This window comes from Micromonospora sp. LOL_023 (assembly GCF_048060115.1).
GTDB lineage: Bacteria > Actinomycetota > Actinomycetes > Mycobacteriales > Micromonosporaceae > Micromonospora_E.
The window spans coordinates 1-55522 of sequence record NZ_JBHMIM010000043.1 but is presented as its reverse complement, the minus strand read 5'-3'; the positions used below and the strand labels follow the sequence as shown (position 1 = coordinate 55522).

At 71.9% G+C, this 55522-nt stretch carries 58 protein-coding genes (1 of these 58 cut by a window edge); 29 read left to right on the top strand and 29 right to left on the bottom strand.

Annotated elements, in window-relative coordinates:
- The 3 genes in view from ACFHVL_RS21965 to ACFHVL_RS21955 are tightly spaced (at most 4 nt apart) and all read left to right on the top strand, a layout consistent with a single transcriptional unit that may run on beyond the window.
- A protein-coding gene (locus ACFHVL_RS21965; protein ID WP_416630286.1) for a sulfurtransferase crosses the window boundary here: on the top strand, positions 1 to 814 show its 3' portion. The gene continues 41 nt to the left of window position 1, outside the view; the window shows 814 of its 855 coding nt (coding positions 42–855); its start codon lies beyond the left edge, outside the window; its stop codon occupies positions 812 to 814.
- A 4-nt stretch (positions 815 to 818) separates the two neighbouring features.
- Positions 819 to 2042 (top strand): acetoin utilization protein AcuC, encoded by a 1224-nt coding sequence (locus ACFHVL_RS21960; protein ID WP_416630284.1) that lies wholly within the window; start codon positions 819 to 821, stop codon positions 2040 to 2042.
- Between the two features lie 2 nt (positions 2043 to 2044).
- Positions 2045 to 4699 (top strand): GNAT family N-acetyltransferase, encoded by a 2655-nt coding sequence (locus ACFHVL_RS21955; RefSeq protein WP_416630282.1) that lies wholly within the window; start codon positions 2045 to 2047, stop codon positions 4697 to 4699.
- 135 nt (positions 4700 to 4834) lie between these two features.
- Here ACFHVL_RS21955 and sigB read toward each other — a convergent pair whose 3' ends face one another.
- From sigB to ACFHVL_RS21940, 3 genes are all read right to left on the bottom strand, one after another.
- Entirely contained in the window at positions 4835 to 5824 is a 990-nt protein-coding gene (gene sigB, locus ACFHVL_RS21950; protein ID WP_416630312.1) for an RNA polymerase sigma factor SigB, read from the bottom strand.
- 203 nt (positions 5825 to 6027) lie between these two features.
- Complete coding sequence (dtd, locus tag ACFHVL_RS21945) at positions 6028 to 6474, bottom strand: D-aminoacyl-tRNA deacylase (RefSeq protein ID WP_416630280.1); 447 nt, start codon at positions 6472 to 6474, stop codon at positions 6028 to 6030.
- A 13-nt stretch (positions 6475 to 6487) separates the two neighbouring features.
- On the bottom strand, positions 6488 to 7954 hold the full coding sequence (locus tag ACFHVL_RS21940; RefSeq protein WP_416630310.1) for a methyltransferase: 1467 nt from the start codon (positions 7952 to 7954) through the stop codon (positions 6488 to 6490).
- Positions 7955 to 8087: 133 nt separating this feature from the next.
- On the opposite strand from ACFHVL_RS21940, the gene ACFHVL_RS21935 reads away from it, so the two are divergent.
- Positions 8088 to 8663 (top strand): HhH-GPD-type base excision DNA repair protein, encoded by a 576-nt coding sequence (locus ACFHVL_RS21935; RefSeq protein WP_416630279.1) that lies wholly within the window; start codon positions 8088 to 8090, stop codon positions 8661 to 8663.
- 24 nt (positions 8664 to 8687) lie between these two features.
- Entirely contained in the window at positions 8688 to 9047 is a 360-nt protein-coding gene (locus ACFHVL_RS21930; protein WP_416630278.1) for a DUF3099 domain-containing protein, read from the top strand.
- On the opposite strand, the gene ACFHVL_RS21925 is transcribed toward ACFHVL_RS21930, so the two are convergent.
- Positions 9028 to 9990, bottom strand: a complete 963-nt coding sequence (locus ACFHVL_RS21925; protein ID WP_416630277.1) for a carbohydrate kinase family protein — start codon at positions 9988 to 9990, stop codon at positions 9028 to 9030. The two genes, ACFHVL_RS21930 and ACFHVL_RS21925, sit on opposite strands and share 20 nt — an antisense overlap.
- Positions 9987 to 10934 carry a pseudouridine-5'-phosphate glycosidase gene (locus ACFHVL_RS21920; RefSeq protein WP_416630276.1) on the bottom strand — a complete coding sequence of 316 codons (948 nt, stop codon included), beginning with the start codon at positions 10932 to 10934 and terminating at the stop codon, positions 9987 to 9989. The genes ACFHVL_RS21925 and ACFHVL_RS21920 overlap by 4 nt, the downstream gene beginning before the upstream one ends.
- A 91-nt stretch (positions 10935 to 11025) precedes the next feature.
- Between ACFHVL_RS21920 and ACFHVL_RS21915 the strand changes: the two genes are divergently transcribed.
- Together ACFHVL_RS21915 and ACFHVL_RS21910 are read left to right on the top strand one after the other, a co-directional pair.
- Positions 11026 to 11244: a DUF3039 domain-containing protein gene (locus ACFHVL_RS21915; RefSeq protein WP_326554615.1), complete on the top strand. Its 219-nt coding sequence runs from the start codon at positions 11026 to 11028 to the stop codon at positions 11242 to 11244.
- 48 nt (positions 11245 to 11292) lie between these two features.
- Positions 11293 to 13041, top strand: a complete 1749-nt coding sequence (locus ACFHVL_RS21910; protein ID WP_416630275.1) for a DEAD/DEAH box helicase — start codon at positions 11293 to 11295, stop codon at positions 13039 to 13041.
- Positions 13042 to 13089: 48 nt separating this feature from the next.
- Here the strand turns inward: ACFHVL_RS21910 and ACFHVL_RS21905 are convergent, their stop codons facing one another.
- The 4 genes from ACFHVL_RS21905 to ACFHVL_RS21890 all read right to left on the bottom strand — a co-directional run bounded on the left by ACFHVL_RS21905 (position 13090) and on the right by ACFHVL_RS21890 (position 16396).
- Positions 13090 to 13590: an SRPBCC family protein gene (locus ACFHVL_RS21905; RefSeq protein ID WP_416630273.1), complete on the bottom strand. Its 501-nt coding sequence runs from the start codon at positions 13588 to 13590 to the stop codon at positions 13090 to 13092.
- Positions 13590 to 13994, bottom strand: a complete 405-nt coding sequence (locus ACFHVL_RS21900) for an ArsR/SmtB family transcription factor (protein WP_416630271.1) — start codon at positions 13992 to 13994, stop codon at positions 13590 to 13592. The genes ACFHVL_RS21905 and ACFHVL_RS21900 overlap by 1 nt, the downstream gene beginning before the upstream one ends.
- A 253-nt stretch (positions 13995 to 14247) precedes the next feature.
- The gene (locus tag ACFHVL_RS21895) at positions 14248 to 14478 is read right to left on the bottom strand and encodes a DUF7455 domain-containing protein (protein WP_326554611.1); all 231 of its coding nucleotides are present in this window, start codon (positions 14476 to 14478) and stop codon (positions 14248 to 14250) included.
- 241 nt (positions 14479 to 14719) lie between these two features.
- Positions 14720 to 16396, bottom strand: coding sequence for an RNA polymerase sigma factor (locus ACFHVL_RS21890; RefSeq protein WP_416630270.1), 1677 nt, complete (start codon positions 16394 to 16396; stop codon positions 14720 to 14722).
- Between the two features lie 294 nt (positions 16397 to 16690).
- On the opposite strand from ACFHVL_RS21890, the gene ACFHVL_RS21885 reads away from it, so the two are divergent.
- Complete coding sequence (locus ACFHVL_RS21885; RefSeq protein ID WP_416630269.1) at positions 16691 to 17506, top strand: inositol monophosphatase family protein; 816 nt, start codon at positions 16691 to 16693, stop codon at positions 17504 to 17506.
- A 106-nt stretch (positions 17507 to 17612) separates the two neighbouring features.
- Here the strand turns inward: ACFHVL_RS21885 and ACFHVL_RS21880 are convergent, their stop codons facing one another.
- The gene (locus ACFHVL_RS21880; protein WP_416630267.1) at positions 17613 to 18143 is read right to left on the bottom strand and encodes a LytR C-terminal domain-containing protein; all 531 of its coding nucleotides are present in this window, start codon (positions 18141 to 18143) and stop codon (positions 17613 to 17615) included.
- A 417-nt stretch (positions 18144 to 18560) separates the two neighbouring features.
- Here ACFHVL_RS21880 and ACFHVL_RS21875 point away from each other — a divergent pair, with 417 nt between their 5' ends.
- Complete coding sequence (locus ACFHVL_RS21875) at positions 18561 to 18857, top strand: DUF4193 domain-containing protein (protein WP_123600728.1); 297 nt, start codon at positions 18561 to 18563, stop codon at positions 18855 to 18857.
- A 114-nt stretch (positions 18858 to 18971) separates the two neighbouring features.
- Positions 18972 to 19844, top strand: a complete 873-nt coding sequence (locus ACFHVL_RS21870; RefSeq protein ID WP_416630308.1) for a hypothetical protein — start codon at positions 18972 to 18974, stop codon at positions 19842 to 19844.
- On the opposite strand, the gene ACFHVL_RS21865 is transcribed toward ACFHVL_RS21870, so the two are convergent.
- Positions 19845 to 20366 carry a DUF3093 domain-containing protein gene (locus ACFHVL_RS21865; protein WP_416630266.1) on the bottom strand — a complete coding sequence of 174 codons (522 nt, stop codon included), beginning with the start codon at positions 20364 to 20366 and terminating at the stop codon, positions 19845 to 19847.
- A 68-nt stretch (positions 20367 to 20434) separates the two neighbouring features.
- Here ACFHVL_RS21865 and dut point away from each other — a divergent pair, with 68 nt between their 5' ends.
- The 4 genes from dut to ACFHVL_RS21845 all read left to right on the top strand — a co-directional run bounded on the left by dut (position 20435) and on the right by ACFHVL_RS21845 (position 23000).
- Positions 20435 to 20977 (top strand): dUTP diphosphatase, encoded by a 543-nt coding sequence (dut, locus tag ACFHVL_RS21860; RefSeq protein WP_416630264.1) that lies wholly within the window; start codon positions 20435 to 20437, stop codon positions 20975 to 20977.
- 70 nt (positions 20978 to 21047) lie between these two features.
- Positions 21048 to 21692, top strand: a complete 645-nt coding sequence (locus ACFHVL_RS21855) for a DUF3710 domain-containing protein (RefSeq protein ID WP_416630262.1) — start codon at positions 21048 to 21050, stop codon at positions 21690 to 21692.
- A gap of 125 nt (positions 21693 to 21817) precedes the next feature.
- Positions 21818 to 22198, top strand: a complete 381-nt coding sequence (locus ACFHVL_RS21850; RefSeq protein WP_416630260.1) for an OB-fold nucleic acid binding domain-containing protein — start codon at positions 21818 to 21820, stop codon at positions 22196 to 22198.
- A gap of 46 nt (positions 22199 to 22244) precedes the next feature.
- On the top strand, positions 22245 to 23000 hold the full coding sequence (locus tag ACFHVL_RS21845) for a DUF3159 domain-containing protein (RefSeq protein WP_416630258.1): 756 nt from the start codon (positions 22245 to 22247) through the stop codon (positions 22998 to 23000).
- Between the two features lie 22 nt (positions 23001 to 23022).
- Here ACFHVL_RS21845 and ACFHVL_RS21840 read toward each other — a convergent pair whose 3' ends face one another.
- Positions 23023 to 23724 carry a potassium channel family protein gene (locus tag ACFHVL_RS21840; protein ID WP_416630256.1) on the bottom strand — a complete coding sequence of 234 codons (702 nt, stop codon included), beginning with the start codon at positions 23722 to 23724 and terminating at the stop codon, positions 23023 to 23025.
- Position 23725: 1 nt separating this feature from the next.
- A complete protein-coding gene (locus tag ACFHVL_RS21835) occupies positions 23726 to 24391 on the bottom strand; it encodes a potassium channel family protein (RefSeq protein WP_416630254.1) in 666 nt (221 codons plus the stop codon).
- Positions 24392 to 24566: 175 nt separating this feature from the next.
- Between ACFHVL_RS21835 and ACFHVL_RS21830 the strand changes: the two genes are divergently transcribed.
- The 6 genes from ACFHVL_RS21830 (at position 24567) to ACFHVL_RS21805 (ending at position 33294) form a co-directional block, all read left to right on the top strand.
- Positions 24567 to 26609 (top strand): APC family permease, encoded by a 2043-nt coding sequence (locus ACFHVL_RS21830; protein ID WP_416630253.1) that lies wholly within the window; start codon positions 24567 to 24569, stop codon positions 26607 to 26609.
- Positions 26606 to 27865 carry a class I SAM-dependent RNA methyltransferase gene (locus tag ACFHVL_RS21825; RefSeq protein WP_416630251.1) on the top strand — a complete coding sequence of 420 codons (1260 nt, stop codon included), beginning with the start codon at positions 26606 to 26608 and terminating at the stop codon, positions 27863 to 27865. The genes ACFHVL_RS21830 and ACFHVL_RS21825 overlap by 4 nt, the downstream gene beginning before the upstream one ends.
- Positions 27866 to 27929: 64 nt before the next feature.
- A complete protein-coding gene (gene dxs, locus ACFHVL_RS21820; RefSeq protein WP_416630250.1) occupies positions 27930 to 30011 on the top strand; it encodes a 1-deoxy-D-xylulose-5-phosphate synthase in 2082 nt (693 codons plus the stop codon).
- A gap of 14 nt (positions 30012 to 30025) precedes the next feature.
- The gene (locus ACFHVL_RS21815) at positions 30026 to 31222 is read left to right on the top strand and encodes a hypothetical protein (RefSeq protein ID WP_416630248.1); all 1197 of its coding nucleotides are present in this window, start codon (positions 30026 to 30028) and stop codon (positions 31220 to 31222) included.
- Positions 31223 to 31303: 81 nt separating this feature from the next.
- Positions 31304 to 31996 (top strand): response regulator transcription factor, encoded by a 693-nt coding sequence (locus tag ACFHVL_RS21810; protein WP_416630246.1) that lies wholly within the window; start codon positions 31304 to 31306, stop codon positions 31994 to 31996.
- 107 nt (positions 31997 to 32103) lie between these two features.
- Complete coding sequence (locus ACFHVL_RS21805; protein ID WP_416630307.1) at positions 32104 to 33294, top strand: sensor histidine kinase; 1191 nt, start codon at positions 32104 to 32106, stop codon at positions 33292 to 33294.
- 112 nt (positions 33295 to 33406) lie between these two features.
- On the opposite strand, the gene ACFHVL_RS21800 is transcribed toward ACFHVL_RS21805, so the two are convergent.
- Both ACFHVL_RS21800 and ACFHVL_RS21795 read right to left on the bottom strand, forming a co-directional pair.
- Positions 33407 to 35476, bottom strand: a complete 2070-nt coding sequence (locus ACFHVL_RS21800; RefSeq protein WP_416630245.1) for a 3-hydroxyacyl-CoA dehydrogenase NAD-binding domain-containing protein — start codon at positions 35474 to 35476, stop codon at positions 33407 to 33409.
- Positions 35476 to 36696, bottom strand: coding sequence for a thiolase family protein (locus ACFHVL_RS21795; RefSeq protein ID WP_416630244.1), 1221 nt, complete (start codon positions 36694 to 36696; stop codon positions 35476 to 35478). Before ACFHVL_RS21795 ends, ACFHVL_RS21800 begins: the two co-directional genes overlap by 1 nt.
- Before the next feature lie 174 nt (positions 36697 to 36870).
- Here ACFHVL_RS21795 and galE point away from each other — a divergent pair, with 174 nt between their 5' ends.
- Positions 36871 to 37872, top strand: a complete 1002-nt coding sequence (galE, locus tag ACFHVL_RS21790; protein WP_416630242.1) for a UDP-glucose 4-epimerase GalE — start codon at positions 36871 to 36873, stop codon at positions 37870 to 37872.
- 53 nt (positions 37873 to 37925) lie between these two features.
- On the opposite strand, the gene ACFHVL_RS21785 is transcribed toward galE, so the two are convergent.
- Positions 37926 to 39179, bottom strand: a complete 1254-nt coding sequence (locus ACFHVL_RS21785) for an HRDC domain-containing protein (protein WP_416630305.1) — start codon at positions 39177 to 39179, stop codon at positions 37926 to 37928.
- A 541-nt stretch (positions 39180 to 39720) separates the two neighbouring features.
- Between ACFHVL_RS21785 and ACFHVL_RS21780 the strand changes: the two genes are divergently transcribed.
- A complete protein-coding gene (locus ACFHVL_RS21780) occupies positions 39721 to 40629 on the top strand; it encodes a S1C family serine protease (protein WP_416630241.1) in 909 nt (302 codons plus the stop codon).
- Between the two features lie 33 nt (positions 40630 to 40662).
- Here ACFHVL_RS21780 and ACFHVL_RS21775 read toward each other — a convergent pair whose 3' ends face one another.
- On the bottom strand, positions 40663 to 41235 hold the full coding sequence (locus tag ACFHVL_RS21775; RefSeq protein ID WP_416630240.1) for a DUF3000 domain-containing protein: 573 nt from the start codon (positions 41233 to 41235) through the stop codon (positions 40663 to 40665).
- A gap of 120 nt (positions 41236 to 41355) precedes the next feature.
- On the opposite strand from ACFHVL_RS21775, the gene hemE reads away from it, so the two are divergent.
- The 4 genes from hemE (at position 41356) to ACFHVL_RS21755 (ending at position 45197) form a co-directional block, all read left to right on the top strand.
- Positions 41356 to 42432 (top strand): uroporphyrinogen decarboxylase, encoded by a 1077-nt coding sequence (gene hemE / locus ACFHVL_RS21770; protein ID WP_416630238.1) that lies wholly within the window; start codon positions 41356 to 41358, stop codon positions 42430 to 42432.
- Positions 42433 to 42514: 82 nt separating this feature from the next.
- Entirely contained in the window at positions 42515 to 43945 is a 1431-nt protein-coding gene (hemG, locus tag ACFHVL_RS21765; RefSeq protein WP_416630237.1) for a protoporphyrinogen oxidase, read from the top strand.
- Entirely contained in the window at positions 43942 to 44649 is a 708-nt protein-coding gene (hemQ, locus tag ACFHVL_RS21760; protein ID WP_416630235.1) for a hydrogen peroxide-dependent heme synthase, read from the top strand. The genes hemG and hemQ overlap by 4 nt, the downstream gene beginning before the upstream one ends.
- A gap of 176 nt (positions 44650 to 44825) precedes the next feature.
- Entirely contained in the window at positions 44826 to 45197 is a 372-nt protein-coding gene (locus ACFHVL_RS21755) for a hypothetical protein (RefSeq protein WP_416630234.1), read from the top strand.
- Between the two features lie 67 nt (positions 45198 to 45264).
- Here ACFHVL_RS21755 and ACFHVL_RS21750 read toward each other — a convergent pair whose 3' ends face one another.
- From ACFHVL_RS21750 to msrB, 3 genes are all read right to left on the bottom strand, one after another.
- Entirely contained in the window at positions 45265 to 45753 is a 489-nt protein-coding gene (locus ACFHVL_RS21750) for a GNAT family N-acetyltransferase (RefSeq protein WP_416630232.1), read from the bottom strand.
- A gap of 20 nt (positions 45754 to 45773) precedes the next feature.
- The gene (locus ACFHVL_RS21745) at positions 45774 to 46034 is read right to left on the bottom strand and encodes a Prokaryotic metallothionein (protein WP_326554586.1); all 261 of its coding nucleotides are present in this window, start codon (positions 46032 to 46034) and stop codon (positions 45774 to 45776) included.
- A gap of 95 nt (positions 46035 to 46129) precedes the next feature.
- A complete protein-coding gene (gene msrB, locus ACFHVL_RS21740) occupies positions 46130 to 46534 on the bottom strand; it encodes a peptide-methionine (R)-S-oxide reductase MsrB (protein WP_416630230.1) in 405 nt (134 codons plus the stop codon).
- Positions 46535 to 46603: 69 nt separating this feature from the next.
- Here msrB and ligD point away from each other — a divergent pair, with 69 nt between their 5' ends.
- The gene (gene ligD, locus ACFHVL_RS21735; RefSeq protein ID WP_416630228.1) at positions 46604 to 47650 is read left to right on the top strand and encodes a non-homologous end-joining DNA ligase; all 1047 of its coding nucleotides are present in this window, start codon (positions 46604 to 46606) and stop codon (positions 47648 to 47650) included.
- A 5-nt stretch (positions 47651 to 47655) separates the two neighbouring features.
- Here ligD and ACFHVL_RS21730 read toward each other — a convergent pair whose 3' ends face one another.
- The 3 genes from ACFHVL_RS21730 to ACFHVL_RS21720 all read right to left on the bottom strand — a co-directional run bounded on the left by ACFHVL_RS21730 (position 47656) and on the right by ACFHVL_RS21720 (position 48575).
- Positions 47656 to 47964 carry a type II toxin-antitoxin system PemK/MazF family toxin gene (locus ACFHVL_RS21730; protein WP_416630226.1) on the bottom strand — a complete coding sequence of 103 codons (309 nt, stop codon included), beginning with the start codon at positions 47962 to 47964 and terminating at the stop codon, positions 47656 to 47658.
- Positions 47964 to 48200 (bottom strand): ribbon-helix-helix domain-containing protein, encoded by a 237-nt coding sequence (locus tag ACFHVL_RS21725; RefSeq protein ID WP_416630224.1) that lies wholly within the window; start codon positions 48198 to 48200, stop codon positions 47964 to 47966. Before ACFHVL_RS21725 ends, ACFHVL_RS21730 begins: the two co-directional genes overlap by 1 nt.
- Before the next feature lie 201 nt (positions 48201 to 48401).
- Positions 48402 to 48575, bottom strand: coding sequence for a hypothetical protein (locus tag ACFHVL_RS21720; RefSeq protein WP_416630223.1), 174 nt, complete (start codon positions 48573 to 48575; stop codon positions 48402 to 48404).
- Here ACFHVL_RS21720 and ACFHVL_RS21715 point away from each other — a divergent pair.
- The gene (locus tag ACFHVL_RS21715) at positions 48574 to 48855 is read left to right on the top strand and encodes a hypothetical protein (RefSeq protein ID WP_416630221.1); all 282 of its coding nucleotides are present in this window, start codon (positions 48574 to 48576) and stop codon (positions 48853 to 48855) included. The two genes, ACFHVL_RS21720 and ACFHVL_RS21715, sit on opposite strands and share 2 nt — an antisense overlap.
- 66 nt (positions 48856 to 48921) lie before the next feature.
- Here ACFHVL_RS21715 and ACFHVL_RS21710 read toward each other — a convergent pair whose 3' ends face one another.
- Genes ACFHVL_RS21710 through ACFHVL_RS21695 form a run of 4 tightly spaced genes read right to left on the bottom strand, consistent with a single transcriptional unit; the run spans position 48922 to position 52897 of the window.
- Entirely contained in the window at positions 48922 to 49212 is a 291-nt protein-coding gene (locus ACFHVL_RS21710; protein WP_416630219.1) for a hypothetical protein, read from the bottom strand.
- Between the two features lie 33 nt (positions 49213 to 49245).
- Positions 49246 to 50778, bottom strand: coding sequence for an alpha/beta hydrolase (locus ACFHVL_RS21705; protein ID WP_416630218.1), 1533 nt, complete (start codon positions 50776 to 50778; stop codon positions 49246 to 49248).
- On the bottom strand, positions 50775 to 51860 hold the full coding sequence (locus ACFHVL_RS21700; protein ID WP_416630217.1) for an ATP-dependent DNA ligase: 1086 nt from the start codon (positions 51858 to 51860) through the stop codon (positions 50775 to 50777). The genes ACFHVL_RS21705 and ACFHVL_RS21700 overlap by 4 nt, the downstream gene beginning before the upstream one ends.
- A 44-nt stretch (positions 51861 to 51904) precedes the next feature.
- On the bottom strand, positions 51905 to 52897 hold the full coding sequence (locus ACFHVL_RS21695) for a class I SAM-dependent methyltransferase (RefSeq protein WP_416630216.1): 993 nt from the start codon (positions 52895 to 52897) through the stop codon (positions 51905 to 51907).
- Positions 52898 to 52957: 60 nt separating this feature from the next.
- Here ACFHVL_RS21695 and ACFHVL_RS21690 point away from each other — a divergent pair, with 60 nt between their 5' ends.
- A complete protein-coding gene (locus ACFHVL_RS21690) occupies positions 52958 to 53503 on the top strand; it encodes a DUF1990 family protein (RefSeq protein WP_416630214.1) in 546 nt (181 codons plus the stop codon).
- Here the strand turns inward: ACFHVL_RS21690 and ACFHVL_RS21685 are convergent.
- A complete protein-coding gene (locus tag ACFHVL_RS21685) occupies positions 53480 to 54418 on the bottom strand; it encodes a DNA-3-methyladenine glycosylase family protein (protein WP_416630213.1) in 939 nt (312 codons plus the stop codon). The genes ACFHVL_RS21690 and ACFHVL_RS21685 overlap by 24 nt on opposite strands.
- Before the next feature lie 115 nt (positions 54419 to 54533).
- Positions 54534 to 55361, bottom strand: coding sequence for a hypothetical protein (locus ACFHVL_RS21680; protein ID WP_416630212.1), 828 nt, complete (start codon positions 55359 to 55361; stop codon positions 54534 to 54536).
- Between the last annotated feature and the right edge of the window lie 161 nt (positions 55362 to 55522).

The following is a 55522-nucleotide window of genomic DNA, read 5'->3' as shown; positions in this document are numbered from 1 at the left end:
CGTCGCCGTATCCGATCTCGCCGCCGCGCTCACCGGCACACCGCCGACGGTGCTCGACGTCCGCTGGCGGCTGACCGGCCCACCGGGGCGCGCCGACTACGCCGTCGGGCACCTGCCGGGGGCCGTCTTCGTCGACCTGGAGACCGAACTCTGCGGTCCACCCGGCGCCGGCGGCCGGCACCCGCTGCCGGATCCGGGCGCGCTGCAGTCCGTTCTGCGGGCCGCCGGCGTGCGGGCGGACCACCCGGTGGTCGTCTACGACGCCGGTGACGGTGCCGCCGCCGCCCGCGCCTGGTGGACCCTGCGCTGGGCCGGGCACCGGCCGACCTGGGTACTCGACGGCGGCTACCCGGCCTGGCTCGCCGCCGGCGGATCCGTGACCGCCGAGGTGCCGACGCCGCCGACCGGCGACATCACCGTACGGCCGGGCGGCCTGCCGGTGCTCGACGCCACCGCGGCCAGCCGACTGCCCGAAGGTGGCGGGTTGCTGATCGACGTACGCGCCCCGGAGCGCTTCCATGGCGAGCGGGAGCCGGTCGACCCGGTCGCCGGTCACATCCCGGGCGCGGTCAACCTGCCGACCACCCAGCACCTCGACAGCACCGGTCGGCTGCGCGACGCCAACGCGGTGCGGGACAGGTTCGCCGCGGTCGGGCTGCGTCCCGACGCCGCGGTCGCGGCGTACTGCGGGTCCGGGGTCACCGCCGCGCACACGGTGCTCGCGCTGCATCGCGCCGGCCGCACCGACGCGGCGCTCTACGTCGGTTCCTGGAGTGAGTGGATCACCGATCCGGACCGGCCCGTGCAACGATGACCAGATGCCGGAGGCGACGGGCGAGATGACGGGCGGGGCGGGCCAGGGGGCGGACGCGACGCTGGTCGTCTGGGACGAACGCCTGCTGGCGTACGACCTGGGTGACCATCCGTTGGACCCGGTACGGGTCGAGTTGACCATCGCGCTGGCCCGCGAGTTCGGTCTGCTGGACCGGGCCGGGGTCCGCCTGTTCACGCCGGAGCCGGCCGACGACGCGGCGCTGACCCGGGTGCACCGGCCCGACTACCTCGACGCCGTCCGGGTCGCCCACGAGGATCCGTTCTTCTCCGGGTACGGCCTGGGCACCCCCGACAATCCGACGTTCGCCGGGATGCACGAGGCCAGCGCGCTGGTCGCCGGGGCCACGATGGCCGCCGCCGAGGCGGTCTGGCGCGGTGACGCCCGCCGGGCGGTCAACGTCTCCGGCGGGCTGCACCACGCGATGGCGGACCGGGCCGCCGGCTTCTGTGTCTACAACGATCCGGCGGTCGCGATCGCCCGCCTGCTCGACCTGGGCGCCGAGCGGGTCGCGTACGTCGACATCGACGTTCATCATGGCGACGGGGTGCAGGAGATCTTCTACGACGACCCCCGGGTGCTCACCATCAGCCTGCACGAGACCCCGCTGGCGTTGTTCCCCGGCACCGGATTCCCCGACGAGGTCGGCGGTCCGGCGGCGCAGGGCGGCGCGGCCAACGTGGCGCTGCCCTCGGGCACCGGCGACGCCGGCTGGTTGCGCGCCTTCCACGCGGTGGTGCCGTCGCTGCTGCGCGCCTTCGGACCCCAGCTGCTGGTCACCCAGTGCGGTGCCGACGCCCACCGGCTCGATCCGCTGGCCGACCTCGGGCTGAGCGTCGACGGCCAGCGGGCCGCGTACCTGGCGCTGCGTGCCCTCGCCGACGAGCTGTGCGACGGGCGGTGGGTGGCCACCGGCGGCGGCGGGTACGCCCTCGTCGAGGTGGTGCCCCGGGCCTGGACCCACCTGCTGGCGGTGGCCGTCGGCGCGCCGCTGCACCCGGCGACGCTGACCCCGCCGCGTTGGCGTGCGCTCGCCGCCGCCCGCTGCCCCGGCCGGCCGGTCCCGCTGCGGATGACCGACGACGTCGACCCGGACTTCGTGCCCTGGCAACCAGGCGGCGACCCCGACCCGGTGGACCGGGCGATCCTGGCGACCCGCAAAGCGGTGTTCCCGCTGCACGGACTCGACCCGCACGACCCCCGGGACTGACCGTGGATCCGTCGACCGCGGACCGCCCGGGTGCCGACCGCTCGGCCGACGTGCTGTTGCGCGACGGCACCACCGTCCACCTGCGGCAGATCCGCCCGGACGACGCCGACGCCGTCGTCGCCATGCACGCCCGGTTCTCCGAACGCACCCGCTACCTGCGCTACTTCTCCCCGTACCCGCGAATCCCCGAACGCGACCTGCAACGGTTCGTCAACGTCGACCACCGCGACCGGGAAGCGTTCGTGGTGATCTCCGGTGACCGAATCTTCGCGGTCGGCCGCTACGACCGGCTGGGCGCCGGCTCTACCGAGGCCGAGGTCGCGTTCGTGGTGGAGGACGCCCACCAGGGCCGGGGTGTCGGCTCGGTGCTGCTGGAGCATCTTGCCGCGGCGGCCCGGGCCGACGGCATCGAGTCGTTCGTCGCCGAGGTGCTGCCGGCGAACGCGCCGATGCTGCGGGTCTTCGCCGACGCCGGATACCAGGTCCGTCGCCGCTACGCCGACGGGGTGGTGCACCTCAGCTTCCCGATCGCGCCCACCGACGCGTCCCTGCAGGTGCAGTGGAGCCGGGAACACAGCGCCGAGTCCCGCTCGATCGCCCGACTGCTGACCCCGCGTGGCGTCGCCGTCTACGGAGCCAGCGCCACCGGGCAGGGCGTCGGCGCCGCCGTCCTCGGGCACCTTCGGGACGGCGGCTTCACCGGCGACATCGTCGGCGTACACCCCGTGGCGGACCGGATCGGCGGACTGCCGGCGTACCGCCGAGCCGCCGACGCCGGCATCCCGGTGGATCTGGCCGTCGTCGCGGTCACCCCGGACGCGGTGCCGGCCGTGGTCGCCGACGCGGCCGCCGCCGGGGCACGCGGCGTGGTCGTCATCTCCGCAGGCTTCGCCGAGACCGGGCCGGCCGGGGCGGCCGCGCAGCGCGAGCTGATCCGGACCGCGCACGTCGCCGGGCTGCGGGTGGTCGGCCCGAACTGTCTCGGGGTGGCGAACACCGACCCCCGGGTACGGCTCAACGCCACGCTCGCCCCGCAGCTGCCGCCGGCCGGGCGGGTCGGCTTCTTCAGTCAGTCCGGGGCGCTGGGTGTCGCGTTGCTCGCCGAGGCGGACCGGCGGGGGCTCGGGCTGTCGTCGTTCGTGTCCGCCGGCAACCGGGCCGACGTCTCCGGCAACGACCTGCTGCAGTACTGGCAGGACGATCCGGGCACCGATGTCGTCCTGCTCTACCTGGAGACGTTCGGCAACCCGCGCAAGTTCGCCCGGCTGACCCGGCGGATCGGGCGGACGAAGCCGGTGGTGGCGCTGGCCTCGGCGGCCCGTCGGGCGACCGTGCAAGAAAGGGATTCCGTGCCCGCGGCGCAGACCGGGGAGAATCCCGTGCCCGCGGCGCAGACCGGGGAGGTCGCCGCACCTGCGGTAGGGCCGGACGCTGGGGCAGTGACCCGGCTGTTCGCCCAGTCCGGCGTGATCCGGGTGGACACCGTCGCGGAGATGTTCGACGTCGGCACCCTGCTGGCGAACCAGCCGTTGCCGGTCGGCCGACGGGTCGCGGTGGTGGGCAACTCGTCGGCGTTGGCCACCCTCGCGGCGGCGGCCTGCCAGGCGCACCGGCTCACCGTCGCCACCGGCTATCCGCGAACGGTCGCGCCGGAGGCCGGCGCGCACGACTTCGCCGACATGCTCGCCGACGCTGCGGTCGACGTCGGAGTCGACGCGCTCGTGGTGGTGTTCGCCCCGCCGCTGCCCGGTCAGCTGGCCGACGAGGACGCCGACTTCACCTCGGCCCTTGCCAGCGTGGCGCTCGCCGGCGACAAGCCGACCGTGGCGACCCTGCTGGTCGGCCTGCCGCCGGCCGGGGTGCCGACGTACCCGTCGGTGGAGGAGTCGGTGCGGGCGCTGGCCCGGGTCGCTGACTACGCCGACTGGCTGCGGGAACCACCCGGTACGGTGCCGCAACTGGCCAAGATCGATCCGGCGGCTGCCGCCGCGGTGCTGGCCGTCGAGCCGGTCGACCCGGCAGCCCTGCTCGCCGCGTACGGCGTCGAGGTGCTCGGCTCGGTGCCGGCGGCCTCGGCTGACGAGGCGGTGGCGGTCGCCCGGGAGTTGGGTCTCCCGGTGGTGATCAAAGCGGCCGACGACGGGCTTCGGCACCGGCTGGATCTCGGTGCGGTACGCCTCGATCTGGCCAGCGCGGCCGCCGTCGAGCAGGCGTACCGGGAGATCTCCGAACAGTTCGGGCGGCAGGTGCTGGTCCAACGGGCGGTGGCCCCCGGGGTGGCCTGTGTCGTCGAGATGGTGACCGATCCGACGTTCGGCCCGGTGGTCGGGTTCGGTCTGGGTGGCGTGGCGACGGATCTGCTCGGCGACCGGGCCTGGCGGACCGCGCCGTTGACCAACCGCGACGCGGCCGAACTGGTCGACGAGCCACGGGCGGCACCGCTGCTGCGCGGCTACCGGGGCGCCGGATCGGTCGATCGGGATGCCCTGGCCGACCTGCTGGTCCGGATCGGTCGGCTCGCCGACGAGCAGCCACGGATCCACCGGCTGCGGCTGAACCCGGTGCTGGCCCGCCCGGGCGGGCTGACGGTACTGCACGCCAGCGTCCGTCTCGGGCCATCCGGGGCCCGGCCGGACACCGGCCCGCGTCAGCTCTGACCGGCACCGGTCAGAGCTGACCACCGGCGGCTGGTCGGTGTCGTGACACATCTCGGTGTCGCGACCCATCCGACCAGCCGCCGCCCCCTGTGGTCGGCCGGCACCCCCCGGTGGCCTGCCGGCGCCCCCGTGCGGTCAGCCGGTGTACACCTCCAGGCGTTGGGCGCGCGACGGGTCCCGCAGCTTGAGCAACGTGACCTTCTCGATCTGCCGGATCCGCTCCCGGGAGAGCCCGAACTCCCGGCCGACCTCGTCGAGCGTGCGCTGCCGGCCGTCGTCGAGCCCGAACCGCAACCGGATGACCGCCTGTTCGCGCTGGGACAGTGTGGACAGGACGATCTCCACTTCGTTGCGCAGCCTGCCATCGGACGCGGACTGGCCGCTCTGCTGCCGTGGGTCGACCGCCGCGACGAAGTCACCGAGAGCGCTTTCGCCGTCCTCGCCGACCGCCTGGTCCAGGCTGACCGGCTCCCGGTCGTAGGAGATGAGCTCGATCACCTGGAATTCGGGCACTGTCATGTTGGCGGCGATCTCCGTGATCGTCGGCTCCCGGCCGAGCGTGACGGCGAGTTCACGGCGTGCCCGGACCATCCGGTTGACCTGCTCGACCATGTGCACCGGAATGCGGATGGTGCGGGCCTGGTCGGCCATGGCGCGGGTGATGGCCTGGCGGATCCACCAGGTTGCGTAGGTGGAGAACTTGTAGCCCTTGGTGTAGTCGAACTTCTCGACCGCGCGGATCAGGCCGAGGTTGCCTTCCTGGATGAGGTCGAGGAAGGCCATCCCCCGCCCGGTGTAGCGCTTCGCGATGCTGACGACCAGCCGCAGGTTCGCCTCCAGCAGGTGATCCTTGGCGGCGCGGCCCTCAGCGGCGATGGTGGTGAGATCGGCGCGGACCCGTGCGGAGCGCCGGCCGGCGATGGCGAGCTTCTCCTCGGCGTACAGCCCGGCTTCGATCCGCTTGGCCAGCTCGACCTCCTGGGCGGCGGTGAGTAGCTTGGTGCGTCCGATCCCGTTCAGATATGCGCGGACCAGGTCGGCGGACGCGCCGCGGTCATCGGTGGCGTCAAGATCGTGCTGACCGTCGTCGGTGACCTGGACGGTGGTGTCGGTGCCGTCTTCGATGGTGCGTGTGACCACTCTCAGTCGCCTCCCCGCGTCGACAAGTGGTAGGCCAGTGACGGAGCGCCGCTGGTGAAGACAAGCTTGGCGGTTTGGGCGTGAAGTCACGGTGAGGCGGGCGCGAGGTGGCATGAATCCGGGACATTCATGGATGCGGCGCGGCAGTCTGGTCGCTGAACGTGACGCTCTGACGGCGTAGCGGGGTGTCAGAGCTCCAGGAGGATGGTCTGCGGTCCCACGTTGACGCTCTCCACCAGCATGTGCGCCCGGAATCGTCCAGTGTGTACCGAGGCGCCCCGGGTGGTCAGCGCGTCGACGAAGGCGCCCACCAGCGGCTCGGCGACCTCGGCGGGGGCGGCCGCCGACCAGCTCGGCCGGCGTCCCTTGCGGGCGTCGCCGTAGAGCGTGAACTGACTGACCACCAGGATCGGTGCCTCGAGCTGCGCGGCGGAGCGTTCGGCGGTGTCGTCGCCGGCCGGGTCCGGCGGAAAGATGCGCAGCTCGTGCACCTTGCGGGCCAGCTCGGCCGCCACCGTGGCGCTGTCGGAGTGGGTCACCCCGAGCAACACCAGCAGCCCCGGCCCGATCCCGGCGATGATCTGGTCGTCGACCGTGACCGAGGCTCGGCTGACTGTCTGCACCACCGCCCGCATGCCGATCAGCCTGTCACACCGGCCGCAGGATGCCTCGCTCGACCAGCCGGCCGACGATCGGCGCGGCGGCATCGACCAGATCGCTTTCCGGTACGTCGTGCGCGGTGGCCAGCAGCGTCACCTGGTCGCGCATCGCCATCGCGCCGTCGCACCCGCCGATCAGGGCGAGCACCAGCGGATCGATCTCCTCGGACCAGCGCAGTCCGTCGGTCATCGTGACGGTTTGCCGGTCCACCGCCCAGCCGTCCTCGCCGATACTGGCTTCCTGCCGCAGCCGCAGCCCGTCCGCAGCCCGGTACCGCGCCGCGAGCAGGCCGGCGTCGTCGCGGGCCCGGAGCCAGTCCTGACGGGAGAACCACTCGTCGACCCGTTCGCTCAACGGCGGCGTCACCTGCTGGCGCAGTTCCTCGACCCGGACCACCGGGTCGGAGTGTCCGGAGCGGCGTAGCGTGACCAGACCGAAACCGACCGCTTCGACCTTCTGTGCGTCGAACCAGTCGAGCCAGGCGGCGGCCCGGTGCGCGTCGGGCCCCTCGCTCGCGTCGGCCAGCCACAGGTTCACGTAGGAGACCGGGTCGGCCACCTCGCGCTGGATCACCCACGCGTCGAGGCCGGTGCCGGTGAGCCAACCCGCGACCCGTTCGGCCCAGTCCTCGCCGGCGACGTGCAGCCAGTTCGCCAGATAGTGCATGGTGCCGCCGTCGGTCAACAGATCGTCGGCGGCGGCCGCGAGCTCGGCGCAGACACCGTCGCCGATCCGCCCCGAGTCACGGTAGACATGGGTGGCGGTGCCGGGACCGACCACGAACGGCGGGTTGCTGACCACGAGGTCGAAGCGGCGTCCGGCCACCGGCGCGGCCAGGTCGCCGTGCAGCAGTTCCCAGCGTTGCCCGCTGAGCGCCGCAGTGGTGGCGGCGAAGCGTAGCGCGCGGGCGGACAAATCGGTCGCGGTGACGCTGGCCGCGTGTCCGGCCAGCCACAGCGCCTGTACGCCACAGCCGGTGCCCAGGTCCAACGCGCTGCCGACCGGCCGTCGGCCAACCGCGTCAGCCAGGGTGGTCGACGAGCCGCCGACGCCGAGCACATGGTCGGCGGCGAGTGGCTGCCCGGCCCGCAAGTGCGCCGGCACGTCGGAGAACACCCACCAGTCATCGCCGTACGGCTCCAGGTCGACGCCCTGGCGCAGCCCTGGACCACCCAGGGCCGGCTCCACCAGCCCAGCGGCGAGCGCGTCGGCCAACGGCAGCGGTGCCAGCGCGGCGCTGACCGCAGCCGCTGATTCGGTCTGCGCGCAGATGAAGATCCGGATCAGGGTGTCGAGAGGATCACCGTCGCCGGTGCGGCGCAGCGCGGCGCGGTAGTCGTTGCGGGACACGGCGGCGGTGGCCTGCGGCCCGAGCCGCTCGGCAATGCCGGTCGAGGTGAACCGGGCCGTGGTCAGTGCGGTGCGGAGCCGGTCGATCCCGGCCGCGTCGAGCAACGCGGGGTACGTGGTGGTTTCGTCGGTCACGCTGCCATCCTGCCCGGTCGCGCAACTCGACCCGGCCCGGTCGGCCCATCGCCACGCGGGTGGCGTGCCGGCGGGCCGACGTCCGATCCGGCAAACTGGGTGTATGACACTGTCGCTGCCGATCGAGGCGGAGGCGAACGAGCTGCTGCGCCGCAGCCCGTTGGCGCTGCTCGTCGCGATGATCCTGGACCAGCAGGTGCCGCTGGAGCGGGCGTTCTCCGCACCGTACGACCTGACCCGGAGGCTGGGGCACGAGCCGGACGCCAGGGAGCTGGCCGACTTCGACCCCGAAAAGCTGATCGAGGTCTTCGCGCAGCGGCCGGCGCTGCACCGGTTCCCCAAGGCGATGGCGGCACGGGTGCAGCAGGTCTGCCGGATCGTGGTCGACCGGTACGCCGGCGACCCGGCCCGGATCTGGACCGAAGCTGCGGACGGAGCCGCCGCGCTGGCCCGGATCAGCGAGTTACCCGGGTTCGGCAAGCAGAAGGCGCAGATCTTCCTCGCCCTGCTCGGCAAGCGGTACGGCGTGGACCCGGCCGGCTGGCGGGAGGCGACCGGCGAGTACGGTCGCGAGGGGGCGCACGTCTCGGTGGCCGACATCGTCGACGAGGACTCCCTGGTACGGGTCCGCGAGCACAAGCAGCAAATGAAGGCGGCGGCCAAGGCCGCGAAGACATGAACGACGGCCAGGCGGGAGAACCCGGTGAGACGGACCGTTGACCGCCCGACGCTGATCACCGACGCCGGGCAGAGCCCGGGTGATCAGCTGCGGCACCGCCAGCGCCGGTACGTGGCCATGATGTCGGTCCGGATCGGTTGCCTGATCGTGGGCGCGGTGCTGGTCACGGTCGAGGCGCCGTTGCTCTGGCTCTGGCTGTCGATCTGCGGGGTCGGGATGATCCTGGTGCCCTGGCTGGCCGTCCTGCTTGCCAACGACGGCCCGCCCAAGGACCGGCACCGGAGAAACGACCAGTGGCACCGGCCGGGCGGCCAGGGGCCGTCGGCCGTCGGCGCGGTACCCGCCCCGACACCACCGGCGACGGTCATCGACGCGGAGCCCTGAACATCCCGGTCGGTCGCGCTCCTACCAGGCCCACGGCCGCGGCGCCCGCCCGAACCGCGTGCGCCAGCGCGTCCGCCGGATCGGGCCCGGTGGCCACACCGGGTGCCGTCGCCACCCAGGCCGCCAGCAGACCGGCGGCGAACGCGTCGCCGGCACCGGTCGGATCCACCACCGGCACCGGCTGCGCCGCTGCTTCGACCTGTCGGTGCGGACCGTGCCAGACGGCACCGGACGCGCCCCGCTTCACCACCAGCTGCCGGACCGGCCCGGGCTGGGGCAGCCCGTCGGCCAGCCCGAGCACCGCGGCCTCGTCGGCGTTGGCCAGCAGCAGGTCGGTGCCGCGTACCCAGTCGAGGAACTCCGGCGCGCCCGCCGCCCGCAGCGGAGCGGCCGAGGCCGCGTCGACGCTGGTCGACATCGCGCGCGTGCCGGCGGCGGCGAGCGCGTGGCGGGCCGCCTGGCGGGTCTGCCGCGACAGCAGGGGGTAGCCGGACAGGTGCAGATGCACCGCGTCGGGAAACCGCTGCAGCGCGTCGTCGACGTCGCGCGCCCGCAACGACAGGTTGGCCCCCCGGTCGGCGACCATCGACCGGTCGCCGCCGTGCGCCAACACGATGACGGTGCCGGTCGGGGCGGACGGGCACCGCCGTACCGCCAGGTCGACTCCGGCGTCGGTGAGCTCGGCGAGTCGCAGGCTGCCGACGTCGTCGTCGCCGACCGTCGCGACCAGCGTCACCGGTACGCCCAGCGCGGCCAGCCAGGCGGCGGTGTTGGCGGCCTGCCCGCCGCCGGTGAACCGGATGGCCGCCGGGGTGTCCGAGCCAGCGGCCACCGGGCCGCTGAGCACCGCCACCACGTCGGTCACCAGGTCGCCGACGACCAGCACCCGCCCCGGGGTCGCGCCGTCCGCTGGTCGACCCGGGTGCTGACCGGTGTCGCTCACCCGGCTTGGGCGGCGGCGACCGCGATGCGACCGGCGAGTTCGGCGTTGCGCAGGATGATCCGGACGTTCACCGCCAGGCTGGCGCCGCGGGTGGCGGAGTGGAAGTGGGCGAGCAGGAAGGGCGTCACCGCCTTGCCGGTGATGCCCGCCTCGGCCATCCGGGCCAGCCCGGTGGCCAGGGTGGCATCGTGCAGCGCCGGGTCCAGCTGCTCCTCGGGCGGCAGCGGGTTGGCCACCACCAGCGCGCCGTCGCCGACGCCGTGGCGGCGGCGGGCGTGGATGACCTCGGCGATCTGCTGCGCGGAGTCCAGCGACCAGTCGAGTGCGTACCCGCTGTCGGTGATGAAGAAGCCGGGGAATTGGTGGGACCGGAAGCCGGCCACCGCGACGCCGAGTGTCTCCAACCGTTCCAGGGTGGCCGCCACGTCCAGGATAGACTTGACCCCCGCGCAGACCACGGTGATCGGCGTACGGGCCAGGGTGACCAGGTCGGCCGACTCGTCGAAGGTCTGCGCCGCCTCCCGGTGCACCCCGCCGAGCCCGCCGGTGGCGAAGACGTCGATGCCCGCCGCGGCCGCCACCGCGCTGGTGGCGGCGACGGTCGTCGCCCCGTCCGCGCCGGTCGCGGCGGCCAGGGCCAGATCCCGGGCGGAGAGTTTGGCCACCGAGTCGGAGTCCGCGAGGTGACGGAGCTCCGTGTCGTCCAGGCCGACCACCAGGCGTCCGCCGATCATGCCGATGGTGGCTGGCACCGCGCCGGTGGCCCGGACCGTCGACTCGATCTCGCGGGCCACGCGCAGGTTGTCGGGACGGGGCAGCCCGTGTGCGATGATGGTGCTTTCCAGGGCGACGATGGCCCGTCCGTCCCGGCGGGCGTCGGCTACCTCGGCGCCGTACTGGATGTCGTAGTGCAACGGGCCGGTACGGCCTGCGTTATCAGCCATGATCACAACGGTACGGGGCGGACGGGCGTGCCGGACGGTGGACCCGTACGCCGCGAAATGCCAGACTCTCAGCCTGGAGGTGGGAGACGACGTGAGTACCGAGGTTCTTGAGCGTCCCGAGGTCAAGGATGCCGACACCGGTCCGGAGATGTTCCATTACGTCCGAAAAGAGAAGATCGCTGAGAGTGCCGTCATGGGCACCTTCGTGATCGCGCTCTGCGGCGAACGCTTCCCGGTCACCCGTACGCCAAAGCCCGGATCTCCGGTCTGCCCGCGCTGCAAGGAGATCTACGAGTCGATGGCTCGCTGAGCAGACGCCCGATCGGCCTTCGCGTCCACCGGCCGCGAGGGCCTTTTCATGGCCATCGAGAAAGGGGTACGCGTGCCGACCACCCTGCCGAGGGTCGACACGTTTCCGGCGCTGCGCGGTTGGCAGCGACGGGCACTGGTGGAGTACCTGCGGCGCCGGACCGAGGACTTCCTCGCGGTCGCGACGCCGGGTGCGGGCAAGACGACCTTCGCCCTGCGGATAGCGGCCGAGCTGCTCGCCGACGGGACCGTCGAAGCGGTGACCGTGGTCGCGCCCACCGAGCACCTGAAGACCCAGTGGGCGGTGGCGGCCGGACGGGTCGGCATCCAGCTCGACGCCGCGTTCCGCAACGCCGACCTGCACTCGTCGGCCGACTTCCACGGTGCGGTGGTGACCTACGCCCAGGTCGGGATGGCACCCCAGGTGCACCGGCGACGGACGATGACCCGGCGGACCCTGGTCATCCTCGACGAGATCCACCACGCCGGTGACTCACGGACGTGGGGCGACGGGATCAAGGCCGCCTTCGAGCCGGCGGTCCGCCGGCTGATGCTGACCGGTACCCCGTTCCGCTCCGACGACAACCCGATTCCGTTCGTCCGCTACGAGGCCGGCGGTGACGGGCTGCCCCGGTCGCGGGCGGACAGCACCTACGGCTACTCCGACGCGCTGCGCGACGGGGTGGTCCGGCCGGTGTTGTTCCTGGCGTACTCGGGGGAGACCCGGTGGCGGACCAGCGCCGGTGACGAACTGGCCGCCCGGCTGGGCGAACCGATGACCCAGGATCTGGTGGCGCAGGCCTGGCGCACCGCACTGGACCCGGCAGGGGACTGGATGCCGGCGGTGCTGCGGGCAGCCGACGCGCGACTCAGCGTACTGCGGGCGGGCGGAATGACCGACGCCGGCGGCCTGGCGATCGCCAGTGACCAGGCGGCGGCCCGTTCGTACGCCCGGTTGCTCGAGCGGATCACCGGTGAGAAGGCCGTGGTGGTCCTCTCCGACGACGCCGGTGCCTCGGCGCGCATCGCCTCGTTCGCCGATTCCACCCAACGGTGGCTGGTGGCGGTGCGGATGGTCTCCGAAGGGGTGGACATTCCCCGGTTGGCGGTGGGGGTCTACGCGACCAGTGCCTCCACCCCGCTGTACTTCGCCCAGGCGATCGGCCGGTTCGTCCGGGCCCGCCGCCCCGGCGAGACCGCGACGGTCTTCGTGCCCAGCGTGCCGCACCTGCTCGGGCTGGCCAGTGAGATGGAGGCCGAGCGCGACCACGTGCTGGGTGCGGCCAAGAAGCGCGAGGGCTTCGACGACGACCTGTTGGAGCGCGCCCAGCGCTCCGAGCAGGCGAGCGGGGAGCTGGAAAAGCGGTTCGAGGCGTTGTCGGCCACGGCCGAGCTCGACCAGGTGATCTTCGACGGCGCTTCGTTCGGCACCGGTGCGCAGGCCGGCACGGCCGAGGAGGAGGAGTACCTCGGGCTGCCTGGCCTGCTCACCGCCGACCAGGTCGCGACGTTGCTCAACCGCCGGCAGGCCGAACAGGTCGCCGCGCGGCGGCGGGACCGGTCGCCGGAGCAACCGGTGCCCGCCGCCCGCCAGCCGCAACGTCTGCCGACGGCAGGGGAGCGGCGGATCACGCTGCGTCGACAGCTCAACGCGCTGGTGGCCGCCCATCACCACCGGACCGGCCTGCCGCACGGCAAGATTCACGCCGAGCTGCGCCGCCGGTGCGGTGGTCCCCCGAGTGCGCAGGCGACCATCGAGCAGTTGGAGGAGCGGATCGCGATGGTGCAGTCGCTGTGAGCGGGAGTCGTCGCGTCCGCTGTGTCGCCGCCGACCACCGCCGGGCGGCTAGTGGCTCCCGTGTTCGGTGCCGAGTAGCTCGTCGAGCTTGTCGTATCCCTCGCGGACGCCGTGCTCCATCCCGCTAACCAGCATCTGGTCGCGGGCGGTCAGGGTCTCGACCAGCGACAGCACCGTGACGCGGGTCCCGCCGTCGGGCAGATCCTCGAACACGGCGGTCTCCAGGCTGACCCCGTCCGGGTAGCCGTCGTAGGTGAAGGTCTGCACGAGCCGTTCGGCCGGCCGCACCTCGTGGAACGATCCGTAGAAGCTGGCGATCTGCTGCCCGTCGCGCCAGTTCGTGTAGCGGTAGCCGCCACCGGTGCGGCCCTCCCAGCGCTCGATCCGCACCTGCAGGTTTCTGGGTCCGAGCCATCGGGCAGCCAGTTCCGGGTCGATCCAGGCGCGGAACACCCGGTCCCTCGGGGCGGCGAAGTCCCGGATGATGCGGATCGTCGGCAGGTCGGGGTCGACTTCGATCCGAGTCTGGTTGGTAGCGGTGCTGTTCATCACGCTGCTCCCTGTCGGTGCTGGTTGTCCGGGCCGTGGTTGGCAGGCCCCGCGTCGGGTACCCGTGTCGAGGCCAGGTTGTCGTCGTCCATCGCGGCGAGTACCGCGTCGAGCCGGCCGAACCGCTCCTCGGCCTGCCGGCGGTACCGCTCGATCCATCGCGTCATCAGGTCCAGGACCTCGGCTTCGAGGTGGCACGGGCGCCGTTGGGCGTCCCGGGTCTGGGTCACCAGGCCAGCGTCGGTGAGGACCTTGATGTGTTTGGAGACGGCCTGCACGGAGACGTCGTACGGTGCGGCCAGCTGGCTGACGGTGGCGTCCCCGGCGGCCAGCCGGGAGACGATGCCCCGCCGGGTCGGGTCGGCCAGCGCCGCGAAGACCCGGGACAGTTGATCCTCACTCACTCGGTGACCCCTCTTATTCAACAATCTGGTTGAAAACCAGGTTAGTCGAGACCGGGAAGGTTCACAACCAGTTTGTTGAACAGCCTGCTTCGCGCCGGCCGGCCGCAGGTCTTCTGGGCGGGCGGGACGCCAGGCATCACCGTCGACGGAGGCGTACGCCCGGCAGGCAGATCGACGGCAGACGGCCGCGGACACAGTTACGGCCGGGAGCCCAGTCTGGGCTCCCGGCCGTCGCTATTGGTGGTACGTGTCGTCAGTTGGCCATCAGATCGGCGCCACGCCAGGTGAACTCAGGGTCGGCCTTGAACTGGACCGCGATCTTCACCAGATCGTCGGCGTACTTGTTCGCGTGGTGTCCGCAGAACACCAGTTCACTGCCGCCCGCCAGGGTCACCCGTAGTTTGCCGGCCGCGTTGCACCGGTCGCACCGTTCATCGGCGCTTAGGACATCCACCGTCTCCGGAGGCGTGAGAGTCGGGGTCATCGCCTTCCTCCTCTGGTCGTCACCGATGAACACACTCTTCGGTCTGTCACCCATGGTCCAACACCAGCGGGGGTTCCCGCCTTCCCGATGTGCCCCCGGGGGACCGGGCTCACACCTGTTAGCAACAGTGTGCCGTGCACCAAGGGTGCCACGTCAACGATCACCGCCGAGTAAAGCCGCGATGACCTGGGTTTGATGGACGCCAAGTGATCAAAGTTACACATTGGGTTGAACAATCCGGTCAATCCAGGTAGTCCCGGAGGACCTGCGACCGTGACGGGTGTCGCAACTTGGACATGGTCTTGGACTCGATCTGCCGGATCCGCTCCCGGGTGACGCCGTAGACCTGTCCGATTTCGTCGAGCGTGCGCGGCTGTCCGTCGGTGAGACCGAATCGCAACCTCACGACGCCGGCCTCGCGCTCCGACAGCGTCTGCAGCACCTGCTGCAACTGGTCCTGCAGCAGCGAGAAGGAGACCGCGTCCACCGCCACCACGGCCTCGGAGTCCTCGATGAAGTCACCGAGCTGGCTGTCGCCCTCGTCGCCGATGGTCTGATCCAGCGAGATGGGCTCCCGGGCGTACTGCTGGATCTCCAGCACCTTCTCCGGTGTGATGTCCATCTCCTTGGCCAGCTCCTCGGGCGTGGGCTCCCGGCCCAGGTCCTGTAGCAGCTCGCGTTGGATGCGCCCCAGCTTGTTGATCACTTCGACCATGTGCACCGGGATGCGGATGGTGCGGGCCTGGTCGGCCATGGCGCGGGTGATGGCCTGGCGGATCCACCAGGTGGCGTAGGTGGAGAACTTGTAGCCCTTGGTGTAGTCGAACTTCTCGACCGCGCGGATCAGGCCGAGGTTGCCTTCCTGGATGAGGTCGAGGAAGGCCATCCCCCGCCCGGTGTAACGCTTGGCCAACGACACCACCAGCCGCAGGTTCGCCTCCAGCAGGTGGTTCTTGGCGCGTTCCCCGTCCCGGGAGATCCACCCCAGATCCCGGGTCAGCTGGATGGCCATCTTCTGGTCGCTCTCGTCGGCGGCCCGAAGTCGCTCGGCGGCGTACAGCCCGGCTTCGATCCGCTTGGCGAGCTCGACCTCCTGCTCGGCGTTGAGCAGCGGGACCTTGCCGATCTGCTTGAGGTACGCCCGGACCGAGTCCGCCGACGCGGTCAGTTCGGCGTCGCGGCGGGCCTGCTTGAGCGCCTCGGACTCCTCGTCGTCCCACTCGAAGTCGTTGTCCCGGGTGGCATCAACCTCGGCGGCCCGAGCGAGCTCGACCGGCTCCTCGACCACGACGTCCTCGATCTCGGCGGCCAGCGTCTCGGGATCGATCTCCTCGTCCCCGGTCGCGGGTGCCTCGCCGTCCTTGCCGGTGGCCTTGGTCGCCTTGGCCGGTGCCTTGCCGGCCGCCGCCTTGGTCGCTGGGCCGGCGGCCTTGCCCGGCGTGCCGGCCCCCGCCGGACGTGCCCTGGTGGCCTTGGCCGCCGGAGTCTCCGGTGCCGCGCCGTTCTGCGGCGCGGTCGGCACCGCCGCGGTGGTGGCCTTGCGGGTGGTCGCCTTCTTCGCCGGCACGGCCACCGTCGCGGCGGCCGGGGCCGCCGCCTCGTCCGGGGCCGGCGCCTGCTTCGGCGTGGCGGGCGTGCGACGGGCGGTCTTGGCGGTCGTGGCCTTGGACGCCGGGGTGGCGGCCCGCGCCGCCGTGACCCGTCGTCGGGTGCTGGCCGAGCCGTCCACCACCACGGTGATGCCGGCGTCGGCGAGCGCCCGCAGGATCTTCTTTGCCTGGGCCGGGGTCACCTCGGCGGACTCGACCGTCCGTGCGACCTCGGCCGACGTGAGCTGACCACCCGCCCGTTCGGCATGTGCGATCAGGGTGTCGGTTAGCGAGCGTACGTCGGCGCCGGTGTGGCGGAGTTCTGTCACGAATGACCTTCCGGAGGCGATGATCGAGCACGGCCGGACCGGCCACCGCAGCGCGGAGCGACGTGCCGGTTGTGATTGTGTGACCCCCGTGACGCTACATCGGCCGGGCCGGTGAACCGTGACACGAGGGCAGGCGTGAATTGTAACGCCGTTTGCGGGGATCATCCCGCCACGTGCGCGCCGCCGCCGGTCGGGGCCACCGACATGGGCCGAACGTAGACTTTGACAGGATGTTACCCCTGCCGTACGGGTGATTGTCCCTGACCACCCGGCTGATGGGCGACAGGGGGGGGCATGACTGAGCAGGAACCGGATCCGGCCGAGCTGATGAAGATCGCGGTCGAGGTGGCGCGAGAGGCGGCACGCACCGCGGGCGAGATGCGACTGGCCGGGGTCTCCGGGCTGGCGACCAAGAGCACCGCCACCGACGTGGTGACCGCCGCCGACCGCGCCGTCGAGCGTCAGGTCGTCGCGGCGCTGCGTGAACTGCGTCCGGACGACGCCGTGCTGGGAGAGGAGTACGGCGACGCGGTGCCGGCGGCACCGGCCCGGGTGCGCTGGATCCTCGACCCGATCGACGGCACGGTGAACTACCTGTACGGGCTGCCGAACTACGCCGTGTCGCTGGCGGCGGAGGTGAACGGCCGGGTGGTCGCCGGGGTGGTGCGAAACGCCGCCACCGGGGCGGAATGGACCGCCACCGTCGGCGGCGGCGCGTTTCGCGACGGCGAGCGACTGCACGGGTCGGCCCAGACCGACCTGGCGCAGGCCCTGGTCGCCACGGGGTTCGGCTACGACGCGGCCCGGCGGGTGCACCAGGCGCGGGTGCTCGTGGGCCTGATGTCGAAGGTACGGGACATCCGCCGATTCGGAGCAGCGGCGCTGGATCTCTGTCTGGCTGCCGAAGGGCAGGTCGACGTCTACTACGAGAAAGGCCTGAACCTGTGGGACCACGCGGCCGGTGGCCTGGTGGCCGCAGAGGCCGGCCTGCTGGTCACCGGGTTGGGCGCCGCGCCGGTCGGGTCGGACATGGTGGTGGCCGCACCCCCGGCGCTGTTCCCGGCCCTGCAGGAGCAGCTGATCAGGCTGGACGCCGCCGGTGGGCCGTGACCACAGTCGGGCGGCCGTGACCGCGGCCGGTGGGCCGTGACCGCGACCCGGGATCACCCGCCCGGCCCGGGATCACCGGGCCGGGCGGCTACTGTGGGCCGGGCGGCTACTGTGGGGCGGCGCAGGTCTGTGGCGGAAGCACCGGCTTGCCGAGGGCGGCCAGCGACTGGTTGACCTCGGTCGTGGTGGCCAACTGACGGAACCCGTTGCCGATCACCACATCGATGATGTCGTCCTCCCGGGCCGGGTCGTACTCCGTCGCGGCCTGGTCGAGGAAGTAGGCCCGCATCAGGTGGGCCGAGCCGACTCCCTTCGGCCCGTACCGCAGCACGGCCACGTCGTCGATCCGGCGGCCCTCCGGGTCGTTCGCGGCTTCCTCGATCTGGAAGTTGCGGTTGCCCAGGTCGCCGCCGACGTTCCCGGCGAGTCCGCTGGTGTCGGTGGCGTTGTAGACGTTGAGTCGGACGTCCTTCGCCTCGCGGAGCCGGACGTCGGCCAGCGCCCATCCGTCCGGGCAGGACACGACCGTGTCGGTGCCGCCCTGACTGTCCCGGACCATCGCGACGACGACGAAGACCAGGGCGAAGACGACCAGAACGCCGACCACGACGAGCGCTCGTACGCGCGCAAAGCTCATGAGATGGCCCCCTGCGAAGGTGTGGCGGTGCCGGGCGTCGGCACGCCTCACCGGTGACTACCGAGTATGCCGCCGAGGTTAGCGGTTGTCCGTTCGGCGCGGGAAACAGCTCCTCGTGCCGGCGCGCCGACGATGATCGGCCGGTGCCTACCCCTATCTTCGTGTCGCCTGAGTCACATTGGGAACAAGTTCCGGCGTCTGGGCGTACATCAAACCCACAAGGGCGGTATACATGCGTCGGCCAAGGAAGGGTAAGGTACCGCGCTCGCGGGGGGAGTTTCCTGCGGCAGCCACGAACCGGCACAAAACGGCACGATTGCCGGGGTTGTGGTCCCACAAGGGCCCGCATGGGAACCGAATCACCGTCGTCCGGCGTTATCACCGGAAGCGACTGAACCGATACGGGAGAGTGAACCGATGGCCACCGACTACGACGCACCGCGTCGCGACGAGGTCGACCTCGGCGAGGACAGCCTGGAGGAGCTCAAGGCACGGCGCGTCGACTCACAGTCGGGCGCCGTGGACGTGGACGAAGCCGAGGTGGCTGAGAGCTTCGAGCTGCCCGGTGCCGACCTGGCGGACGAGGAACTGACGGTCAAGGTGCTGCCGATGCAGTCGGACGAGTTCCGCTGCGCGCGCTGCTTCCTGGTCCATCACCGCAGTCAGCTCGCCGTCGAGCGCAACAACGAGCTGATCTGTCGCGAGTGCACCTGACGATCAACAGGGGGAACGAGGGGGGGAGGCGGCGACCTCGGCAACGAGGTCGCCGCAGTCGCCGTGCGTGACCCGACTGCGCGGCACACCGAGACCTGGTTGACTCGAACGGGCATGCTCATCACCTCCGACGGGAGGCACCCCTTGACCCACCCGGATCCCGACCGCGCCGGCACCGGCGAGCGAGCGGCAGCGCCATGTCCCGACGGGCCCGCTGAACTGGCTGCGGACCGGTTCGAGGTCACGGTGGCCGAGCTCACCGGGGACGGGGTCGATCCTGGACGGCGGCGGCACCTGCTGGCCAGACTCGTCGCGCAACTGCGGGGGCGCGGGGTGGGCGAGTTGTTCAAACCGGCGGGGGCGATGCGCTGGCTGGTGCAGGCGGTCACCGACGTCGCCCCGTACGTCCCGATCCGCGACCTGGACACCTTACGCCGCCACCATCGCGGCCTCGACGACGAGGCGCTGGCCGAGCGGCTGATCCGCAACGCGGCCCGGGTGAGCGCCGGCGTCGGCGCCGCCGGCGGCGGCGTCTCCGCCGTGCAGTGGGCGGCCACTCCGACCCTGCTGACCGCACCGGTCCTACTCGCGGCCGAGACCGTGGCCGTGGTCGCCGTCGAGCTCAAGCTGGTCGGCGAACTGCATCAGCTGTACGGCGTGCCGGTGCCGGGCACCGGCGCCGAACGTGCCATGAACATGATCCATTCCTGGGCGAGTCAGCGGGGGGTGAACCCGGTGGTGCCCGGAGTCGGCGTGGGCGCGGTGCTCGGCACCGCCGCCCGCCGCGAGCTCGGCGAGCTGCTACTGCGCCGGTTCGGGCGAAACCTGACCACTCTCGGGCCGTTCCTGACCGGTGCCGCGGTGGCCAGCTACCTCAACCGGCGGGCGACCAGGGCACTCGCCGACCGGGTGCGGGCCGACCTGCGTACCCAACGTCGGGCCCTGGGCCTGATGCATCCGCCGCAGCCGCCGGCGATCGGTCCCTGATCAGCCGGCCGGCGCGGTGGGGCCGACGGACGCCTGGTCGCGGGCCCGGAGGATCTCGGCGGCGAGTCGCTGCGGATCGCGGGTGCTGACCACCCAGTACGGCGTGGGGTCGGCCGGGTCGTCGAGGACGATCTGGACGGCACCGGGAATCCACGGGCGCTGGATAACGAACGCCAGCGGGTCGGCTGCCACCCCGAGCAGCTCCCGGCGCCCCTGCGCGTCCAGGGCGACGACCTCGGCGACGAAGCGCAGCGGCAACCGGGCGTCGTCGACCTGCAGCTCGTCGAGGGTCACCCGGACGGGAATCCGGCCCAGCCACCACAGGCCCACCGCGGTCACCGGCGGCAGCACGGTGAACGGCAGCCAGGCGCGTACGCCTGCCGTGCCCATCCAGACCTCGGCGGCCAGGAACGCCGCGAGCCCCAGCGTGGCCGCCCACAACCACCACGGCAGCCGGAGCCGCTCCCGGTACAGCGGGGCGGGCCGGTACGGTGTGTCGCGTTCAGTGGAAGCGGAAGCCACGCTGTCCGAGGGTACGGTCAGCGTCGCGGCGGGTGTCCGGCAGGCTGCCCGAACGAAGAGGGGGAGTCGTGGCCGACACGGTACGGGTGCTGGTGCGCCAGCTCGATCCGGGATTGCCGTTGCCCGCCTACGCCCACCCGGGCGACGCCGGGGCCGACCTGTTCGCCGCCGAGGACGCCGAGTTGGCGCCGGGCGCGCGGGCGCTGCTGCGGACCGGGGTGGCGATCGCGCTGCCGGCCGGTCACGTCGGGCTGGTGCATCCGCGGTCCGGCCTGGCGACCAGGTTGGGTGTGACGGTGTTGAACGCGCCCGGTACGGTCGACGCCGGCTACCGGGGCGAGATCCTGGTGAACCTGATCAACCACGACGGGGCGCGGTCGGCGAAGATCTCCCGAGGTGACCGGATCGCCCAACTTGTGATACAACGCGTCGAAGAAGCAGAGTTTTGCGCTGTCGACGAGTTGCCTGACTCGGTACGGGGTTCAGCCGGTCACGGTTCGACCGGCGGTCACACCGGTCTGGTCGCGGCGGAGCTGGTCCCGCCGCCGGACGGCGCGGTCGCCGTGCCCGGCCAGCCCGACCCGGCCCCGGGCGGGCCGGCAGCCCGCTGACAGCCCATACTCCGCTGGTACCCGGCCAGACTGGCCGTACCAGCGACAGCGCACACGGAAGGTTGGCAACGTGGTCTTCTCCCGCGGCCGCGGGCGCGGCCGGCACTCCAGGAACGAGCAGGCCGAACTCGACACGAACGAGGCGGCGGCTGCCTTGGAACCGTCGGTCGGCCCGTACGACGTGACCGTGGCCCCGCCCGGCGTCCGCCGGCTCGATCTGGGCAGCCTGCAGATTCCCGCGATCGAGGGGGTCGAGGTCCGGGTGCAGGCCAACCCCGAAGGGGTGATCCAACAGGTCGTCCTCGCCAACCGGGGCAGCGCGCTGCAGCTCGGTGTCTTCGCGGCACCCCGCAGCGCGGACATCTGGGACGAGGTACGCGCCGAGATCGCCGAGTCGCTGCGCCGCGACGGCGCCACCGTGCAGGAGGTCGCCGGTGAGTACGGGCCGGAACTGATCGCCCAGGTGCGGACCCCGGACGGCCACACCGACCTCAGGTTCGTCGGGGTGGACGGCCCCCGCTGGATGGTCCGCGGCCTCTACCAGGGGCTGGCCGCCACCCAGCCGGAGGCGGCCGGACCGCTCGCGGACGTGCTGCACGGACTCGTGGTCGATCGCGGCCAGGACGCCAAGCCGGTACGCGAGCCGCTGCCACTGCGCCTGCCCCGGGAGGTCGCCGAACAGGCCGGTCGCCCACCCGAGGCCGGGACTCGGTAACACCTGCCCGCGCGACGCGCTCTGCTGTTCAGCCGGGCTCCGGCACGGCGTACCCTTGGACGGGACCTGCTCGAAGACGGTGGGTCCGGGTGGCACCAGCGGCACCGGGGGAGGGACAGCCGGTCATGGCGATCGATGAGCACCGTCCGTCGCTGCGCCGGTTCCTACGCCGGCTGGCGGCGACCGAGGACGAGCTCGACGCCGAGCAACTTCAGCGGGAGAGCGCCGAGTGCGGCTCCGTCCCCGCCGGGCAGTGTCACCGCGGCGAGGTGGTGTCGGTGTCCGGCCGGCTGCGTACCGTCGTCTACTGCCCGCGCACCAACCTGCCGACCCTCGAAGCCGACCTGTACGACGGCAGCGACGTCGTCACCCTGGTCTGGCTGGGTCGCCGGCGGATCGCCGGCATCGAGCCCGGCCGCCAGCTGACCGCTCGTGGCCGGGTCGCGGTCCGCGACGACCGTAAGGTGATCTACAACCCGCACTACGAGTTGGAAACTCACCGGTGAGCTGGTCGGCGACGGCCGGTGCCGCCGAAGACGAAAGACGGTGCCGATGACCCCTGGCCAGCCAGAAACCACCACCGGCGCGCCGCAGCGCGCCGGTGACCCGCGATGGACCGACCAGTCCGGGGCGACCAGCGCCACCCCCGGGGCACCCGACGACGACGAGGAACGTCTGCCGAGCATCACCGAGCAGATGGCCGAGCAGCTCGGCGGTTGGCGCGGACTCGTCGAGTCCAGTGTGCCGATCGCGGTCTTCGTCGTCTGCAACGTCATCTGGGCCCTGACGGTCGCCCTCTGGGCCGCCGTCGGGGTGGCCGTCGGTATCGCCGTGGTCCGCCTGCTGCAACGGCGTCCGATCCGGCACGCGGTAAACGGACTGTTCGGCATCGGCATCGGCGCGCTGCTCGCCTGGCGCACCGGCGATGAGCGCGACTTCTACCTGCCCGGCATCCTCTACGGCATCGGCTACGGGCTGGCGTTGCTCGGTTCGGTGGTGATCCGCCAGCCGCTGGTCGGCTGGATCTGGTCGGTGCTCGCCGCCGGCGGGCGGTCCGAGTGGCGCACCGACCCGGTACTGATCCGTACCTTCAACCGGCTCACCGTGCTGTGGGGCGTGGTGTGGTTGCTCAAGGTCGGCGTGCAGGCCGGTTTCTACGTGGCGTCGATGGGGACCGCGCTCGGTGTGTCGCGGTTGCTGCTGGGCTACCCGCCGTACGCGCTGCTGCTGGCGATCACCATCTGGGTGGTGCGTCGGGTCAACCGGCAGCGCGACGACGCCCCTCCGCTGCTGGCCACCTCGGCCTGACGGGGCCCGAGGCCGGCGGCGCTCACTCCTGCGGCTGACCGGCCCGCCGGGTGCGCTCCACGCTGTCGGCACCCAGGACCACCGTTCGTACGTCGTCCTCGACCTCCGCCGTGCAGACGAAGACGAGTTCGTCGCCCGGCTCGAGCGGATCGTCCGGGCCAGGGACCAGCACCCGTTTGCCCCGTACGATCGCCACCAGGGCGGAGTCGCGCGGCAACGGCACCGTGTGCACGGCGTGCCCCACGTGTGGGGCGTCGGCCGGCAAGGTGATCTCCACGAGGTTCGCCTCGCCCTGACGGAAGGTCATCAACCTGACCAGGTCCCCGACGGTGACGGCCTCCTCGACCAGCGCCGCCATCACCCGCGGCTTGCTGACCGCGACGTCGACGCCCCACTGTTCGGTGAACAACCACTCGTTCTCGGCCCGGTTCACCCGGGCCACCACCCGGGGGACGCTGAACTCCGTCTTGGCCAGCAGCGACACCACCAGGTTGACCTTGTCGTCGCCGGTGGCGGCCACCACCACGTCGAAAGTGGCCAGCTCGGCGTCTTCCAGGCTGGCGACCTCGCAGGCGTCGGCCAGGATCCAGGTGGCCTCCGGCACCCGCTCGGCCAGGACCATCGCCGGATTTCGTTCGAAGAGCGTCACCTGATGACCGTTGCCGATCAGCTCCTGTGCGATGGACCGGCCGACGTTGCCGGCACCCGCGATGGCGACCCGCATGTCAGCGTGCTCCTTCCGGCAGGCTGCTGGCCCGCAGCGTCACCGCGTCCGCGATGTCGTCGGTGACCAGCATGAACACCTGATCGCCCTCCTGTAGCACCGTCGTCGCGCTCGGCAGCGTGCCGATCCCGAACCGCATCAGGTACGCGGCCCGGGTGCCGACGACGCTCTCCAACGCCTTGAGCGGGCGGCCGACCCACTCGCGGTGCAACGGCACCTCGATGATCGACACCGTGCTGGTCGGATCGCGGAAGATCTCCACGTTGCCCTCGGGGATCAGATGCCGCAGCATCCGGTCGGCCGCCCAGCGCACCGTCGCCACCGTCGGAATGCCCAGACGTTCGTAGACCTCGGCCCGGCGCTGGTCGTAGATGCGGGCGGCGACCCGGGAGACGCCGTACGTCTCGCGGGCCAGCCGGGCCGAGATGATGTTCGAGTTGTCGCCGCTGGAGACCGCCGCGAACGCGTCCGCCCGCTCGATCCCGGCTGACTGCAGCACCTCCCGGTCGAAACCGGTGCCGGTGACCGTCACGCCGGCGAAGTCGGCCGGTAGCCGGCGGAACGAGTTGGGGTCCTGGTCGATCACCGCCACCGAGTGGCCACGGTCCTGCAGGTTGTGTGCCAGGGTGGACCCGACTCGGCCACAACCCATGATCACGACGTGCACCTGAAGCCTCCCGCAGGGCGATGCGTCGGGTACGTGCCAAGCTGGACACGCGCTGGCCTGCCAGCCTGCCACGTCGCGGCTGGTTGCCGCCGCCGACCGTACCGCGCGGGTGCCCGGGGCGCGTGATCAGCCACCCGGATTCACCGGCCGGCGGGCCGCCGTACCCTTAGCGGTTGTGGCCAGTCCCACCTCCCTGATCAAACGCCTGCTGCTGGGCCGGCCCTTTCGGTCCGACCGGTTGCAGAACACCCTGCTGCCCAAGCGGGTGGCGCTGCCGGTGTTCTCCTCCGACGCGCTGTCGTCGGTCGCGTACGCGCCGGACGAGATCCTGCTGACGCTCTCCATCGCTGGCGCCGCCTCGTTCGCCTACTCGCCGTGGGTGACCCTCGCGGTCGCCGTGGTCATGGTCACCGTGGTGGCCAGTTACCGGCAGACCGTGCACGCCTACCCGTCCGGCGGCGGGGACTACGAGGTGGCCAGCGTCAACCTCGGTCCACGGTTCGGCGTCGGCGTGGCCAGCGCGCTGCTGATCGACTATGTGCTGACCGTCGCCGTCTCGGTCGCCGCCGGGGTGGCGAACCTCGGCTCGGTGGTGCCGTTCGTCGCCGACCACAAGGTCGTGGTGGCGGTCGCCGCGATCGTCGCACTCACCGCGCTCAATCTGCGCGGCGTACGCGAGTCGGGGCGGATGTTCGCCGTCCCCACGTACGGGTTCATCATCGTGATCAGCGCGGTGATCGCCACCGGCCTGATCCGGATCTTCGTCCTCGGCCACGATCTGCGGGCCCCCAGCGCGGACCTGGTGGTCAGCGCCGAGTGGGTCGACATGACCGGCTTCGCGATGGCGTTCCTGCTGCTGCGCGCCTTCTCGTCGGGCTGCGCCGCGCTGACCGGGGTGGAGGCGATCTCCAACGGCGTACCGGCGTTCAAACCGCCGAAGAGTCGCAACGCCGCCACCACGCTGCTGCTGCTCGGCTCCCTGTCGGTGACCATGATCGCCGGGATCATCTGGTTGGCCCAGGCCACCGGGCTGCAGTTCGTGGAGGACCCGGCCGTGCAGATCGAATCCGGGCCGGCCGGGTACGTACAGAAGACCGTGGTGGCCCAGCTGGGTGAGACGGTCTTCGGTCCCGGCGTGCTGCTGTTCCTGGTCGCCGGGGTGACCGCGTTGATCCTGTTCCTCGCCGCGAACACCGCGTTCAGCGGCTTCCCGGTGCTCGGGTCGATCCTCGCCCAGGACCGCTACCTGCCGCGCCAGTTGCACACCCGGGGTGACCGGCTGGCGTTCAGCAACGGCATTCTGTTCCTGGCCGCCTTCGCGATCGTGCTGATGGTCGTGCTGCAGGCCGAACTGACCCGGCTGATCCAGCTCTACATCGTCGGGGTGTTCGTGTCGTTCACGCTGTCGCAGGCGGGCATGCTGCGGCACTGGAACCGGCGGTTGAGCACCGAACGTGATCCGGCCGTACGCCGCCGGATGCACCGTTCCCGGGCGATCAACGGCTTCGGCATGACGCTGACCGGCGCGGTACTGGTCGTGGTGCTGGTCACCAAGTTCGCCCTCGGTGCCTGGATCGCCATCGCCGCGATGTCGGTCGTCTACGCCCTGATGCAGGCGATCCGGCGGCACTACGACACGATCGCCCGGGAGCTGACGCCGGCCGAGGGCCGACCGGTGCTGCCGGCCCGTAACCACGCGATCGTGCTGGTCAGCAAGGTGCACCTGCCGACGCTGCGGGCGGTGGCGTACGCGCAGGCCACCCGGCCCGACACGCTGGCCGCGCTAACGGTACGGGTGGACGACGCGGACACCCGCGCCGTGCAGGCCGAGTGGGACCGCCGTGGCCTGCCGGTGCCGTTGACCGTGGTCGACTCGCCGTACCGCGAGATCACCCGGCCGATCATCGACTACGTCAAGTCGGTGCGCCGCGACGCGCCACGCGACGTGGTCACCGTCTTCATTCCCGAGTACGTCGTCGGCCACTGGTGGGAGAACCTGTTGCACAATCAGAGCGCGTTGCGGCTCAAGGGCCGTCTGCTGTTCGAGCCCGGGGTGATGGTGACCAGTGTGCCGTGGCAGTTGGCGTCGAGCGCCAACCGGAACCTGGCCCGCTACGACGAGTCACTCAGCCGGGGCCCGGCCCGTGGCCCCCGGCCGGTGCCCGACGACACCCGGGACCCCGCCGACGCCGTCGGGACCGAGCGGGGTGAGCCGTGACGGCCGCGGCGGGGCCGCTGGCCGAAGGCGACCGCACGACGGTGCGGGTCGGCGCGGTGGCACACGGCGGGCACTGCGTGGCCAGAGTGGACGGGCAGGTGGTCTTCGTCCGGCACGCGCTGCCGGACGAGGTAGTCACCGTCGAGATCACCGAGGTCCACCGGGGCTTCCTGCGCGGCGACGCGGTGGCGGTGCTGGAGCCCGCGCCCGAGCGGGTCACCCCACCCTGCCGGTACGCCGGCCCGGACCGCTGCGGCGGCTGCGACCTGCAACACGTCGGCGTCGCCGGTCAGCTGGCCTGGAAGGAGTCGGTGGTCCGCGAGCAGCTGCTGCGGCTCGGCGGACTGAGCGCGGCGCAGGTCGACGCGCTCGGCGTACAGGTCCGGGCGCTGCCCGGTGGGCCGCTCGGCTGGCGGACCCGGGTGCGGTACGCGGTGGACGCCGCCGACCGGGCGGGGCTGCTCAAGCACCGCTCCCACGAGGTCGTCCCGGTGGACCGCTGCCTGATCGCCCACCCGGCCATCCAGCAACTGCCGGTGCTGCCGCCGGCCGGCGGGCGCTGGCCCGGCGTCGACGCGGTGGAAGTGGTCGCCTCCGGCACCGGTGACGTCGTCGTCACCGCGCTGCCCGGCCCGACGGCCGATACCCGGGTGACCGCCGCCGCCGACGCCCAGCTGACCCAGGTCGCGGCCGGTCGGCGTTTCGAGTTGCCGACCACGGCGTTCTGGCAGGTGCATCCGGCGGCGGCGGACACCCTCGTCGACGCCGTACTGGAGTTGCTGGATCCGGCACCGGGGGAGTCGGCGTGGGACCTCTACAGCGGCGCCGGCCTGTTCGCCGCGGCGATCGCCGGCCGGACCGGTCCCACCGGCCGGATCACCTCGGTCGAGTCGGCCGGACCAGGGGTGGCCGCCGCCCGACGTAACCTGGCCGACCTGGCGCAGGTCGAGGTGGTCGCGGCCCGGGTGGAGCAGGCGCTCGCCCGGCGGCGGATCACCGGTCCGGTCGACCTGGTGGTGCTCGATCCGCCACGGGCCGGCGCGGGCGCCCGGGTGGTCACCGCGATCGCCGCCGCGGCCCGCCGGGCTGTCGCCTACGTCGCCTGCGATCCGGCCGCGCTCGCCCGTGACGTGCGTACCTTCCGGGAACTCGGCTGGACGTTGGCACAGCTGCGCGGCTACGACTGCTTTCCGATGACCCAGCATGTCGAATGTGTGGCCCTGTTCACCCCACCTGACCCACCGGCTGAGCAGTGACCGCCCTGGGTTCGGCCGGGCTGCGCGACGGCGCGTTCCCGATAGACTCACCGGTCATGGGCGGATGTCGCGCGCAGGCCGGAGCGCGCACCGCCGCCGGGACGGACGCTCCGCGCCGGATGAGGGCGCGCGGGGCAGTTGGGAGCGAAAGTTGAGCCAGGCAGAGGCAGGAGCCGACGGCCGTTTGCTGGCCACCGTACGCACTCCGCAGGACGTCAAGCGGCTCTCCGCCGAGGAGCTGACGCTACTGGCCGCGGAGATCCGTGACTTTCTGGTGGCCAAGGTCTCCCGTACCGGCGGGCACCTGGGGCCCAACCTCGGGGTGGTGGAGTTGACCATCGCCATGCACCGGGTCTTCGACTCGCCCCGGGACCGATTCCTGTTCGACACCGGTCATCAGGCGTACGTGCACAAGATCCTCACCGGCCGGCAGGCGGCGTTCGACCAGCTCCGCCAGCGCGGTGGACTTTCCGGTTACCCGAGTCAGGCCGAGAGCGAACACGACCTGATCGAGAACTCGCACGCGTCCACCGCTCTGTCCTACGCCGACGGTCTGGCCAAGGCGTACGCGTTGCGGGGTGAGGCGCGCAGCGTGGTCGCGGTGGTCGGCGACGGTGCGTTGACCGGCGGCATGTGCTGGGAGGCACTGAACAACATCGCCGGGGCCCGTAACCCGCTGGTCGTGGTGGTCAACGACAACGGCCGGTCGTACGCGCCGACCATCGGCGGACTGGCCGACCACCTGGCCGCGTTGCGCCTCAACCCGGGCTACGAGAAGGTCCTCGACCTGGTCAAGGAGTCGCTCGGGGCGACGCCGCTGGTGGGCCGGCCGATGTACGAGGTGCTGCACGCGGTCAAGCGCGGCATCAAGGACGCGGTCGCCCCGCAGACCATGTTCGAGGATCTCGGGATCAAGTACGTCGGCCCGATCGATGGGCACGACCTCGCCGCGGTCGAGTCGGCGCTGCACCGGGCCAAGACCTTCGGCGCCCCGGTGATCGTGCACGTCGTCACCCGCAAGGGGTACGGCTACCGGCCGGCCGAGGACGACGAGGCCGACTGCCTGCACGGTCCGAGCAGCGCGTTCGACGTGGCGACCGGCAAGCTGCTGGCCGCGCCGGCGGTGAAGTGGACCCACGTCTTCGCCGACGAGCTGGTGGCGATCGCCGACGAGCGCCCCGACGTCGTCGGGATCACCGCGGCGATGGCCGAGCCGACCGGGATCGCCTCGCTGGCCCGCAAGTACCCGCAGCGGGTCTACGACGTCGGCATCGCCGAGCAGCATGCCACCACGTCGGCCGCCGGGCTGGCGATGGGCGGGCTGCATCCGGTGGTGGCGGTCTACGCGACCTTCCTGAACCGGGCGTTCGATCAGGTGCTGCTGGACGTGGCGATGCACAAGCTGCCGGTGACCTTCGTGCTGGACCGGGCCGGGGTGACCGGGCCGGACGGGCCCAGTCACTACGGCATCTGGGACATGTCGGTCTTCGGGGTGGTACCGGGGCTGCGGATCGCCGCCCCCCGTGACGCCGCCACCCTGCGCGAGGAGCTGCGCGAGGCGGTCGCCGTCGACGACGGCCCGACCGTGGTGCGGTTCCCGACCGGGTCGGTCGCGGCCGACCTGCCGGCGGTACGCCGGGTCGGCGCGGTGGACGTGCTGACCGAGTCCGACCGCGCCGACGTGCTGCTGGTCGCCGTCGGCGCGTTCGGCAAGTTGGGCGTCGACGTGGCCGCCCGGGTCGCCGAGCAGGGCTACGGGGTGACCGTGGTGGACCCGCGCTGGGTCCGACCGGTCGCCGCCGAGCTGGTCGACCTCGCCGCCGGGCACCGACTGGTGGTCACCGTCGAGGACGGGGTACGCACCGGCGGCGTCGGTGATGCCATCGCCAAGGCGCTGCGCGACGCCGATGTGCCGGTGCCGCTGCGGGATCTCGGCGTACCGGCCGACTGGCATCCGCACGGCAGCCGGGCGCAGATCCTCGCCGACCTGCGGCTGACCGCGCAGGACGTGGCGCGCGACATCACCGGCTGGATCTCCGGCCTGGACGATCCGGCTGACGCCCCGACGGCCGACGCCGGCCTAGGCGGTGACAGTGTCACCGGTGACGGCCGTAACGGCCGCCGGGCCGGCACCGGCCGCAACTGACGGCGTTCCGGGCGGTGCGGCCGGCACCGACCGCCGCCGCGCCGCCGCCCGCGCACCCGGAGCCGGTCCGGCTCGACGCCACCCGCTTCGTACGGTCGTTCGTCGACGGTGACCAGTTGTTCGTGGTCGACCGGGCGGGCGGGGCCGTAGCCGGGGACACCCTCGCCGCCTACCGGCTGCCGTCCGGAGAACGACAGTGGCGGATACCGGTTCCGGTCGACCCGCTCGGGCTACGCCGTGGCCAGTTCGGCCATCGGTTCGCCGGGGACAGCTTGTTGATCAGCTCCTTGGACTCGACAGGGGTGGTGCGTACCGTCGCGGTCGGCACCGGCGACGGGAGGCTGCGCTGGCGGGCCGACGGTCAGGTGATCGGAGTCAGCACCGACGGTGCGGTGGTCCTGCGGGGGATGGATGCCGTCGTCGGCACCGGGCAGTCTCCGGAAGCGGGCGACGGGCTCTGGCTGCGAGCGGTCGAGGCCGATTCCGGACAGCCGCGCTGGTACGCGCCCGCAGCGGGTGGATTCGACGTCGTTCGGTGGGTCGACGGGCGGCTGGCGCAGGTGATCCAGGTGGACCCGCAGCGACAGGTGCGGGTCCTCGACGCGGCGACCGGCCGGGCGGTGGCGGCCGGCGCCCTACCGGCCAGGCTCGCGCCCGAGTACGGCTGGGCGGCGCACGATCTGCTGGTGCTGACGGCCGGGGGGTCGGTGACCGCCGTCGAACTCGACGGGCTGGCGGCGCGGTGGTCGGTACTGGCACCCCGGGTCAGCTACGTGATCGCGTGTGGTGCGCTGATCTGCCTCAACGATGCCGAGCAAGGGATGTGGGCGCTGGACCCCGCCGACGGCGCCACCCGGTGGGCCCACGGGGACAGGTACGCGGTCGAAAGCTCGGGGCCCTACCTGCTGACCGCACCCGGTCGGGACGAGCCGTCCAGTCATCGCATCGTCGTGGACCCGGCGACCGGCGAACAGGTAGCCCCCGGCAGCGGTCGATGGTCGGTGCTCGCCGTCGATGCTGACGGCTGGCTGGCTCAGTGGTCCGACCCCGGTGCGGCCGAGGCATGGGTGGCCAGGATCACCGCCGACGGGTCGACTCCGAGGGTGCTGCTGCACCTACGCGAGGGCGTAGCAGCGTGCCAGGCGGGCCCGGCGGCGGTGGTCTGCCGGCGCGCCGACGGCAGTCTCGGCATCTGGGCGCTGCCCGACTAGTTTTGGCATCGGCCCTGCTGCTTCACGCAGGTTTAACGCCGCGCTGCGCAGGGTGTGAGCGGGCGATGACAGGAGGGCGCCGTGCGGGTGCTGGTGGTCGAGGACGAACGCAACCTCGCCGACGCGATCGTCCGTGGATTGCGTCGACAGGGGATGGCGGTGGACGTCGCCTACGACGGCTCCGCCGGGCACGAGATGGCGTTCGTGACCCGCTACGACGTGGTGGTGCTCGACCGGGACCTGCCCGGCGTGCACGGCGATCAGATCTGCGCCGACCTGGTCAGCTCCGGAGCACTGACCCGGGTGCTGATGCTCACCGCCAGCGGCACCGTCGCCGACCGGGTCGAAGGGCTGCAGCTCGGCGCCGACGACTATCTGCCGAAGCCGTTCGCGTTCACCGAGCTGGTCGCCCGGGTGCAGGCGTTGGGCCGGCGGGCCACCCCACCGGCACCACCGGTGTTGGCCGTCGGCAACCTGACCGTGGATCCGGCCCGGCGGGTCGCCGCCCGGGCCGGTGTGCCGGTCGATCTGACCCGTAAGGAGTTCGGTGTGCTGGAGGAGCTGGTCAAGGCCCGTGGCGCGGTGGTGTCCAGCGAGGAGCTGCTGGAGCGGGTCTGGGACGCCAACACGGATCCGTTCACCACGACCGTACGGGTGACGGTCATGACGCTGCGCCGCAAGCTCGGCGATCCGCCGCTGATCGAGACGGTGGTCGGGGCGGGCTACCGGGTGACCGGCCCGGAGCTGCCTGCCGGGGCCGAGGCGCACCGGTGACCCGGGCGGCTGCTCCCGGCCCGGCGGGCGGCGGCCCGGCCGCGGGGAAGGGCCCGGTGGTGGAGCCGGGCGACGAGCGGGCCGGCTGGCGGCAACTCCGGCTCGGGTTGCGCTCGCCACGGCCGACGCTGCGGCTGCGACTCACCCTGTTCAACGGGGTACTGCTGGTCGGTGCGTTGTCGGCGTTCGTGTTGTTGGCCTGGCTGCTGGTGACCGATGCGTTGCGCCCGGCCGAGCAGCTCGCGCCGGGCACGGTCGTGGTGCTCACCGACGGGCGTCAGCTCGACGCCGCGGTCTGGCAGGACCAGATCGCCGACCAGGCGTCCGGCGAGTTGTTGGCGAAGTCGCTGGTCGCCCTGATCGCGATCAGCGCGGTCGGGGTACTCGGCGCGTACGCGGTGGTCGGCCGGGCGCTGCGTCCGCTGCAGCAGGTGACGTCGATCGCCCGCCGGCTGGGCGAGCAGACGCTGGACCAGCGGATCCGCTATGCCGGTGCCGGCGACGAGGTGGCGGAGCTGGCGGCGACCTTCGACGGCATGCTGGATCGGCTCAGCACGGCGTTCGAGGCACAGAAGCGGTTCGTCGCGAACGCGTCGCACGAGCTGCGGACCCCGCTCGCGGTGATGCGGACCGAGATCGACGTGACGATGGGTGACGACACCGCCGACCTGGCCGAGTACCGGCGGATGGCCACTGTGGTGCGCGACGCCTCGCAGCGGGCCAACGGGCTGGTCGACGCGCTGCTGGTGCTGGCCAGCAGTGAGGCGCAGTCCGGCCGGCGGCTGGTCCGCAAGGTGCCCAGTGACCTGAGTGACGGGGTGTGTGCGGCGTTGTCGGCGATGCAGGGGGAGACGCGCCGGCTCAAGCTGGACGTGCGTACCGCTCTGGATTCGGCGATGGTGACCGGCGACCCGAGCCTGCTCGACCGGTTGGCCGGCAATCTGATTGAGAACGCGGTGCGCTACAACCATCTGCACGGTCGGCTGTGGGCGCGGACCGGCAGCCACGGATCCCATGTGTACCTGCTGGTCGGCAACAGCGGGTTCGAGGTGGAACAGGCCGACGTGCCCGGGTTGTTCGAGCCGTTCCGCCGGGGCGGTCGGGAACGGACCGGCGCGAAGGGCTCCGGGCTCGGGTTGTCGATCGTGCGGGCGGTGGCCGACGCGCATGGCGGGACGGTGTCGGCGGTCGCCCAACCGGGCGGCGGCCTGGAGGTGACGGTGACTCTCCCGGCGGCGGACGACGTGCCGGGACCACCCGGTGAGCAGGCCGGTCCACGGGCGGTCCGCGCCGGCTGAGTCGACCGCTGAGCGACTCCTCAGCGACCGCTGCCCCACGACGGGTGGTCGTGGGGCAGCGGGCAGTGCGGCGGCGGACCGGGGTGTGGGCCGTGCCGGACAGCGGGGGTGCTCAGGCCGGCGGGCTGGCCACGCCGGGCGGCAGGAAGCGGCGGCCGGTCACCCGTTCGGCGGTGCCGGTGCGGTCCAGGTACGGCGTGATGCCGCCCAGGTGGAACGGCCAGCCGGCGCCGAGAATCAGGCACAGGTCGATGTCCTGCGGCTCGGCGACGACGCCCTCGTCGAGCATCAGCCGGATCTCCTGGGCCAACGCGTCGAGGGCCCGCTGGCGGACCTGCTCGGCGGTCAGCGGCGCGGCTCCGACCTCGAGCAGCTTGCCGATCTCCGGGTTGACGTCGTCGTCGACGATCAGCGGCTGGCCGGATTCGGCGATCCGGCGCAGGTTGTCGCTGACCGTGAACCGGTCCGGGAAGGCGGCGTGCAGCGTACCGGCGACGTGGTGGGCGACCGGCGGGCCGACCAGCTGCAACAGGGCCAGCGGCCGCATCGGCAGACCGAGCGGATCCATCGCGGCGTCGGCGGTCTCCACCGGGGTGCCGGCGTCCACCGCGGCGAAGACCTCGCCGAGGAAGCGGGTCAGCAGTCGGTTGACCACGAACGCCGGGGCGTCCGACACCAGTACGCAGGACTTGCGCAGCTGCTTGCCGACGGCGAACGCGGTGGCGAGGGTGGCGTCGTCGGTCTGTTCGCCCCGGACGATCTCCAGCAGCGGCAGCACCGCGACCGGGTTGAAGAAGTGGAAGCCGACGACCCGTTGCGGGTGGGTCAGTTCGGCGGCCATCTCGGTGACCGACAGCGACGACGTGTTGGTGGCCAGGATCGCCTCCGGGCTGACGATCGCCTCGACCTCGGCCCAGACGTGCTTCTTGACCTTGAGGTCCTCGAAGACGGCTTCGATGACGAAGTCGGCGTCGGCGAAGACGCTCTTGTCGACCGATCCGCTGACCAGGGCGAGCAGCTTCGCGGCGGTGCCGGTGTCCATCCGGCCCTTGCCGACCTGCTTCTCGATCTCGGCGTGCACGTAGCCCAGGCCGGCGTCGACCCGGGACTGGTCGAGGTCGGTGAGGACCACCGGCACCTGCAGTCGCCGGGCGAACAGCAGCGCCAGTTGGGAGGCCATCAGGCCGGCACCGACGATGCCGACCTTGGTCACCGGTCGGGCCAGGTCCGCCGACGGGGCGCCGGCCGGCCGCTTGGCGCGCCGCTGCACCAGGTCGAACGCGTACAGCCCGCTGCGCAGCTCCGGCGAGACGATCAGGTCGGCCAGGGCCTCGACCTCGGCGGCGGCCCCGTCGGCGAACGGGGTCTCCTTGGCCAGCGCGAGCAGGTCCAGCGCCCGGTACGCGGACGGCACGGCACCGTGCAGCCGTTGGTCGAGCTGGTGGCGGGCGAAGTAGAGCACGCCGTCCCACATCTCCCGGTCGATCTCCGGGCGGGTGACGGTGACGTCGCCGCGGACCACCCCGGCGGCCCACTCCAGGGAGAGTTCCAGGAAGTCCGCCGGTTCCAGCAGGATGTCCGCGATGCCCAGCTCAGCGGCCTGCTTCGGCTTGAGCATCTTGTTCTGCGTCAGCGGGTTCTGGATGATCACCTGGGCGGCGGCGGGGATGCCGATCAGGTTCGGCAGTAGCTGGGTGCCGCCCCAGCCGGGCACCAGGCCCAGTGACACCTCGGGCAGGGCGAGCGCGGCGGCGCCGCCGGACAGCGTCCGGTAGTGGCAGTGCAGGGCCAGTTCGAGGCCGCCGCCCATCGCGGCACCGTTGACGAAGGCGAACGTCGGCACGGCGGCGTCGCGCAACCGGGCGAAGACCCGGTGCCCCATCCGGCCGATCTCCAGGCCCTGCTCCCGGTTGGTGACCAGCGGCATCGCGGTCAGGTCGGCACCGACGCAGAAGACGTACGGTTTGCCGGTCACCGCGACGAACGCCGGCTCGCCGGCCAGCGCCTCGGTGATCGCCGCGTTCAGGCTGGCGAGTCCGGCCGGGCCGAGGGTGTTCGGTTTGCGGTGGTCCAGGCCGTTGTCCAGGGTGATCAGCGCGGCCGGCCGGTCAAGGCCGGGTACGTTCACCTGTCGGACCAGGGCCTTGGTGACCACCTCGTTGGGGTTGTCCAGCGCCGTCATCAGCCCTCTTCTCCCTGCTGCGCCGTGGTGCCCGCGCCGGTCCAGGCCGGGTTTTCCCAGATCACCGAGCCGCCCATGCCGATGCCGATGCACATCGCGGTGAGCCCGTAGCGCACCTGCGGGTTCTCGGCGAACTGCCGGGCCAGTTGGGTCATCAGCCGTACGCCGGAGGAGGCCAGCGGGTGTCCGATGGCGATGGCACCGCCCCACTGGTTGACCCGGGGGTCGTCGTCGGCGATGCCGAAGTGGTCGAGGAAGGCCAGCACCTGGACGGCGAAGGCCTCGTTGAGCTCGAACAGGCCGATGTCGTCGATGCCGAGGCCGGCCAGCCGTAGCGCCTTTTCGGTGGACGGGATCGGGCCGACGCCCATCACCTCCGGCTCGACGCCGACGAAGCCGTACGAGACCATCCGCATCGCCACCGGAAGGCCCAGCTCGCGGGCGACGTCCTCGGCGGCGAGCAGGCTGGCGGTGGCGCCGTCGTTGAGCCCGGCGGCGTTTCCGGCGGTGACCCGACCGTGTGGTCGGAACGGCGTCTTGAGGGTGGCCAGCTTCTCCAGCGAGGTCTCCCGGGGAGCCTCGTCGACGGTGGCCAACCCCCAGCCGGTCTCCGGGTCGCGGACCGCCACCGACACCAGGTCGGGCTGCAGCTTGCCGTTGGCGTACGCCTTGGCGGTCTTGACCTGGGAGGCGAGCGCGAAGGCGTCGGTGCGCGCCCGGGTGACGCCGGGCAGCCGGTCGTGCAGGTTCTCTGCTGTCGCTCCCATGATCAGGGCGGACGGGTCGACCAGCTTCTCGGCGAGGATGCGGGGGTTGGGGTCGACGCCCTCGCCCATCGGGTGGCGGCCCATGTGCTCGACGCCGCCGGCGACGGCGATGTCGTAGGCACCCATCGCGATGCCACCGGCCACCGAGGTGACCGCGGTCATCGCGCCGGCGCACATCCGGTCGATGGCGAAGCCGGGCACCGTCCTGGGCAGGCCGGCCAGCAGGGCGGCGGTGCGCCCGATGGTGAGGCCCTGGTCACCGGTCTGGGTGGTGGCCGCGATGGCGACCTCTTCGACCCGGTCGGCGGGTAGCTGCGGGTTGCGCCGCAACAGCTCCCGGATGCAGCGGATGACGAGGTCGTCGGCGCGGGTGTGGGCGTACATCCCGCCGGCTTTGCCGAACGGGGTGCGGACGCCGTCGACGAAGACGACATCCCGGACTTCACGCGGCACGATGGGCCTCCTAGCCGGCCTGGGAAACGCGGGGCAGACCCTATGCTACTTGTCGGTAACTAGCGTCGACGGCCGGACTCGGTGTGGCCCGGGCCACACCGAGTCCATGCCGGTGCCGAGGATGGGCCGAACCGGGTCGGGTACCTTGTGGCAATCCGACACGAAGGAGACGCGGTGAAGGTTCTGATCGCGGGGGGCGCGGGTTTCATCGGTAGCACGATCGCTTCCGCCTGCCTCGACGACGGCGTGACGCCGGTGCTGCTGGACAACCTCAGTACCGGGCGGATCGAGTTCACCCGCGACCGCCTGTTCTACCACGGCGACATCGCCGACGGCGCCCTGATCGACCGGATCTTCGCCGACCACCCGGACATCGACGCCGTCGTACACGCCGCCGCCCTCATCGTGGTGCCCGAGTCGGTCGCCGAGCCGCTGCGCTACTACCGCGAGAACGTCGCCAAGTCGATCGACTTCATCGAGCACGTGCTCCGCAACGGAGCCCGACGGTACCTGTTCAGCTCGTCGGCGGCCATCTACCGCCCGGGCGAGGACTTCTCCGTCGACGAGTCGTCACCACTCGAGCCGACCAGCCCGTACGCGTGGACCAAGGCGATGATGGAGCAGATGCTCGCCGACTGCGCCGTCGCGACGCCGCTGCGCGCCCTGTCGCTGCGCTACTTCAACCCGATCGGCGCCGACCCGCGACTGCGTACCGGACTGCAGATCCGCCAGCCGACCCACGTGCTCGGCAGGCTGATCACCGCCGCCGAGACCGGTGCCGAGTTCGCCATCACCGGCGTCGACTGGCCGACCCGCGACGGCTCAGGGATCCGCGACTACATCCACGTCTGGGATCTGGCCCGGGCCCACGTCCAGGCGCTGCGCCGATTCGACCAGATCCTGCCGCAGGACACCGACCGGCGCTACGAGGTGCTCAACCTCGGCACCGGCGACGGAACAACGGTGCGCGAGTTCGTCGAGGCGTTCCGGTCCGTTTCGGACCAGCCGCTGCTGGTACGCGAAACCGGGCCCCGCCCCGGCGACGCGGCCGGCTCCTACACCCGCAGCGTCCGGGCCCGCCAACTGCTGGACTGGAAGCCGGAGCTATCCATCGCCGACGGTATCGGCCACTCGCTGGCCTGGTCCGCCCGGCGTGACGAGGTGCTCGAGGACTGAGCCGCGCAAGGGCGACGTCCGGAGGAGCCCGACGTCGCCCTGCGGGCCGGTGGTCAGTCCGGTGGACCCGCCAGCGCGTCGGTCAGCTCGGCGATGATCAACGACACCTGCCAGGCGCGGGCACCGAAGCCGCGCAAGATCGCCGCCACCGACTCCTCGGTCAACTCGTCCGGCGGAGCCCAGGCCAACCGGCGGATCGAATCCGGGGCGATCAGATTCTCCGGTGGCAGCACTTCCGCCGCTGCGGTGCGGATGACGACCTCCCGGCAGCGGGCCAGCCGGGCCGCCGCGGCCGGATCGCGCTCTGCCCACCGGTGCGGCGGCGGCGGGCCGTCGACCGTCGGCGCCACCGGCAACTCGCCGTCGGGCAGGGCCCGGGCGGCAGCCAACGCGTCCAGCCAGATCCGGGCCAGCCTGCGCACGGACCGGCCGCTGAACCCCGGTAACGCCAGCAGCGCCCGCTCGTCGCGGGGATCCAGCTCGGCGGCCGCGACGATCGCCGAGTCCGGCAGTACCCGGCCGGGTGCCGAATCCCGCCGGGCCGCGACCTCGTCCCGGGCGTACCAGATCGCTCGAACCCGGGCCTGTGCCCGCGCCCCCCGTACCCGGTGGATGCCGGAGGTCCGCCGCCAGGGCTCAGGGCGCGCCCGCGGTGGCTGACTGCCCCAGTTGACGAGGGCGGCGAACTCCTCCGCCGCCCACTGCTGCTTGCCTTGGCGCTCCAGCTCCACCGCGAGCACGTCCCGCAGGTCGACCAGCATCTCCACGTCCAACGCGGCATAGGTGAGCCACGAGTCCGGCAGCGGGCGGGTCGACCAGTCGGCGGCGGAATGATGCTTCTCCAGCGAGAATCCGAGTAGCGACTCGGTGAGCGCGGCCAGCCCGACGCGTTCGAAGCCGGCCAGCCGGGCCGCCAGCTCGGTGTCGAACAGCCGGCGTGGACGCAGACCGAGGTCCGCCAGGCAGGGTAGATCCTGGCTGGCCGCGTGCAACACCCATTCGGTGTCGGCGAGCGCTGTGTCGAGCGTGCTCAGATCCGGCAGCGGCAGCGGGTCGATCAGCGTGGTTCCGGCCCCGGATCGGCGTAGCTGGACCAGATACGCGCGCTGGCTGTAGCGATATCCGGAAGCTCGTTCGGCGTCGACGGCGACCGGCCCGGTGCCGGCGGCGAACCGGGCCACCACCTCGGCGAGAGCGTCGACGTCGGCCACCGGTTCGGGGGTGCCGTCGCGGGGGGCGGTCAGCGGAACGGGCCCGCCGGGCGAAGGGGAGGGCCCCACGACATCGGACGCCGGCGCGGACGCCAGCGGGTTGTGGTGCGGCTCGCTCCCTGCTGGGCGTTGCGCGGTCCGACGGCGCAGGGGGGATTCGTCGGTCACCTGACAACCCTAGTGCCCGGGCTGCCGGAGACGCCGCCAGGTACGACCGGCGCGTCGGCGGTCCGGGCCGACAAAGTTATCAATAGCACGAAACAGGCATACAGTGGGCAAGAACCGGGCCACATTCGCGTTTTCGCTGTTGCCGGCACGACAAAGGTGGTATCACCCGGTACCGTTCTTGTCGCCGCTTGCGCGGCAGGGGTGGGCCGGGCTGCCGCAGCGGAGGAGAGGCTGCCACATGACCAGTGGAAACGATCAGCGATCCGATCCTGTCATGGATCCAGCCGGGCCGCGGCACGCCGCGCTGGACCTCACAGCACCCCTGTTGCCGTCCCGAACGGCTCCCGTGCCGCCATGGGCCTCGACAGCGCCGGATACGCAGAGCTTCACGCCGACTGTCCCGGACTCCTCGACACCAGCCGACGAGTCAGCCGGACCGGCGGCGTACGGATCAGCGCCAGAGCCGACGGTGCCCGCAACGCCCGCCGCGGCCGAGGCGTTCTCGTCGAAGTCCGCCGCCGGTCCGCCGACGCGGCCCGCGACGGAACGTTCCGGTCCGTGGGCTCCACCGCCGGACCAACTGCGCCGGGTGGTGCCGCAGCCTCAGCGCGGCTGGCTGAGGGTGACCGCGCTGCTACTCGTGGCCGGGCTGGCCGTGCTGGCCGGATTCCAGACGTACCAGATCAACCAGCTGACCGATCGGCTGAGCGAGGCCGACCAGCGGCTGGCGCAGGCGCAGGGTGCCGATGCCGACCGGTTCGACCTGGTCGAATCGCGCACCGCCGACCTGGAGCGCCAGGTCGGCGCCGCCTTCGACCCGGAGTCCATCGCCGCCGCCGCGCTGCCGAGCGTGTTTCGGGTCAGCGCCGGACGCTTCACCGGCACCGCCTTCGCGGTGGGCGAGCCGGATGCCGGCGGCACCGACCTGCTGACCAACTACCACGTCATCGAGGCGGGTTACCTGGCCGGCAGCCGTCGGGTCTTCCTCGAACGCGACGGCGAGCGGGTGGAGGCGAGCATCGCGGCGGTGGACGCCGACAGCGATGTGGCCCTGCTGCGCACCAGCGAGTCGTACGCCGGTCTGATGGCGGCGAACGACGGAGTGAAAGCCGGCCAGCAGATCGTGGTCGTCGGCGCGCCGCTCGGGCTGGTGGACACCGTCACCATAGGGGTGGTCAGCGCGCTGCGGGAAGCCGACGACGGGTCTGGGCCGGTGCTGCAGTTCGACGCCCCGATCAACGCAGGAAACTCCGGCGGGCCGGTGATCAACAGCAGTACGCAGGTGGTCGGGATCGCCACAGCCAAGGCACGTGACGCCGAGGGAATCGGCCTGGCGGTGCCGATGCAGGTCGCCTGTGCGGCGTTCGACATCTGTTGACGGTGCCGGCGCTTGCTCAGCTGCCAGGATTGCTCAGTTGGCTGCGGGCGGCCAACGGGCAGGCAGTGCCGTCACGCCGGGCGGCGGTAGCCCGGCAGCCGAAGCCAGCAGGTCGCACCAGGCGAGCAGATGGGCACTGAGCCCGGTGGTCAACGGGGTCCACGACGCCCGGATCTCGATGTCCCCGCCGGCCGGCGGACCGGCGAGCTCGCCGAAGCGGGTGGAGCAGGTCTGAGTGACGGTGCCGCCGATCGCGGTGCAGGTCGCGCCGTGTGTCTGCAACGCGTCGGTCAGCCAGGTCCAGCCGACGCCGGGGAGCAGCGGATCGGCGACCAGGTCGACCTCCAGATCGGCGGTGACATAGGTCACCAGCCGCAGCGTGCCCTGCCAGGCGTCGTGCCCGGCCGGATCGTGCAACAGGACCAGCCGCCCGGTGGCCACCTCGTCCGAGGCACGCAGGACGGTGGCGCTCAGCGCGAACGCGTACGGCGCGAGCCGCTGCGGCGCGCCGACCTCCTCGATCTGGATCTCCTCCCGTGGGGCGACCGCGCGTAGTCCGGCGACGGCGCGGTGGAACGCCTCGGGCAACGCGGTACGGGGGGCCATGAACGCAGCCTAGGCCGCCGCCGGGGCCGATGGGGGACCGGCACGCCGGGCCGGCGCTGCGACACCCGGGATCGGGGCACGGCTGCTGAGTGCGGAGGTAGCCATGGCACCATGACGCCGGTGACCACCACGACGCCGGGCAACGCTGCCCACGACGGAGCATCCGCGACGATGAACGACTCGGCCTTCGTTCGGGCCTGCCGCCGCGAGCCGGTGCCGCACACCCCGGTGTGGTTCATGCGCCAGGCCGGGCGTTCGCTACCGGAGTACCGCGACCTGCGCAGCGGGATCGGCATGCTGGAGTCCTGCCGGCAGCCGAATCTGGTCGCCGAGATCACCATGCAGCCGGTACGCCGGCACGGGGTGGACGCGGCCATCCTGTTCAGCGACATCGTGGTGCCGGTCGCCGCAGCCGGTGTCGAGCTGGACATCGTGGCCGGCACCGGCCCGGTGATCGCCGATCCGATCCGCAGCGCCGCCGACGTCGGACGGCTGCGCCGGATCACCCCGGACGACGTCGACTTCGTCGACGAGGCGGTGCGGCTGCTCGTCCCACAGCTCGGTCACACCCCGCTGATCGGGTTCGCCGGTGCGCCGTTCACCCTGGCCAGCTACCTCGTCGAGGGCGGGCCGTCGCGTACCCACGGGCGGACCAAAGCCCTGATGTACGGCGAACCCGACACCTGGCACGCGTTGTGTGCCCGACTCGCCGAGATCACCCTGGAGTTCCTTCGAGTACAGATCGCCGCCGGCGTGTCGGCGGTCCAGCTCTTCGACTCGTGGGCCGGCACCCTGTCCGAGGCGGACTACCGTCGGTACGTGATGCCGCACTCGGCGGCGGTGCTGCACCAACTGGCCGACGCCGGGGTGCCCCGAATCCACTTCGGAGTCGGCACCGCCGAGCTGCTCGGCGCGATGGGCGAGGCCGGTGCCGACGTGGTCGGCGTGGACTGGCGTACCCCGCTGGACGCCGCGACCGTGCGGATCGGTCCGCAGCGGGCGGTGCAGGGCAACCTCGACCCGTGCCTGCTGCTGGCGCCCTGGCCGGTGATCGAGGTGGAGGTCCGCCGGGTACTGGCCGAAGGGCTGGCCGCGCCGGGTCACGTGTTCAACCTCGGCCACGGGGTCCTCCCGGAGACCGACCCCGACGTGCTGACCCGGGTGGTCGAGTTGGTGCACACGACGTCGGTGCGGTGAGCGGCACGCCATCGCGAGGATGAAGATCGCCCCGCGCCGGGGCGGTGGATGGTGTGGGCGCGGCAGGTGGCAAGGTGACGGTATGCAGCAACCGTGGCGGATAGCCGTGGTGGGCGGCGGGATCGCCGGACTTGCCGCAGCGGTGCGGCTCCGCGATCGGGCACCGGCCGGCACCCGGATCACCGTGTTCGAGCAGTCCAGCGAGCTGGGCGGAAAACTGCGTACCGGGCAGTTCGCCGGTCGCCCGGTGGAGCGCGGCGCCGAGGCGTTCCTGATGCGCGATCCCGCCGGCGGAGACTCCGCCGCGGTCGCGTTGGCCCGCCGCGTCGGCCTCGCCGACCGGCTGGTGCATCCGGCGGTCGGTCAGGCGTCGCTGGCCCGCGACGGCCGGCTGGTGCCGCTGCCAGGCGGCACGCTGATCGGCGTCCCGGGTGACCTCGCCGCGGTCGCCCCGGTGGCCCGGGCCGCCCCCGAGCGCGACCCCGACGACGGTACGCCGCTGCTGGGACCCGACGAGGATGTCGCCGTGGGCGAACTGGTCCGCCGCCGGCTCGGCGAAGAGGTCGTCGACCGGCTCGTCGATCCGATGCTCGGCGGGGTGTACGCGGGTCGGGCGGACACGTTGTCGCTGGCCACCACCATCCCGGGGCTGGCCGCCACAGCCCGGACCCGGCACACCCTGCGCGACGCGGTGCGGGCCGCGCTGGCGGCGCGGCCGGCGGCGGCCGGCGCGCCGGTCTTCGGCAGCGTCGACGGCGGTCTCAGCCAGTTGGTGGCGGCGATCCGGGCAGCATTGTCGACCGCCGACGGCGGGGTCGAGGTGCGGTTGCGCACCGGGGCGGTGGTACGGGAGTTGGCGGCGTCAGCGGCCGGTTGGCGGCTGGTGGTGGGGCCGACCCGCGGGGCCGAGCGGGTGGATGCCGACGCGGTGGTGCTGGCGGTGCCGGCCCGGCCGGCGGCCCGGCTGCTCGCCCCGGTGGACGCGGCCGCGGCGGTGCGGGTCGGGGCGCTCGACTACGCGAGCATCGCGCTGGTCACCATGGCCCTGGCCACCTCGGAGCTGCCGGAGACCTCCGGTTTCCTGGTGCCGGCGGTCGAAGGGACCATGACCAAGGCCGCCACGTTCTTCAGCACCAAATGGGGCCAGCTGCGCCGGGCGGACGGGCTTGCGGTGGTCCGGGCCTCCCTTGGGCGCTATGGCGACGAGCAGCTACTGCAGCGCGACGACGACGAGTTGGTCGCCACGGTGCACGCCGAGCTGACCCGGCTCACCGGTGTCCGGCTACCGGCCGCCGTGCAGACCCATGTGCAGCGGTGGGGTGGCTCGCTGCCGCAGTATCCGCCGGGACACCTCGACCGGGTGGCCGCGGCGCGGGGATCGCTGCGGTCGGCCCGGCTGCGAGTGGCACTGGCCGGCGCCGCGTACGACGGAATTGGCATCCCGGTGTGTGTACGGTCCGGGGAAAGCGCCGCCGAAGAGATCCTGACCAGTCTGGAGAAGGTACGCAGATGAGTGGCGAGCAGCAGAGCAACGCGGCCCGGTTGCGGGAGCTGAACGAGACGATCCAGTACACGATGTGGTCGGTGTTCCGGGTGGCCGAGCGGCTGCCGGCGCTGCGCGACGGGCTGGTCGGCGAGGTCGAGTCGCTCTTCGGTGAACTGGCAGCCAAGGGGGTGACCGTCCGGGGCAGCTACGACGTCGCGGGGCTGCGGGCCGACGCCGACATCATGATCTGGTGGCACGCCGCCGACAGCGACGACCTGCAGGACGCCTACGGGCGGCTGCGGCGCACCGCGCTCGGCCGGCACCTCGCGCCGGTCTGGTCCCAGCTGGCGCTGCACCGGCCGGCCGAGTTCAACAAGAGCCATGTGCCGGCCTTCCTCGCCGGGGAGGAGGCGCGGGCGTACATCTGCGTCTATCCGTTCGTCCGGTCCTACGAGTGGTACCTGCTGCCCGACGAGGAACGCCGGGCGTTGCTCGCCGAGCACGGGAAGATGGCCCGGCCGTACCCGGACGTGCGGGCGAACACGGTGGCGTCGTTCGCGCTCGGCGACTACGAGTGGATGCTCGCCTTCGAAGCCGACGAGCTGCACCGGATCGTCGACCTGATGCGGGACCTGCGCGCGTCCGGGGCCCGCCGCCACGTCCGCGAGGAGGTACCGTTCTTCACCGGCCGCCGCCGGTCGGTGGCCGATCTGATCGACAATCTCCCGTGATCACTGGATGGTCCCGTTTGCGGGCCAAGTCGGGGAACTGTCCGGTATCGCGGCCGCCGAGGATTGGTTAGCGGCGGGCGGCGCGGGTATCCCGGAGTTGCCCCCCGAGGTTGGTCGGCCAACCGGCCGCACCGATCGGACCGGAGAAACACTCATCTGATCCGGAGGAGGGCGTGATGAGTACGCAGGCTCCGACCCGCAACACCGCCATGGAACGGCCGAGGATGGACCGTCAGTCCACCATGGCGCAGATGGGCGACATGAACGCCGGGATGCGACCGGCGACGACCCCGGGGACCGAGACCAAGTCGGCTTTCCGGAGCACGGAGTTCTACGTCTACCTGATCGCCGTGGCCGGTGTGCTGCTGGCTTCGCAGGTGATCAACACGAACATCGACGGCGTGCAGGGCACCGCCGGCGTCGGGGACCCCTTCCCGGCGAGCACCGCCTGGTGGTACGTGGCCCTGCTGACGATCGGTTACGTGATCAGCCGCGGGTTGGCCAAGGCCGGTAGCGCCTGGCGCAACTCGGGTGAACGTCAGCACTGACCTCGGTCAGCTGCCTGACGAGCGGGCCGGCGGCTGTGGTGGACGGGATCGTCCACCCGGCTGCCGGTCACTCGTCGTTCGCGGCGCCGCTCGCCGGGCGGCGCATCGGCACGTGCGCGATCCCGTCCTCGAGGTACTCCGGACCGGCCACGGCGAACCCGTGCCGGGCGTAGAGGGCGGTCAGGTGGGCCTGCGCGTCCAGGACACACAGCTGGTCACCGGCGATGGCGAGAGCGGCGTCGACCAGCCGTCCGGCGTGTCCCTGACCCCGTTCGCCGGCGGCCACCGCCACCCGGCCGATCCGTCGGACCGGTCCACCGCCCGCCGGGTCGCCGGGATCGGTCAACAGGCGCAGGCAGGCGATCACCGCGTCGGCCCGGGACAGCCACAGCTGAAGGGTGCCGGGCTCGACGTCGCGGCCGTCCAGATCCGGGTACGCGCACTCCTGCTCCACCACGAAGACGTCCACCCGTAGTTTCAGCAGTTGGTAGAGGGTCAGCGGATCCAGCTCGACGGTACGCGCGATGTGCGAGGTCAGGGCAGGTTCGGCGGACACGCCGAGGGATGATACGCGGGTCAGCCGGGTCGGCTGCCGACCGCGTCGCGTACCAGTGCGCCAGCTTCGCGTTCCACCGTACGGGCACAGTGGGCACAGCAGAAGAACCGCCCGGACACCTCCACCCCGTGCCCGACGATCTTGCACTGGCAGTGTTCGCAGATCGGGGCGAGCAGCTGGATGGCGCACTCGAACGAGTCGAAGGTGTAGGTTTCCCCGCTCACCGTCCGGATGTCGAACGTGAGCCAGTATTCGTTTCCGCAGACCTCACAGGTCGCCATGGCGTCTCTCCCAACGTCGGCCTCTTCGCAGGGTGCGCCATCGTCGGTCGGTAGACCGGCAAAATCGGCAAAATGCCGCTGATTACCGCACCATCTCAGGCCGGTTCCAGCCGCAGCGCCACCGAGTTCATGCAGTACCGGGCGTTTTTCGGCGTGTACCGCTCACCGTCGAACCGGTGCCCGAGATGCGAATCGCAGGTGGCACACCGGATCTCGGTGCGGACCATGCCGTGCGACCGGTCCTGGATGTACCGCACCGAGCCGGGCAGCGCCTCGTCGAAGCTCGGCCAGCCGCAGTGCGAGTCGAACTTCGTGTCGCTGGTGAACAGCGGCGCGTCGCAGGCCCGGCAGTGGTAGGTGCCGACCGTGGTGGTGTCGACGTACTCGCCGGTCCACGGCCGCTCGGTGCCGGCCTCGCGCAACACCCGGAACTGCTCGGGATCCAGCCGCATCCGCCATTCCTGCTCGGTGCTCGGCAGGGAAGCCTTCTCGTCGGTCATGACCTCTACGGTACGGCGGACCGGTCGCGCCGCCCCCCGAACCGGGCGCGCAGGGCCTAAGGTCGGCCTATGGCTGGCGAGAGTCGCAGTTCCAGGTCCGTGACCACCGTCGAAGTGGCCGGCCACCAGGTCCGGCTCAGCAGCCCGGACCGGGTCTGCTTCCCCGGCCCGGGCTACACCAAGCGGGACATCTTCGACTACTACCTCGCGGTCGGCGACGGCATCATGCGGGCCCTGCGCGACCGGCCCACCACGCTGCAGCGCTTCCCGGACGGTATCGACGGGGAGATGTTCTTCCAGAAACGGGTGCCGGCCCGCGGCGTCCCGGCGTGGCTGGGTACCGCCGAGATCAAGTTTCCCAGCGGGCGGACCGCCGACGAACTGTGCCCGACCGATCTCGCCCACGTCGCCTGGGCAGCGCAGATGGGTACCGTGGTGTTCCACCCGTGGCCGGTGCGCTCGCGCGACGTCGACCGGCCGGACGAGCTGCGGATCGACCTGGACCCGCAACCGGGTACCGACTTCGCCGACGCGGTCGAGGCGGCCGGCGAGGTACGCGCCATCCTCGACGAACTCGGCGCTACCGGCTACCCGAAGACCTCCGGCGGCCGAGGCGTGCACGTCTACCTGCGGATCGCGCCCCGCTGGGTGTTCACCGACGTACGCCGGGCGGTCATCGCGTTCGCCCGCGAGGTGCAGCGGCGCCGCCCCGACCTGGTCACCACCGCGTGGTGGAAGGAGGAACGCGGCGAGAAGGTCTTCGTCGACTACAACCAGATGGCCCGCGACCGCACCATCGCCTGCGCGTACTCGTTGCGGGCCAACGCCCGCGCCACCGTCTCCACCCCGGTCACCTGGGACGAGCTGACCCAGGTGGAGCCGGACGACTTCGACCTGCGGACGGTGCCACCACGGCTGGCGAAGCTGGGCGACCCGCACGCCGGGATCGACGACACCCCGTGGGACATCACCCCGCTGCTGGAGTGGGCGGACCGGGACGAGCGCGACGGCACCGGGGATCTGCCGTACCCGCCGGACCACCCGAAGATGCCCGGTGAACCCGCGCGGGTCCAACCCAGCCGCGCCAAGCGCCCCACCAGCGAAAATGTCAGCTAGTACCCCTATTCGGGCAGGTCGAGGTCGTAGGCGGCGAGGATGGCCTCGGCCAAGGCGGGCTCCTGATGGGGCAGCAGGTAGCCGAGGTGCCGACCCAGGGTGCTCTTGGGGATGGTGACGACGTTGTCGCAGCTGACCACGCTGTCGTGGTCGAGTCCGTTGGCCGGGCCGACAGGGACTTCGGTGGACAGGCCGCGAATGGTGCTGGTGATGGGCGCGACGGTGACCCGGGTGAGGTAGGGGCGTACCGCTTCGCGAGTCAGGATGAGAACGGGCCGGGCCTTGTCAAGTTGGGCAAGGTGGATTGGTCGCATCAGTCCAGGTCGTCGATCGGGAGAGTGGCGGCATGCCCGGCGAGGCGGTCCAGGTCTGCGTCGGGTTCGACGCGGGCGAGGATCGCGGCGTCGCGGGCGGCGGCGGTCTGTCGTCGCTCGCGTCGTAGCGCTCGGGCGACGACGGCGGCCCTGCTGGGGGCGCCGCCGTCGCGGACCAACTCGTCGACGAACTCGACGAGGTCGTCCGGCAGGCGTACGGCGATCTGAGTGCTCACGCCGTCGATGCTACCGGATCGGTACCTATTCACATACCAGATCGGTAGCGGAGGTCATCGGCCCGACGAGGGACGGCGGGAAGCCGAACTCTGTTTCATCGTGATCCCCCAGGGGGATTTTGATCCCTCAGGGGGATCACGATGGAAAAGGTGTCCCTCCCTGGAGGGGGTCGGACCCGGTGCATGTCATGCCGCCGGTTGTTAGCCCTGCTGGTCTTCCCGACGCCGTGCCGCGTACGCCTCGACATCTTCGGCCAGCCAGATCCGGCCAGCCTTCAGCACCGCCAGTGGCTCCGGGAAGTCTCGGCGGCCGGTGATGACGTCTGCCCACTGCCGGGAGATGCCCAGGTAGTCGGCGACCTCCGCCGTGCCCATGAGCCGGATCTTCGCCACCCGCCCACTTTCCCCGTACCGCCCTGGTCAACGCGAGTGCCGCGTCGACCTGCCGGTCGCCGGCGACAGCCCGGCCGACGAGGACCCTGTGCTCACCTTCCGCTGGTCGTACGCGGACCTCAAAGACGAGCACGGCGAGGAAGGCGCCCGGATGATCCTCGCCGACCTGATGGACGCCTGGCAGGACAACGGCGGGCAGCCGGTGTCCGCCGACCAGATCGAGGCAGCCGGCCGCAACCGGTTGGCGCTCGACGACGCGTAGACCGCCGGCCCCGCCGGCCCGGTCAGCCGGTGGCGTCCTGGTCGGCGGCCTGGGTCAGTACCAGTTTCATGCCCTCGTGTGTCGCCTTGAAGCCGAGCCGCAGGTAGAACCGGTGCGCCGCCTCCCGTCGCTTAACTGCATCACGGCTACCACCTCGCCGTCACGCTCGGCGACGACGAGTTCGTTGCGTGGGTCGGCGTCGATCGCGTCGAACGCGTCCCGGTAGTCGGCCGGCACGGTCCGATCCGCCCCGCCGGTCGGCGCCTCCCGCTGCCAGCCCAGGTCGTCGTCGATGAGCAGCGCGAGCAGGGTCGGCCGGTCGTCGACCCGGGCGGGCCGCGCCGTCGGTTCAGTCACGTCGGTAGAGCCCGCACCCGCGCCGAGGGTCGGTCAAGCCGGGCAGCGCAGGCCGTCGTCGGGCACCGTCAGATCGATCAGGTACGCGTCAACCGCCGCGGCCACACAACCAGTGTGCGGGTACGCGGTGTGCCCGTTGCCTTCCCAGGTCACCAGCACGCCGGTGCCCAACAGCTCGGCCAGCCGGGGAGCCTGCTCGTACGGGGTGGCCGGATCCCCGGTGGTGCCCACCACCAGGATCGGTGGGGCGCCCGCCGCCGGGCCGACCGGGTACGGGTCGGCGGCAGCCGGCCAGTCGACGCAGGCGAGCAGCCCGACCGCCAACGCCGGACCGAACCGGGGATGCTGTCGGCCCCACTGCTGCTGCAGCTGCCGGATCTGTTCGATGCTGAGGTCGACCTCGGCGTCGGCACAGTTGATCGCAAGGTTGGCGGCGAACAGGCCGTCGTAGCCGCCGGCCGCGTCTCGGCCGGTGTAGCCGTCGGCCAGCGTGAACACCAGATCGGGATCCCCGTCGTGCAGCGCGGCCAGTGCCCGGGCCAGCGGTGCCCAGCCGCTCTGGTCGTACAGCGAGGCGACCACGGCGTAGAAGATCCAACCCGGGGTGGCCGCGCGGCCGGCGGCGGTACTGACCGGAGCCTGCCGGGCCTGGGCGGTCACCTCGTCGAGCAGGCCGGTGGGGTCGGCGCGGATCGGGCAGTCCCGGGGCGCGTCGGCACACCAGCGGGCGAACGCGTCAAAGGCCCGTTCGAATCCGGCGGCCTGCCCGAGTGATCCGGTCACCGGGTCCTCTCGGGGATCGATCGCGCCGTCGAGCACCAGTGCCCGGACCCGGTCCGGGAACAGGTGTGCGTAGGTGGCGCCCAGCAGACTGCCGTACGAGTAGCCAAGGTAGGTCAGCTGGTCGTCGCCGACCGCCGCGCGTACCGCGTCCAGGTCCTGCGCGGTCTGGTGGGTGGAGTACGCGCCCAGCTGGTCGCCGTGGCGGGCCGCGCAGCTCGTCGCGATCCGCTGGCTGACCCGCACGGACTCGGCGAAGGCCGTAGCGTCGCGGGGGTTCGGGTCGGCGCCGAAGACGGCGTCCCAGTCGGCGTCGTCGCCGCAGAAGATGCCGCCGGAGCGGGACACTCCGCGCGGGTCGAATCCGACCAGGTCGAACCGGCGCAGCACCTCGTCGGGCAGGCCGCCGGAGCGTTCACCGAGCGCGAGCCGCAGGGCGGCGTCGATGCCGGAGACTCCCGGCCCACCCGGGTTGACCACGAGCGAACCGATCCGGTCCTGCTGCTGGGCGGACCGGGCCCGGACCAGCGCCAGCGACAGGGTCGGGCTGGCCGGGCCGGCGGACCAGTCCACCGGCACGTCGATACTGGCGCAGTGGTAGCTGAGGTCGTCAGGGACGGTGCCGTACCGTTGCCGCGCCTCCTCGGGGCAGGGCAGCCAGTCCACCGTGTCGGCAACGGTGGCCGGCGACCGTTCGGCGGCCGGCTCTGGCGAGCAGCCGACCAGCCCGGTCAGGACCACTGCGAGCGTCGCGGCGGTGCACGCCCGACGTCTGCGCCGGGTCAACGCTGCCCGGTCGGGTCGCCGGCCAGGACCTGCTCGACATCGAAGCGGACCGGTCGTTGCAACTGGTCGTACCGGCAGGACTGCGGCTCGCGGTCCTGCCGCCAGCGCAGAAAGCGCGCGGTGTGCCGGAACCGGTCGCCCTCCATCGCGTCGTAGCCGACCTCGGCGACCAGGTCCGGTCGCAGCGGCTGCCATTCGAGGTTCTTGCCGCCGCTCCACCGGCTCGGCGCCCCTGGCACCCGCTGTCCGGCGGTGTGGTCACCGGCGGCCCACGGGTGCTCGGCGGCAGCGATTTCCAGCGGCGCCAACTCCTCGACGAGCTCGGCCCGGCGGGCGGCGGTGAACGACGCGCTGACGCCGACATGGTGCAGTGTCCCCGCGTCGTCGTACAGGCCCAGCAGCAGCGAGCCGACCACCGGCCCGGACTTGTGCCAGCGGTAGCCGGCCACCACCACGTCGGCGGTCCGGACGTGCTTGATCTTGAACATCAACCGTTTGCCGGGCTCGTAGCGCAGGTCGGCGGGCTTGGCGATCACCCCGTCGAGACCGGCGCCCTCGAAGACCTCGAACCAGCGTCGGGCGGTCTCCGGGTCGGTGGTGACCGGGGTGAGGTGCATCGGCGCGGTGATCGAGGCCAGGGCGTCGACCAGTTTGGCGCGGCGGGTGGGGAACGGCTCGTCGAGCAGCGACAGGTCGCCGAGCGCCAGCAGATCGAAGGCGACGAAGGACGCGGGAGTCTGCTCGGCGAGCAACCGCACCCGGGACGCCGCCGGGTGGATGCGCTGGCCCAGCAGGTCGAAGTCGAGCCGTGACCGGGTGCCGTCCTGCCGGATCACCACCAGCTCGCCGTCGACCACGACGCGGTCCGGGAACTGACGCAACACCTGGTCGATGACCTCGGGAAAGTATCTGGTGAGCGTCTTGCCGCCCCGGCTGGCCAACTCCACCTCGTCGCCGTCACGAAAGACGACGCACCGGTAGCCGTCCCATTTCGGCTCGTAGCTCATCTGCGCGGCGACGGGCATCGTGGCGACCGGCTTGGCCAACATCGGTTCCAGCGGCGGGGCGAGCGGCAGGTTCACCCACCCAGTGAACCATCCCGGTCCGACGGTTCGGCGTCATCGCCTCAGCGTGGCCGGCCCATCACTTTGCGGACCCGACGGAAGATCGGCCGGACCGGGCGGGCCAGCCAGGGCATCCGCCGGGCAGCCTTTCGGTACAGCGGCAGGTTGGCGGCGCGCAGTTGCTGCTGTACCGCCTTGAGATCGCTGCGGGCGGTTCGCAGCTGCCCTTCGAGTTCGGTGAGCCGGGCAGCCGTGATCGTCGCCATCGGCTCGTGACCGGTGATGGGTCCGGTCTCGTCGTTCTCGCCGCGTACCAGCCAGTGCGCCTGGGCGTAGACGTCGACAAGGTGGCCGGCGAGTGGTACATCCGCCTTCTCCAGCGCGGTGGGGAAAGTGGCGGCGAACAGGTCCCGATACTGCTTGGCCTGGTCGACCGAGGTGGCCAGGATCAGCTTGTTGGGTACCAGAACGGCGGGTACGAGGCTGCCGCCGTCGGCGAGATAGCCGAACAGGCCGCTGATGACACCGAGCCAGTGCCGATTGAGGACGTCGTCAAGTACCACCAGTCCGCGTTCGACCACCGTACGCTCCGCGATCCACAGGTCGTTCTCGGTGATCTCTTTCGTGTGCCCGCCGTCGATGGAGAAGATCCGGAATCGGCGGCCCGCCGTCACGAACCCGGCCTGCTCCAGATCCAGGCTGGAGGACTGCAGTATGTCGATGTTGTCGCCGGCGCCGTAGGCGGCCAGGTTCCGTTCGAAGGTCGGCCGGTTGCCGCGCCCCGAGTTGTCCACGTTCGCCGACTGATCGTCGAACACGTCGATCGCGACCGCCCGCTGATCTGCCGGAAGGCCAAGGGAAAGGCAGAGGAAGGACTTGCCGTGGTGGATGCCGATCTCGGCCACGTCGCCGACGATGTCTTCGGTGCGTTGGGCGACCTCGATGCCGCTTAGATAGACTGCGGTCGACGCATCCAGCCAGCCGCGCACTTGCTGCAACCCGGAACGCAGGTAGCCTGCCTTGGCATCGGGCAGGACCGGTGTGAGCGCCATCATACCGGCAGACCTTACCGCGAATTGCCAGAACAGCAAGCAGCCGATTGGCACAATGCTGGGGTGCTGGACGTTACCTATCCTCAAGCCGGAGCCACGGGCGAACTGCTGCGCCGGGTGGCCGGCGCAGCGGCGCCGCCACCGGTGCTACCCCACGGCTACCGCCATCTGCGGTACCGCACCCGACTGCGGCCAGGCAGTTTCCCGGTGGCGGCGCGGGCGGTACTCACCTGGCGGATGCACCGCACGGCCGGAGCGAGGGTAACCGCGACCGCGCCCCATGCCGCCCCCGGCGTGCAGGTCTCGGTCGCTCTGGGCGTCGGCCCACTGCGGCTGGTGGCGCCATGCGTCGTGGTGTGGGCCGTCGACGATGCCGATCGGGCCGGATTCGCCTACGGGACATTGCCCGGCCATCCGGCCAGTGGAGAGGAGGCGTTCCTGGTCGAGCGGCGCGGCGAGCACACCTGGCTGTCCGTCGTGGCGTTCAGCCGGCCGGTGGCACCGATCATGCGGCTGGCCGGACCGCTCGCCGCGTTGGCCCAGCGCGGCTACGCCTGGCGGCTGGGGGTGGCGCTGCGCCGGCTGTCAGAAACGGGCGAACGAGCGTAGCGGTGCGCGGGGGCCGAACCGTGGCGCGGCGACGCCCGCCAACTCCAGCAGCATGCAGACCCGTCCCCGGTGGCCACGGAACGGCTCCAGCAACTCGATCATGCGGTCATCGCTGCCCCGGGCCTCGCCGGCCAGCGCCCACGTCACGGTGTTCGGCAGGTGGAAATCGCCGACGCTCACCGCGTCCGCCGCGCCGAACGCCACCCGGACCACCTCAGCGGCGGTCCACCGGCCGATGCCGGGCAGGCTCGTCAGCCGCCGGGTCGCGGTGCCGGCATCGCCACTGGCCTCCAGCCGCGCGGCGACGGCGGCAGCCTGGCGCAGGACCTGCGCCCGACGTTGCTCGATGCCGAGCGGATGGAACTCCCAGTACGGCGTCGTGGCGATCACCGCCGGCTCCGGGCCGACCCACAGATCCGGCACCGGTCCGGGCGCTGGCGTGCCGAACCGGCGGACCAGCGCGGCGTACCCCCGGAAGGCCTCGACTCCGGTGACCTTCTGCTCCACGACGGCCCGCAGCGTCCGGGCGAACACCTGACCGGTGGTGGGTAGCCGGACCCCGGCGAAACGTCGGCTGAGCGCGGCCACCACCGGATGTCGTCGGGCCAGCGGGAGAAAGTCGCGGACCTCGTCGCGTAGCCCGGCGACCGCGTCGGCGATGTCGAGGACCGCCGCGGCACCCGGGCCGTGTCCGGTGGCGACCAGACCGCCGCCGTCGCGGCGCAGCGCCAGCGACGCCGGGCCGGACGGGGTACGGGCGGTCCACCAGAAGGTGCCGCCGACCCAGCGGGCACACGGATCGTGCCGTCCTATCGCCAGCGGCCGCAGGGAACCGGTCAGGTGGTAGCCGTCCGGCGGCTGCAGCACCCGGATGGGCGCCTCGGCGGCTCCGTCCGACTGGTTCCGCGTGACCATGCCCGTCACTGTGCCAGGCCTGGCCGGGCACCCGGACGCCGGGACGACCTCTGTCGTCCCGGCGGCGTACCGGGTCGTGGCAGTGGCGTCGTCGCGAGCGCCCCGGGGGCGACCGTCAGCGGGTGACGAGCACCCGTACCGCGTCGAAGGCGGGGATCTGGTTGGCGCGCACCATCATCGGCACCCGATGGGACCCGTCGCCCGCCCAGGAGGCGCACTGGGCGATGCCGGTCGAGGGCAGGCCCGGCACCTGGACGGTCACCACATCGGCCCCGGCGCCGCCACCCCCGTCCTCTGTCGCCACGAAGAACGCCGGTGCGGGGCCGGGCTCGGGCGCGGTGCGGTTGCTGGTCAGCATCCGGCACGCGGTGTGGAAGTGTCCCCGAGTGAGGCCGTCCTCGTTCAGGACGGAACTCTCCAGGTAGTAGCCGCCCTGTCCGGCTGGCAGGAACCGGTCGCGGACCAGGTTGCGGCTGCTGACCCGCAAGGTGAAGGGCTGGCCGACCCGGACCCGGTCCGGTGCCGAGACGATCATCAGCTGAGGGTTGGTGTCAGCGTCGCCGACCTCGCCGAAGGCTGTGCTGACGCACCGGTCGCCGTCCTGAAATCCGTCGTGTGCTGGCAGGTCGCTGGTGCTGCAGTCGTTGGCGAGGGTCTCCAACCCGCCCGGTGTCGGGGCGGCCGGCGGCTCGCTCGGCGCCGCGGCGGACCCGTCCGGAGCGGGGGATTGCTGGCTGCCGCGGTCCCGGTCCCGGTCCCGGTCGCCCCGGGTCCCAGCGGAGGAGATCTGGGTCACGGCGACCACACCGCCGAAGACCGCCAGCATCGTGGTCACCGCGAGGATTCGCCTACGGACACTGCCACGGGGCCGGCGCGGGGATTCGCGCTGTTCACCGGTACGCCGTCGACGTGGGGAGCTGTGCACGTGGGCCACCTCTTTCATCGAACGAAATTGATTCGTCCGGATGCAATGCAGTCGTTGGCGGCGATTCGTCCGCCGCTTCCTGTCGAAGGTATGGAGCAAACTCCACGACAGTGAGCCTTTCCGGGTAAGGCTCTGATCACCGGGCGCGGTGTCCGGAACGGTCAAGATGTGTGGGAATC

Coding starts and splice junctions, on each gene's coding strand:
- ACFHVL_RS21960 (WP_416630284.1), top strand. CDS start 819: ATGCCGGAGGCGACGGGCGAGATGACGGGCGGGGCGGGCCAGGGGGCG.
- dtd (WP_416630280.1), bottom strand. CDS start 6,474: ATGCGGGCGGTGGTGCAGACAGTCAGCCGAGCCTCGGTCACGGTCGAC.
- ACFHVL_RS21935 (WP_416630279.1), top strand. CDS start 8,088: ATGACACTGTCGCTGCCGATCGAGGCGGAGGCGAACGAGCTGCTGCGC.
- ACFHVL_RS21920 (WP_416630276.1), bottom strand. CDS start 10,934: ATGGCTGATAACGCAGGCCGTACCGGCCCGTTGCACTACGACATCCAG.
- ACFHVL_RS21910 (WP_416630275.1), top strand. CDS start 11,293: ATGGCCATCGAGAAAGGGGTACGCGTGCCGACCACCCTGCCGAGGGTC.
- ACFHVL_RS21905 (WP_416630273.1), bottom strand. CDS start 13,590: ATGAACAGCACCGCTACCAACCAGACTCGGATCGAAGTCGACCCCGAC.
- ACFHVL_RS21895 (WP_326554611.1), bottom strand. CDS start 14,478: ATGACCCCGACTCTCACGCCTCCGGAGACGGTGGATGTCCTAAGCGCC.
- ACFHVL_RS21885 (WP_416630269.1), top strand. CDS start 16,691: ATGACTGAGCAGGAACCGGATCCGGCCGAGCTGATGAAGATCGCGGTC.
- ACFHVL_RS21880 (WP_416630267.1), bottom strand. CDS start 18,143: ATGAGCTTTGCGCGCGTACGAGCGCTCGTCGTGGTCGGCGTTCTGGTC.
- ACFHVL_RS21875 (WP_123600728.1), top strand. CDS start 18,561: ATGGCCACCGACTACGACGCACCGCGTCGCGACGAGGTCGACCTCGGC.
- ACFHVL_RS21870 (WP_416630308.1), top strand. CDS start 18,972: ATGCTCATCACCTCCGACGGGAGGCACCCCTTGACCCACCCGGATCCC.
- ACFHVL_RS21850 (WP_416630260.1), top strand. CDS start 21,818: ATGGCGATCGATGAGCACCGTCCGTCGCTGCGCCGGTTCCTACGCCGG.
- ACFHVL_RS21845 (WP_416630258.1), top strand. CDS start 22,245: ATGACCCCTGGCCAGCCAGAAACCACCACCGGCGCGCCGCAGCGCGCC.
- ACFHVL_RS21840 (WP_416630256.1), bottom strand. CDS start 23,724: ATGCGGGTCGCCATCGCGGGTGCCGGCAACGTCGGCCGGTCCATCGCA.
- dxs (WP_416630250.1), top strand. CDS start 27,930: ATGTCGCGCGCAGGCCGGAGCGCGCACCGCCGCCGGGACGGACGCTCC.
- ACFHVL_RS21800 (WP_416630245.1), bottom strand. CDS start 35,476: ATGACGGCGCTGGACAACCCCAACGAGGTGGTCACCAAGGCCCTGGTC.
- ACFHVL_RS21775 (WP_416630240.1), bottom strand. CDS start 41,235: ATGGCCCCCCGTACCGCGTTGCCCGAGGCGTTCCACCGCGCCGTCGCC.
- hemG (WP_416630237.1), top strand. CDS start 42,515: ATGCAGCAACCGTGGCGGATAGCCGTGGTGGGCGGCGGGATCGCCGGA.
- hemQ (WP_416630235.1), top strand. CDS start 43,942: ATGAGTGGCGAGCAGCAGAGCAACGCGGCCCGGTTGCGGGAGCTGAAC.
- ACFHVL_RS21755 (WP_416630234.1), top strand. CDS start 44,826: ATGAGTACGCAGGCTCCGACCCGCAACACCGCCATGGAACGGCCGAGG.
- ACFHVL_RS21745 (WP_326554586.1), bottom strand. CDS start 46,034: ATGGCGACCTGTGAGGTCTGCGGAAACGAATACTGGCTCACGTTCGAC.
- msrB (WP_416630230.1), bottom strand. CDS start 46,534: ATGACCGACGAGAAGGCTTCCCTGCCGAGCACCGAGCAGGAATGGCGG.
- ligD (WP_416630228.1), top strand. CDS start 46,604: ATGGCTGGCGAGAGTCGCAGTTCCAGGTCCGTGACCACCGTCGAAGTG.
- ACFHVL_RS21730 (WP_416630226.1), bottom strand. CDS start 47,964: ATGCGACCAATCCACCTTGCCCAACTTGACAAGGCCCGGCCCGTTCTC.
- ACFHVL_RS21715 (WP_416630221.1), top strand. CDS start 48,574: ATGAGCCGGATCTTCGCCACCCGCCCACTTTCCCCGTACCGCCCTGGT.
- ACFHVL_RS21720 (WP_416630223.1), bottom strand. CDS start 48,575: ATGGGCACGGCGGAGGTCGCCGACTACCTGGGCATCTCCCGGCAGTGG.
- ACFHVL_RS21695 (WP_416630216.1), bottom strand. CDS start 52,897: ATGATGGCGCTCACACCGGTCCTGCCCGATGCCAAGGCAGGCTACCTG.
- ACFHVL_RS21685 (WP_416630213.1), bottom strand. CDS start 54,418: ATGGTCACGCGGAACCAGTCGGACGGAGCCGCCGAGGCGCCCATCCGG.
- ACFHVL_RS21680 (WP_416630212.1), bottom strand. CDS start 55,361: ATGAAAGAGGTGGCCCACGTGCACAGCTCCCCACGTCGACGGCGTACC.